54 protein-coding genes are annotated in these 57,159 nt (G+C 45.5%); 19 read left to right on the forward strand and 35 right to left on the reverse strand.

Annotated features, from left to right (window positions below; genetic code table 11):
* Together VM802_RS28645 and VM802_RS28650 are read right to left on the reverse strand one after the other, a co-directional pair.
* On the reverse strand, nucleotides 1-515 hold a 515-nt coding region (locus VM802_RS28645), incomplete at its 3' end, for a uroporphyrinogen-III synthase (protein WP_325537264.1).
* A 161-nt stretch (nucleotides 516-676) separates the two neighbouring features.
* A complete protein-coding gene (locus VM802_RS28650) occupies nucleotides 677-1,756 on the reverse strand; it encodes a DUF4271 domain-containing protein (RefSeq protein WP_325537265.1) in 1,080 nt (359 codons plus the stop codon).
* Between the two features lie 158 nt (nucleotides 1,757-1,914).
* Between VM802_RS28650 and hemW the strand changes: the two genes are divergently transcribed.
* Entirely contained in the window at nucleotides 1,915-3,060 is a 1,146-nt protein-coding gene (hemW, locus tag VM802_RS28655; RefSeq protein ID WP_325537266.1) for a radical SAM family heme chaperone HemW, read from the forward strand.
* A 59-nt stretch (nucleotides 3,061-3,119) separates the two neighbouring features.
* Here hemW and VM802_RS28660 read toward each other — a convergent pair whose 3' ends face one another.
* Complete coding sequence (locus VM802_RS28660) at nucleotides 3,120-4,094, reverse strand: deoxyhypusine synthase family protein (protein ID WP_325537268.1); 975 nt, start codon at nucleotides 4,092-4,094, stop codon at nucleotides 3,120-3,122.
* Nucleotides 4,095-4,340: 246 nt separating this feature from the next.
* Entirely contained in the window at nucleotides 4,341-4,793 is a 453-nt protein-coding gene (locus tag VM802_RS28665; RefSeq protein ID WP_325537270.1) for a hypothetical protein, read from the reverse strand.
* 303 nt (nucleotides 4,794-5,096) lie between these two features.
* Here VM802_RS28665 and VM802_RS28670 point away from each other — a divergent pair, with 303 nt between their 5' ends.
* From VM802_RS28670 to VM802_RS28700, 7 genes are all read left to right on the forward strand, one after another.
* On the forward strand, nucleotides 5,097-6,527 hold the full coding sequence (locus VM802_RS28670) for an alpha/beta hydrolase family protein (RefSeq protein WP_325537272.1): 1,431 nt from the start codon (nucleotides 5,097-5,099) through the stop codon (nucleotides 6,525-6,527).
* A 37-nt stretch (nucleotides 6,528-6,564) separates the two neighbouring features.
* A complete protein-coding gene (locus VM802_RS28675) occupies nucleotides 6,565-7,161 on the forward strand; it encodes an acyl carrier protein phosphodiesterase (protein ID WP_325537274.1) in 597 nt (198 codons plus the stop codon).
* Between the two features lie 98 nt (nucleotides 7,162-7,259).
* A complete protein-coding gene (locus VM802_RS28680) occupies nucleotides 7,260-7,853 on the forward strand; it encodes a DUF2911 domain-containing protein (RefSeq protein ID WP_325537276.1) in 594 nt (197 codons plus the stop codon).
* Between the two features lie 379 nt (nucleotides 7,854-8,232).
* Nucleotides 8,233-9,372, forward strand: coding sequence for a cystathionine gamma-synthase (locus VM802_RS28685; RefSeq protein WP_325537278.1), 1,140 nt, complete (start codon nucleotides 8,233-8,235; stop codon nucleotides 9,370-9,372).
* 121 nt (nucleotides 9,373-9,493) lie between these two features.
* Nucleotides 9,494-10,267: a TIGR02757 family protein gene (locus tag VM802_RS28690; protein WP_325537280.1), complete on the forward strand. Its 774-nt coding sequence runs from the start codon at nucleotides 9,494-9,496 to the stop codon at nucleotides 10,265-10,267.
* A gap of 18 nt (nucleotides 10,268-10,285) precedes the next feature.
* On the forward strand, nucleotides 10,286-11,224 hold the full coding sequence (locus tag VM802_RS28695; protein ID WP_325537282.1) for a DUF6263 family protein: 939 nt from the start codon (nucleotides 10,286-10,288) through the stop codon (nucleotides 11,222-11,224).
* Nucleotides 11,224-11,565 carry a hypothetical protein gene (locus tag VM802_RS28700; protein WP_325537284.1) on the forward strand — a complete coding sequence of 114 codons (342 nt, stop codon included), beginning with the start codon at nucleotides 11,224-11,226 and terminating at the stop codon, nucleotides 11,563-11,565. Before VM802_RS28695 ends, VM802_RS28700 begins: the two co-directional genes overlap by 1 nt.
* 6 nt (nucleotides 11,566-11,571) lie before the next feature.
* On the opposite strand, the gene VM802_RS28705 is transcribed toward VM802_RS28700, so the two are convergent.
* Together VM802_RS28705 and VM802_RS28710 are read right to left on the reverse strand one after the other, a co-directional pair.
* Nucleotides 11,572-12,228 (reverse strand): sterol desaturase family protein, encoded by a 657-nt coding sequence (locus VM802_RS28705; RefSeq protein ID WP_325537286.1) that lies wholly within the window; start codon nucleotides 12,226-12,228, stop codon nucleotides 11,572-11,574.
* 197 nt (nucleotides 12,229-12,425) lie between these two features.
* Nucleotides 12,426-13,676, reverse strand: coding sequence for a serine hydrolase (locus tag VM802_RS28710; RefSeq protein WP_325537288.1), 1,251 nt, complete (start codon nucleotides 13,674-13,676; stop codon nucleotides 12,426-12,428).
* 135 nt (nucleotides 13,677-13,811) lie between these two features.
* Between VM802_RS28710 and VM802_RS28715 the strand changes: the two genes are divergently transcribed.
* Nucleotides 13,812-14,825, forward strand: coding sequence for a fumarylacetoacetate hydrolase family protein (locus VM802_RS28715; RefSeq protein ID WP_325537290.1), 1,014 nt, complete (start codon nucleotides 13,812-13,814; stop codon nucleotides 14,823-14,825).
* Nucleotides 14,826-14,827: 2 nt separating this feature from the next.
* Nucleotides 14,828-15,703: a flavin reductase family protein gene (locus VM802_RS28720; protein ID WP_325537292.1), complete on the forward strand. Its 876-nt coding sequence runs from the start codon at nucleotides 14,828-14,830 to the stop codon at nucleotides 15,701-15,703.
* 61 nt (nucleotides 15,704-15,764) lie between these two features.
* Here VM802_RS28720 and VM802_RS28725 read toward each other — a convergent pair whose 3' ends face one another.
* The 3 genes from VM802_RS28725 to lysS all read right to left on the reverse strand — a co-directional run bounded on the left by VM802_RS28725 (nucleotide 15,765) and on the right by lysS (nucleotide 19,092).
* Nucleotides 15,765-16,532: a DUF4197 domain-containing protein gene (locus VM802_RS28725; RefSeq protein ID WP_325537294.1), complete on the reverse strand. Its 768-nt coding sequence runs from the start codon at nucleotides 16,530-16,532 to the stop codon at nucleotides 15,765-15,767.
* Nucleotides 16,533-16,566: 34 nt separating this feature from the next.
* On the reverse strand, nucleotides 16,567-17,400 hold the full coding sequence (locus tag VM802_RS28730) for a universal stress protein (protein WP_325537296.1): 834 nt from the start codon (nucleotides 17,398-17,400) through the stop codon (nucleotides 16,567-16,569).
* Between the two features lie 183 nt (nucleotides 17,401-17,583).
* On the reverse strand, nucleotides 17,584-19,092 hold the full coding sequence (gene lysS / locus VM802_RS28735) for a lysine--tRNA ligase (RefSeq protein ID WP_325537299.1): 1,509 nt from the start codon (nucleotides 19,090-19,092) through the stop codon (nucleotides 17,584-17,586).
* A 295-nt stretch (nucleotides 19,093-19,387) separates the two neighbouring features.
* Between lysS and VM802_RS28740 the strand changes: the two genes are divergently transcribed.
* The gene (locus tag VM802_RS28740) at nucleotides 19,388-21,529 is read left to right on the forward strand and encodes a S9 family peptidase (RefSeq protein ID WP_325537300.1); all 2,142 of its coding nucleotides are present in this window, start codon (nucleotides 19,388-19,390) and stop codon (nucleotides 21,527-21,529) included.
* 719 nt (nucleotides 21,530-22,248) lie between these two features.
* On the opposite strand, the gene VM802_RS28745 is transcribed toward VM802_RS28740, so the two are convergent.
* From VM802_RS28745 to VM802_RS28760, 4 genes are all read right to left on the reverse strand, one after another.
* Nucleotides 22,249-22,587: a tRNA-binding protein gene (locus VM802_RS28745; RefSeq protein WP_325537301.1), complete on the reverse strand. Its 339-nt coding sequence runs from the start codon at nucleotides 22,585-22,587 to the stop codon at nucleotides 22,249-22,251.
* Between the two features lie 235 nt (nucleotides 22,588-22,822).
* A complete protein-coding gene (lptC, locus tag VM802_RS28750; protein ID WP_325537302.1) occupies nucleotides 22,823-23,371 on the reverse strand; it encodes an LPS export ABC transporter periplasmic protein LptC in 549 nt (182 codons plus the stop codon).
* Nucleotides 23,372-23,473: 102 nt separating this feature from the next.
* A complete protein-coding gene (gene bamG, locus VM802_RS28755) occupies nucleotides 23,474-24,766 on the reverse strand; it encodes a beta-barrel assembly machine protein BamG (RefSeq protein WP_325537304.1) in 1,293 nt (430 codons plus the stop codon).
* Between the two features lie 170 nt (nucleotides 24,767-24,936).
* Nucleotides 24,937-25,572, reverse strand: coding sequence for an LON peptidase substrate-binding domain-containing protein (locus VM802_RS28760; protein WP_325537306.1), 636 nt, complete (start codon nucleotides 25,570-25,572; stop codon nucleotides 24,937-24,939).
* A 161-nt stretch (nucleotides 25,573-25,733) separates the two neighbouring features.
* Between VM802_RS28760 and meaB the strand changes: the two genes are divergently transcribed.
* The gene (gene meaB, locus VM802_RS28765) at nucleotides 25,734-26,636 is read left to right on the forward strand and encodes a methylmalonyl Co-A mutase-associated GTPase MeaB (RefSeq protein ID WP_325537369.1); all 903 of its coding nucleotides are present in this window, start codon (nucleotides 25,734-25,736) and stop codon (nucleotides 26,634-26,636) included.
* On the opposite strand, the gene VM802_RS28770 is transcribed toward meaB, so the two are convergent.
* Nucleotides 26,615-27,898, reverse strand: coding sequence for a chloride channel protein (locus tag VM802_RS28770; protein ID WP_325537308.1), 1,284 nt, complete (start codon nucleotides 27,896-27,898; stop codon nucleotides 26,615-26,617). The two genes, meaB and VM802_RS28770, sit on opposite strands and share 22 nt — an antisense overlap.
* A 211-nt stretch (nucleotides 27,899-28,109) precedes the next feature.
* Between VM802_RS28770 and VM802_RS28775 the strand changes: the two genes are divergently transcribed.
* Both VM802_RS28775 and VM802_RS28780 read left to right on the forward strand, forming a co-directional pair.
* Nucleotides 28,110-28,688, forward strand: coding sequence for a protoglobin domain-containing protein (locus tag VM802_RS28775; RefSeq protein WP_325537310.1), 579 nt, complete (start codon nucleotides 28,110-28,112; stop codon nucleotides 28,686-28,688).
* A gap of 91 nt (nucleotides 28,689-28,779) precedes the next feature.
* Nucleotides 28,780-29,397: a MarR family winged helix-turn-helix transcriptional regulator gene (locus VM802_RS28780; RefSeq protein WP_325537312.1), complete on the forward strand. Its 618-nt coding sequence runs from the start codon at nucleotides 28,780-28,782 to the stop codon at nucleotides 29,395-29,397.
* Nucleotides 29,398-29,456: 59 nt separating this feature from the next.
* Here VM802_RS28780 and VM802_RS28785 read toward each other — a convergent pair whose 3' ends face one another.
* The 15 genes from VM802_RS28785 to VM802_RS28855 all read right to left on the reverse strand — a co-directional run bounded on the left by VM802_RS28785 (nucleotide 29,457) and on the right by VM802_RS28855 (nucleotide 45,576).
* Nucleotides 29,457-29,672 (reverse strand): CAMCR motif-containing small membrane protein, encoded by a 216-nt coding sequence (locus VM802_RS28785; protein ID WP_524537105.1) that lies wholly within the window; start codon nucleotides 29,670-29,672, stop codon nucleotides 29,457-29,459.
* 65 nt (nucleotides 29,673-29,737) lie between these two features.
* Nucleotides 29,738-30,310 (reverse strand): DUF420 domain-containing protein, encoded by a 573-nt coding sequence (locus VM802_RS28790; protein WP_325537316.1) that lies wholly within the window; start codon nucleotides 30,308-30,310, stop codon nucleotides 29,738-29,740.
* A gap of 81 nt (nucleotides 30,311-30,391) precedes the next feature.
* Nucleotides 30,392-31,081 carry an SCO family protein gene (locus VM802_RS28795; RefSeq protein ID WP_325537318.1) on the reverse strand — a complete coding sequence of 230 codons (690 nt, stop codon included), beginning with the start codon at nucleotides 31,079-31,081 and terminating at the stop codon, nucleotides 30,392-30,394.
* A 59-nt stretch (nucleotides 31,082-31,140) separates the two neighbouring features.
* Nucleotides 31,141-31,557, reverse strand: a complete 417-nt coding sequence (locus tag VM802_RS28800) for a cytochrome C oxidase subunit IV family protein (protein ID WP_325537320.1) — start codon at nucleotides 31,555-31,557, stop codon at nucleotides 31,141-31,143.
* A gap of 85 nt (nucleotides 31,558-31,642) precedes the next feature.
* Nucleotides 31,643-32,317, reverse strand: a complete 675-nt coding sequence (locus VM802_RS28805) for a cytochrome c oxidase subunit 3 (RefSeq protein WP_325537323.1) — start codon at nucleotides 32,315-32,317, stop codon at nucleotides 31,643-31,645.
* Between the two features lie 27 nt (nucleotides 32,318-32,344).
* Nucleotides 32,345-32,908 (reverse strand): cytochrome c oxidase subunit 3, encoded by a 564-nt coding sequence (locus tag VM802_RS28810; protein WP_325537325.1) that lies wholly within the window; start codon nucleotides 32,906-32,908, stop codon nucleotides 32,345-32,347.
* Nucleotides 32,909-32,929: 21 nt separating this feature from the next.
* Nucleotides 32,930-33,805 carry a heme o synthase gene (gene cyoE, locus VM802_RS28815; protein WP_325537327.1) on the reverse strand — a complete coding sequence of 292 codons (876 nt, stop codon included), beginning with the start codon at nucleotides 33,803-33,805 and terminating at the stop codon, nucleotides 32,930-32,932.
* Nucleotides 33,806-33,953: 148 nt separating this feature from the next.
* On the reverse strand, nucleotides 33,954-35,765 hold the full coding sequence (locus tag VM802_RS28820) for a cytochrome c oxidase subunit I (RefSeq protein WP_325537329.1): 1,812 nt from the start codon (nucleotides 35,763-35,765) through the stop codon (nucleotides 33,954-33,956).
* A 114-nt stretch (nucleotides 35,766-35,879) separates the two neighbouring features.
* Complete coding sequence (locus VM802_RS28825) at nucleotides 35,880-36,929, reverse strand: cytochrome c oxidase subunit II (RefSeq protein ID WP_325537331.1); 1,050 nt, start codon at nucleotides 36,927-36,929, stop codon at nucleotides 35,880-35,882.
* Nucleotides 36,930-36,993: 64 nt separating this feature from the next.
* Nucleotides 36,994-38,199, reverse strand: coding sequence for a quinol:cytochrome C oxidoreductase (locus tag VM802_RS28830; RefSeq protein ID WP_325537333.1), 1,206 nt, complete (start codon nucleotides 38,197-38,199; stop codon nucleotides 36,994-36,996).
* A gap of 43 nt (nucleotides 38,200-38,242) precedes the next feature.
* Nucleotides 38,243-38,854 (reverse strand): c-type cytochrome, encoded by a 612-nt coding sequence (locus VM802_RS28835; protein WP_325537335.1) that lies wholly within the window; start codon nucleotides 38,852-38,854, stop codon nucleotides 38,243-38,245.
* 83 nt (nucleotides 38,855-38,937) lie between these two features.
* Entirely contained in the window at nucleotides 38,938-39,531 is a 594-nt protein-coding gene (locus VM802_RS28840; RefSeq protein WP_325537337.1) for a DUF3341 domain-containing protein, read from the reverse strand.
* A 47-nt stretch (nucleotides 39,532-39,578) separates the two neighbouring features.
* Nucleotides 39,579-41,015, reverse strand: coding sequence for an NrfD/PsrC family molybdoenzyme membrane anchor subunit (nrfD, locus tag VM802_RS28845; protein ID WP_325537339.1), 1,437 nt, complete (start codon nucleotides 41,013-41,015; stop codon nucleotides 39,579-39,581).
* A gap of 116 nt (nucleotides 41,016-41,131) precedes the next feature.
* Nucleotides 41,132-44,194: a TAT-variant-translocated molybdopterin oxidoreductase gene (locus tag VM802_RS28850; protein ID WP_325537341.1), complete on the reverse strand. Its 3,063-nt coding sequence runs from the start codon at nucleotides 44,192-44,194 to the stop codon at nucleotides 41,132-41,134.
* Between the two features lie 110 nt (nucleotides 44,195-44,304).
* Entirely contained in the window at nucleotides 44,305-45,576 is a 1,272-nt protein-coding gene (locus tag VM802_RS28855) for a c-type cytochrome (RefSeq protein WP_325537343.1), read from the reverse strand.
* A gap of 448 nt (nucleotides 45,577-46,024) precedes the next feature.
* Between VM802_RS28855 and VM802_RS28860 the strand changes: the two genes are divergently transcribed.
* From VM802_RS28860 to VM802_RS28870, 3 genes are all read left to right on the forward strand, one after another.
* On the forward strand, nucleotides 46,025-46,771 hold the full coding sequence (locus tag VM802_RS28860; protein ID WP_325537345.1) for a copper resistance protein NlpE N-terminal domain-containing protein: 747 nt from the start codon (nucleotides 46,025-46,027) through the stop codon (nucleotides 46,769-46,771).
* Nucleotides 46,772-46,816: 45 nt separating this feature from the next.
* The gene (gene purN / locus VM802_RS28865) at nucleotides 46,817-47,383 is read left to right on the forward strand and encodes a phosphoribosylglycinamide formyltransferase (protein ID WP_325537347.1); all 567 of its coding nucleotides are present in this window, start codon (nucleotides 46,817-46,819) and stop codon (nucleotides 47,381-47,383) included.
* Between the two features lie 83 nt (nucleotides 47,384-47,466).
* Nucleotides 47,467-48,138: a hypothetical protein gene (locus VM802_RS28870; RefSeq protein WP_325537349.1), complete on the forward strand. Its 672-nt coding sequence runs from the start codon at nucleotides 47,467-47,469 to the stop codon at nucleotides 48,136-48,138.
* A gap of 2 nt (nucleotides 48,139-48,140) precedes the next feature.
* Here the strand turns inward: VM802_RS28870 and VM802_RS28875 are convergent, their stop codons facing one another.
* From VM802_RS28875 to VM802_RS28885, 3 genes are all read right to left on the reverse strand, one after another.
* Nucleotides 48,141-50,603 carry a TonB-dependent receptor gene (locus tag VM802_RS28875; RefSeq protein ID WP_325537351.1) on the reverse strand — a complete coding sequence of 821 codons (2,463 nt, stop codon included), beginning with the start codon at nucleotides 50,601-50,603 and terminating at the stop codon, nucleotides 48,141-48,143.
* Nucleotides 50,604-50,749: 146 nt separating this feature from the next.
* A complete protein-coding gene (locus VM802_RS28880; protein ID WP_325537354.1) occupies nucleotides 50,750-51,934 on the reverse strand; it encodes a GTP-binding protein in 1,185 nt (394 codons plus the stop codon).
* A gap of 12 nt (nucleotides 51,935-51,946) precedes the next feature.
* Nucleotides 51,947-52,345 (reverse strand): MerC domain-containing protein, encoded by a 399-nt coding sequence (locus VM802_RS28885; RefSeq protein WP_325537356.1) that lies wholly within the window; start codon nucleotides 52,343-52,345, stop codon nucleotides 51,947-51,949.
* 262 nt (nucleotides 52,346-52,607) lie between these two features.
* On the opposite strand from VM802_RS28885, the gene VM802_RS28890 reads away from it, so the two are divergent.
* Together VM802_RS28890 and VM802_RS28895 are read left to right on the forward strand one after the other, a co-directional pair.
* On the forward strand, nucleotides 52,608-53,234 hold the full coding sequence (locus VM802_RS28890; protein WP_325537358.1) for an SCO family protein: 627 nt from the start codon (nucleotides 52,608-52,610) through the stop codon (nucleotides 53,232-53,234).
* Nucleotides 53,235-53,244: 10 nt separating this feature from the next.
* A complete protein-coding gene (locus VM802_RS28895) occupies nucleotides 53,245-53,679 on the forward strand; it encodes a Fur family transcriptional regulator (protein ID WP_325537361.1) in 435 nt (144 codons plus the stop codon).
* Between the two features lie 69 nt (nucleotides 53,680-53,748).
* Here VM802_RS28895 and VM802_RS28900 read toward each other — a convergent pair whose 3' ends face one another.
* The 3 genes from VM802_RS28900 to VM802_RS28910 all read right to left on the reverse strand — a co-directional run.
* A complete protein-coding gene (locus VM802_RS28900) occupies nucleotides 53,749-55,470 on the reverse strand; it encodes a M3 family oligoendopeptidase (RefSeq protein WP_325537363.1) in 1,722 nt (573 codons plus the stop codon).
* An 89-nt stretch (nucleotides 55,471-55,559) separates the two neighbouring features.
* The gene (locus VM802_RS28905) at nucleotides 55,560-56,228 is read right to left on the reverse strand and encodes a DUF5606 family protein (RefSeq protein WP_325537365.1); all 669 of its coding nucleotides are present in this window, start codon (nucleotides 56,226-56,228) and stop codon (nucleotides 55,560-55,562) included.
* A gap of 94 nt (nucleotides 56,229-56,322) precedes the next feature.
* Nucleotides 56,323-57,159, reverse strand: an 837-nt coding sequence (locus VM802_RS28910; protein ID WP_325537367.1) for a hypothetical protein, incomplete at its 5' end; no start/stop codon positions are given.

A 57,159-nucleotide genomic window follows, 5' to 3' on the forward strand; every position in this document is an offset into this window, starting at 1 on the left:
TGCTCAAACTTAGGCACATTCTCAAAGAGAGACCTTACACCAGACGGACTAAAGAACACGATCATATCGTAGTGTGTAGCACCCAGGATTTCCTTTACATCGTTGGAAACTGTTTTGTAAAGGGTAGCGGTGGCGTACTCACATTTGTTTGTCTTCAGCCATTCCTCAATGTCTTTCTTCTGACTGTCTGAGCTGGGGAACAGGAATTTTTCATTTTCCTTGTGCTTGTTCATAACCTCAAGCACCCCTTTCGTTGACCCATCAGCACCATAAAACACTTTCCGCTTGCGGTAAAGGATAAATTTCTGAAGATAGAGTGCAACAGCCTCAGTAATACAAAAGTACTTGCAATCCTGCGACACTTTAATCTTCATTTCCTCACAAATCCGGAAGAAGTGGTCTACTGCATTACGGCTGGTAAAAATTACTGCCGTATAGTTCAGAATGTCAATTTTCTGCTTCCGGAACTCCTTAGCGGGTAAGCCTTCCACTCTGATAAATGGATAAAAGTCCAATTTTATATTGAACTTTTTCGCCAGATCAAAATAAGGAGACTTTTCTGTTTCAGGCTTAGGTTGAGAAATTAGGATTGACTGAATTTGTTTACCTTGCAAATCTTTTTTTGGCCCGCCTTTTATCATACTTTTTTTGCTCTTGTGTTAACAATAGGCGATAATCAAGGATTACCAGTTAACCAGATATTCAATAGCACCTTTGTCAATATTAAAACTGGCGCTACTTCGAATGCGCAAAGGTAAAGAAAAAAATGCAATTTACTGAAAGATAGGTACTGCCTAACCAAAGAATAAGATCTAATATACCTGTAGACAATTAATAATACTATAAAAAAGATCGAAATATAAAGGAATGTCTGGGCAATTTGAGGCTCACAGAAGGCTATTACCACCAGAAATGGCACCAGTAATACTCCTAACACTTTATTGATCAGGTATAAAATAAAAATATAAGCATCAGCCAACTCAGCGTTTCCAAATAGCCAGCCACAAAACCGCAGCATTACATACTTAATGCCATATACCAGCGTCACTAACACTACCAGCCCAGGGATAAGCAACCACGGTTCTGCCTGTGGGAAAACCTGCTGCCTGTACAATACCAGGTACAGGTAAACACCCAATGAAAGAGCGAAAAACACATTGAACAGGAAGTTCGGGAAAGGGGATTGCGAAAGCTGATCCTTTAACTGCCGCTGGCTCAAAGTTGGGTTGAAGAAGGCACGAAAGAGATCGGTGAAATATTTCAGGTACAGCAACCGGATGATACTCACAATCAGCAGGATACCCGCGACCATATACACCAGCCAGTCCATATCTGCAAACGGCCGCATGATGTTGGTATCATAATACGAAGGCCTGCCCGGCTTCAGGAACATATTTTCCTGTGCCAGTTTTTTCATATACAAATCAAAAGCAGAAGGAGGCAGTACTTTAGGAGCTGCGGCTACTGTGCTATCCTTTTTATTTAGCGTAGAATCTGCCGTTGCGGGAGGCGCTATTACAGCAGCGGTATCCTTCTTTATGCGCGGCGCGGCAATTCGGTGGGTAGTATCTTTTTTAATTTTAACTGGCCTGGGTTTAGGGCGGGACGTATCTGCAGCTGTGTTTACAACCGTTGTTTTTTTCTTTACTGCCGGCGGCTTATGTGCAGCCGTATCCGTTGTTTGCGCCATTACCGGCAAATAACTGAGAATGAATAGCAACAATGACCAGATTCGCACCAGAAGATATTTTTGCAATGACTTTATAATTTGGTTTTTCAAACATTCACTTGTCTGCCACTCACGCTAAACGAAAGGCAATTAACGCAGTCCTGTTCACAAAACAAAACTGAAACGTAATTTTGCTGTTTGCAAAGATATTAAAATAGTCCATAGTTGACCGGTAACAGGCAACCATGGATCACTCAAAAACGCTCATGGCCGGAATTTATTTACATATTCCCTTCTGCAAACAAGCATGTTATTATTGCAACTTTCACTTCTCCACCTCACTGGCGAAGAAAAATGCAATGACAGCGGCGATTCTAAAGGAGGTAGATTTACAGAAAGACTATCTCTCCGGTGAAACCGTGCAAACCATTTATTTTGGCGGCGGTACCCCCAGCCTGCTGGATGCCGGCGAGCTGCAAAGCCTGCTGGCAAAGCTACGCGAAACGTTCATCATAGATGAACAGGCAGAAATTACGCTGGAAGCCAATCCTGACGATCTGGACACAGACAAGCTGCTGGCCTTGCGTGATGCAGGAGTTAACCGACTGAGCATAGGTGTCCAATCATTCCACGAAGCAGACCTGAAATGGATGAACAGGGCCCACAACAGCCACCAGGCACTGGACTGCATCCAGTCTGCACAACAGCTTGGCTTCAGGAACATTACCATTGACCTCATCTATGGTGGGCCAACACTCACCGATGCAGGGTGGGAGGAAAATGTAAAAAAGGCCATATCACTCGGCATTCCTCATCTGTCGTGCTATGCACTTACGGTGGAGCCGGGCACGGCTCTCGACCAGTTCATCAAAAAGAAAAAGATGGACCCTACTGATCCTGAAAAAGCCGCCCGACACTTTGAAATGCTGATGCAGTGGCTGGAAGAGGCGGGATATGAACATTATGAAATATCCAATTTCGCTTTACCAGGCTGGCATTCCAGACACAACAGCAGTTACTGGCAGGGTAGGCCATACCTGGGGCTTGGCCCCTCTGCCCATTCTTTCAACGGGCATTCGCGGCAGTGGAACATTGCCAACAACACGATCTATTTACAGCGCATCACACAAAGCGAAGTGCCCTTTGAAATAGAGCACCTCACACCAGCCATGATGTTCAATGAATACATTATGACTTCTCTCCGCACCTCCGCCGGATGCAATCTGGAATGGATCAATACCAGATTTGGTGCTGAGCTGGGCCGCGACCTGCTGAAAAACAGCCATGAATTTATTCTCAAAGGGTGGATGGTACAGCGGGGAGAAACACTGGTGCTCACTAAGGCCGGGAGACTCTTTGCCGATGGAATAGCGGGAGATCTGTTCATCTGAAAAAAAATCCGGGTATGCTGATCAACAGCATACCCGGATCTCATCAAATCAAAAATATATTACCAGCCCAGTATATACGCAAAGATCAGCGGGGCCACGATAGTAGCATCTGATTCAACAATAAACTTAGGCGTATGGATATCCAGTTTGCCCCAGGTAATCTTTTCGTTAGGAACAGCACCAGAATAAGAACCGTATGAAGTAGTAGAGTCAGAGATCTGGCAGAAGTAGCTCCAGAAAGGAACATCTGTCCATTCCAGATCCTGGTACATCATAGGTACCACGCAGATCGGGAAGTCACCGGCAATACCGCCGCCAATCTGGAAGAAGCCCACTCCTTTACCTGAAGAATTTTTACGATACCAGTCAGACAGGAATACCATGTATTCGATACCAGATTTCATGGTAGAAGTCTTCAGTTCGCCTTTGATGCAGTAAGAAGCGAAGATGTTACCCATGGTACTATCTTCCCAACCCGGAACGATGATAGGAATATTTTTCTCTGCAGCAGCCAGCATCCAGCTATTTTTGGGATCGATCTCGTAATGTTCTTTCATTACGCCGCTGAGCAGCAGTTTATACATGAATTCATGCGGGAAATAGCGCTCACCACTTTCTTCCGCATCTTTCCAGATTTTATGGATGTGTTTCTGGATACGACGGAAAGCCTCTTCCTCAGGAATACAGGTATCAGTAACGCGGTTGAACCCTTGTTCCAGCAGGTCCCATTCTTCCTGCGGACTGAGGTCGCGGTAATTAGGCACTCGTTTGTAGTGCGTATGGGCTACCAGGTTCATGATATCTTCCTCCAGGTTAGCGCCTGTACAGGAAATAATATCCACTTTACCCTGACGGATCATTTCAGCGAAAGAAATACCCAGCTCGGCGGTACTCATTGCACCAGCCAGTGTCACCATCATTTTACCACCTTCCAGTAAATGTGTTTCATATCCTTTGGCAGCATCCACCAATGCTGCAGCATTAAAGTGGCGGTAATGGTGCTGGATAAATTGAGAAACGGGTCCCTTGTTCATGTCATTTAATCATTTATACATTAAGAGCTTGGCTTATAAAGCCTTAACAGGGGGCAAAGTTAAGATAATTTTCCATGGGCCGCAGTGGCAGCAGTGAATAAAACAAAGAGGCTGTCTCAAAAGTAATTTTTACCCAATTTTATCCGGGTACCTGGTGGAGAGAGTTTTCGTTTACGATATTCTCAGTGCCTTCAGATTACTTTTGAGACAGCCTCTTCAGCTAATCAGTAAAAAACACAACTTAAACTAAACTTTTTTCAGGCGGCTATGGATCTTCAGTATAGCGCTGGCATCTGTTTTCACTACTGTCCAGGTGTCTTTGCTTTCCAACGTAATGAAGTAAACGGTGTTTTCTCCGGAAGAATATTCCACTACACAAAATACGCTGGTATCAGGAAACCTTTTGTTAAGCTTGCTGGTTACATTCAGCGGCAGCTGTTCTGGATCGAGATAGCGTGAAGTGGCCAGCAGTGTACCATCTTCATTGAAGAAAGCAGTCACTTTTGCGTGACTCATTTCAAACTTGGCGGTAAATGTTCTGTTGTCGTCTGTATACCATTTTACATCCTGCGCACCTGTGAATGCTTCATTGAGAGCATTGCGGAGCTTTGGGGTAGCGGCAACTTCATACTCTTTTGCAGATAATACTGATGCACTTAACAACAGCACTGCGCTCATTAAAAGGATAATTTTTTTCATGGCGGAAAAAATTTATAAGGTTTGTGATTGATTCAATTTCGATTTGTTGACACAAAGCTACGCAGTATGATGGCAGGCGGTCAAGGCATACTTTACTGGTGGGATCACATGATAAGATTAGCTATCCATTAACGGACGTCCGGCTGACCGGTAGCGGACATCCGGGGATCTGCACCAGCCATAGCTTCATTGTTGGTGCCAGTTTGCCAATGTTGCATGGGGCAACGTTAAGTTTGTGTTAAAGTGGATGAGAAAATTTTTATAACTTCAAGAATATATCGACCGCAACAACTTCTTTTCCCTGTGAGAACTTTATTCTGCATCCTCCTGTATGTTCTATGCTCCTTTTGTGTAAAGGGGCAACTGCTATCGGGCGATTGGGAAGGGATGATGGGACCTGTACACCTCAATCTCTATCTAAGTTGGCAATCGGACGATAAGTCCTATGTGGTACGAATGGAAAGCCCCGATCAATATGAACTGGCTATTCCCGTAGACAGCCTCGTAACTACGCCGGACAGTATCATCTGCATAGCCAGGAAAGCTCATTCTGTACTGAGAGGCAGGATAGATTACAATGGAAAGATCAGTGGTATTGTATTACAGAGCGGTCATACTTATCCTTTTTTCCTTTACCGGCAGGGAAGCCCTGCGTATGCGATATACAGACCACAACACCCACTTCCCCCTTATCCCTACCGGGAGGAGAATATCCTGTTCACGAATACTGACACTTCCATTACCTATAGCGGTACGCTTACCCTTCCTGAGAAGGGGGACACCTTTCCGGCCGTGTTGCTGATCTCCGGATCGGGACCGCAGGACAGGAATGAGCTGATTGCCGGCCACAAAATCTTTCTTGTGCTGGCTGATTACCTTACCAGGCAGGGAATTGCCGTATTGCGCGTAGATGACAGAGGCACCGCAGGTACTACCGGAGAATATGTGATGTCTTCTATCAGCAACTTTGCGGATGACGCAGCGGCAGCAGTCCGGTATCTGAAAACAAGGAAGGAAATCAACCCGGCGCAGATAGGATTAATAGGCCATAGTGAGGGTGCCATGGTAGCGCCACTGGTAATAATCCGCACTAACAGCATTGCTTTCCTGGTAATGCTGGCCGGACCGGGTGTGGACGGAGAAGATCTTGCCGTACAACAACTAAAAATGCAACTCCGGTCTATCGGAGTAAGCAATAACAACATATCTGCCTATGTTCCGCTTTTCAGGACCATGTTGAGAACAGCCATGCACAATGATTCTACGGGGTTGTATCAGCTGCAGGCACGTACTTTTTCTGAATGGAGAAAACAGCAATTACCGTCAGCGCTCACTGCACTACGGCTGGATGCCCCTTCACAACAGGCGCTGTTGCTCAAATCCATGAGCAGAGGCTTATTCATCAATCCCAAACGCTCTTTGGTACAATCCGATAACCCCACCGCATTGATGCAGGTAAAATGTCCGGTACTGGCCCTCAACGGCAGCAAAGACCTGCAAGTGTCTTCCAAGGAGAACCTCGCAGGCATACAGGCAGCATTGGAAAGAGGCGGCAATAAGGCAGTAACTACCTGTGAGCTGCCGGACCTGAATCATCTTTTTCAGCACGCACAAACAGGCGCTTTCAGCGAATATGCCAATATCTCCGAAACATTCTCCCCTGAAACGCTGAAGATCATCAGCGACTGGATACTTCAGCAAACCGTGCAGCGATTTACCACTGCCGCGCAATGACAAACGATCCTTACATTTGCTGAAAGAGGGGCGTTACATGAATTATCTGGCACATGCTTATTTATCATTTCGCAATCCATTGCTGATCACCGGCAACCTGATTGCTGATTTTGTGAAGGGGAAGAAACAACTGGCACAATATGATCCCGGTATACAGCGGGGTATCCGCTTACACCGGGCAATAGATGTTTTTACAGATGAGCATCCGGTAACGGCTAAGGCTAAACTTTTTTTCCGTGCCTCCAGCGGACTATACAGCGGCGTGTTTATGGACCTTGTGTACGATCATTTTCTGGCCACAGACAGCAACCGCTTTACGGAGGGCTCTCTCTATACCTTCTCCCATGAAATATATCAGGAAATCGCCAACCGGGCACCCGAACTGCCGCCGGCCTTCCTGGAGATGTTCCAATATATGAGGCAGTACAACTGGCTATATAATTACCGGACTTTGGAGGGCATGGAACGCGCATTCAGGGGGATCACCGGCAGGGCCAGATACTTACAAACCCCTGCTGCCGTTATCTTTGCAGCATTTACAGAGCATTATAATGCCTTCCGGGAACATTACCAGGCATTTTTCCCGCAGCTGCAGGCACATGTGGAAAATTTGTTACAAATGGAAAACCGCTAAGAGCATGTTAAAGCGTAGTTCCACTCTTTTCAGGTTCCGTAAAAATGGGTAGGTTTGAGCCCTCAAACCGTTTTTAAGAAAAAAAGTACCACCGTAAGATGAAAAAAGCACTGTTATTGGCCTTCATATCAGGCATCTTCACTATAACTGCGGGAGCACAGGATAAGAAACTTCCACCGCTGGATGCGAGCCCGATGGATATGGCCTATTATCCTCCCATGTACCCGTATGTAGTTAAAATCAAAGGCGAGCCAGGCAATCTGGTTGCCAGAGTTATCTACAGCCGCCCGCAAACAAAGGGCAGGGAAATTTTTGGCAACCTGGAAGAATATGGCAAGATCTGGAGACTCGGCGCCAACGAAGCGACCGAAATAGAATTCTTCAAACCCGTGATCATTGCAGGGAAAAATATTCCTAAAGGCCGTTATACAATGTATGCGATCCCTACGGAAAAAGCATGGACGATCATCCTTAACAGGGAAACAGACATCTGGGGTGCATTCAAATATGACCAGGCGAAAGACGTGGTGAGAGTCACACTGCCTGTTACCGGTCTGGATACCGCGGTAGAAGCATTTACCATGGTGTTTGAGAAAGGGGATCCCGGCGCCAATCTTATCATCGCCTGGGATAAGGTAAGTGTAAGCCTCCCTATTAAATGGGCGGACGCTACGGCGAAGAAAAGTAAATAGTACACTTTATATCAGTATTATAAAAGGGAATGGTCGCGGAAAACCGCGACCATTCCCTTTTATAATACGTTTGTAATTAATCAATGAAAAAGGCGGTAAGAATACCGCCTTAAAAATTTTAACCATATCCTATGAAAAACCTGATACAAATCTAGGCGGAATAAATGGCGTCTCCCTCTACGATTTGGTGAACGATATAAAAATGTTCGTAACCGTCTTAAATAATCGGTTTAATCGCAAAAAAAGTCCCCCGCATAATCAAAAATTGTTCTGCGTGCCATAAAACCCTGTTATATCAATCCAGGCTTCTCCCAATCACAAAAACTAAAGTATCTTTGGAAGCCACCAAAGCAATTATTCACTAAAAAATATTCAAGACATGAAGCTTGGTACGAAACTCATACACGCTGGCGTTGCTCCTGACCCCTCCACAGGAGCTATTATGACTCCTATTTTTCAAACATCCACCTACGTACAGGAAGCCCCCGGCGTACACAAAGGATACGAATATGCCCGTACCCAGAACCCGACCAGGGATGCATTGCAGAATGCCCTGGCCGCTATTGAAAACGGTACGCACGGTATCTCCTTCGGCAGTGGTCTTGCTGCTACAGACGCCGTAATGAAACTACTACAGCCTGGTGATGAAGTAATTGCCACCAATGACCTTTACGGAGGCACCTACCGCATCTTTACCAAGATCTTTGAGAAGTACGGTATCAAATTTTCGTTTATCGGTATGCGTGAAGCCAAGAATATCGAAGCACACATTACCCCGAAAACAAAGTTGATCTGGCTGGAAACACCTACTAATCCACTCCTCAACATCATCGATATAGCTGCCTGCGCACAGGTAGCAAGAAAAAACGAAGTACTGCTCTGTGTAGACAACACATTCGCATCACCTTATCTGCAAAATCCGCTGGATCTCGGAGCAGACATTGTATTACACTCTGCTACCAAATATCTTGGTGGTCACAGTGATGTGGTGCATGGCGCCGTTATCGTTAAAAGTGAACAACTCGCGCAGCAACTGTACTTTATACAAAACAGCTGTGGTGCAGTACCCGGCCCGCAGGACTGTTTTCTCGTACTGCGAGGTATCAAAACCCTCCATGTACGTATGCAGCGCCATTGTGAAAATGGTGAGGTAGTTGCCAACTTCCTGCGCAATCATCCGAAGGTGGATAAAGTATACTGGCCAGGCTTCACAGACCATCTTAACCACGATATCGCCAAACAACAGATGCGTGGCTTCGGCGGCATGATGTCGTTCACGCTTAAAGACGATAACATAGAAGCAGCTAACCGTATTCTGAGCGGTACACATCTGTTCTCCCTCGCCGAATCACTGGGTGGTGTTGAGTCTCTCATCGGACATCCGGCCAGCATGACACATGCTTCCATTCCCCGTGAAGAGCGCATAAAGAACGGACTCGTTGATTCACTCATCCGCCTGAGCGTTGGAATTGAAGATGCAGACGACCTCGTTGCGGACCTGAACAAAGCCATTGGATAAAATGCTAAAAGAGATTATAATTCTTTCATCCTAAAAATTATCTTTACTGGAGGTACCTATAATAAATAAACTGTTTACACCGCCTTGTTCTATAGAATAAAGGTTCATGTGATTCACCAATATGAAGATCCAACAACTGAAGGATTTTTTGGATGCAAAAGCTGCGTACTATAATCATCCTGACTTTATAGCAAATGATCCTATTTGTATACCACATCGTTTCAGTGGGTTACAGGACATCGAAATAGCCGGGTTCTTTGCAGCCGTACTCGCCTGGGGCAACCGCACCAGCATTATTAAAAAATGTACGGAGTTGTTGCAGCTGATGGACAATGCTCCCTATGACTACATCTGTCATCATCAGCCAAGGGAACGAATGAAGCTGATGAAGTTTTGCCATCGCACTTTCAATGGATTGGATCTTTTGTATTTCGTGGAATTCCTACAGCACTATTATTCCAATGTAACATCGCTGGAATTTGCATTCAGCGGACATATCACAGCCAAAGACGACAATGTGGAAAAAGCCCTTATAGGCTTTCACAAAGTCTTCTTTGGCCTGGAACACCCGGAGAGAACCCGTAAACATATTTCTACTCCCGCCAAGAACTCCGCCTGCAAGCGCCTGAACATGTACCTTCGCTGGATGGTGAGGAACGATAAAAATGGCGTGGATTTTGGGCTCTGGCAACACATATCACCCTCACAACTGGTTTGCCCGATGGACGTCCACGTAAGCAGGGTAGCCGCCAGACTGGGATTGATACCGGAAGCCAAAGCCAATTGGAAAACAGCCGTAGCGCTTACCCATGAACTGAAAAAACTGGACCCGGAAGATCCGGCCAAATACGACTTCGCACTGTTTGGCCTCGGCGTGATCGAAAAATATGTCTGATCAAAACAAAAAATAGTAATGAAAAGATTTTTGGCAGCAGTATGGATACTCACGTTGGCAGTAGCAGCCAATGCACAGGAATACATGTCTATCAACTACACCTTCAACAAAGGAGAGCAGTTTGAACTGGAGCAGAAAAGCCGCAGCGAAACCTACATGACCGTAAATGATATACAGCAACGTACTACCCGAGATTACAACAACATCATCAGCATAGACGTAACTGCAGTAGAACCCGGTAAGACCACACTCACCTTCCGTTACAAGGAACTGAAGTTTAACTTCAACGCCAAAAATCAAAACATCTTTGTAGATGCTAAAGTGCCCAAACAGGAAGAACCCTTCCAGGCTGGCCTTCAGAAGATGTTGAACCAACCCTTCACCGTTGAGATAACCTCAACTGGTATCATCAATAAAGTAGATGGGCTGGACAACGTTCTGGAGAATGCCACCGGGGCCTTCAGCTCTCTGAAGAAAGATGAACAGGATGCATACAAAAAACTGATGAAAGACCAGTTTGGTACGGAAGCATTCCGCAGCTGGCTGGAGCAGCTGCTGATCATGTATCCTGCACATGGTATCAAAACAGGTACCCAATGGGAAGAAAACGTGCCCTTACGTGGTGGCCTCGTAGGCCGTATTGACCTCTACTGGAACCTTCAGACCTGGGACTCACAAACAGCCAAGATAGGAGGTACTTCCAAGATACAGACCGATAAAATACAGCTGCTCACACTGGAGGATGATATCAAGGCCACGGCTGAGATCAGCGGCACTACCAATTCCAATTACCTGGTAAGCCGCAGCAGCGGACTTCCCAGCATCTGCGTGCAGACAACTGAAATGAACGGTAATTACACCTATAAAGCCGACAGAGCGAAAAGAATTAAGAAAGACCTGAAAGTGCCGGTGAAAGTGGTAACAAACGCTTCTTACAAAATCAAACAAATGAAATAATGACACTTCCGGTTCAATATCTTCAGGAAACAACTGAATGGGCAAAAGAGACTTTTGAATTGCGTATGCCTGTGAGCGTTAGTTATGAAGAGCTGGAAGAAGAACTGGCGAAAAAACTCGCAATACTGATCAGCGAGGATTTTCGCCAGTTCGTTTTTATACTGTACCGGATAGATATTCCGGAGAAAAAAGTAAAACAGATTCTGCATGAATCAGCCGCTTCTGGCGCTGACCCCTATAAACCCATTGCAGCGCTCATCATTAACAGACAACTGGAAAAAATAAAGCTGCGGGCAGCCTTTAAAAGAGATAACCTGCCGGATGATGAAGAACGGTGGTAACCCAGCCTATTTAAACATCAGCTCCTTTGCCTTCTCTTTGTCTTCCTTCTCGCTGAGATCAAAGAAGGTTCCGAACACACGGTCCCACAGGGAAGAACTAACGCCAAAGCCCTTGTCTTCACTCTTGTAGTGGTGCAGGTGATGATTACGCCATACCGGTTTCATGAATTTGAACGGAGGGTTCCAGGCGTGAATAGCATAGTGCATACTGCCATAAATGAGATAACCCAGCAGAAATCCGGGGAAGAACATGAAAGTGTACTGCCGCAGGAAAATATACTGTGAACCGAAGATAGCTGATGCAAGGATCAGACTGGGTACCGGCGGCATAAACAAACGCTGCTTATCACGCGGGTATTCATGATGGTTGCCATGCATTACATAGATAAACCGCTGTACTTTCGGATTGTTGCTTACAAAATGAAACATAAAGCGATGCATAATATACTCAAAGAACGACCAGAAAAACATCGCCCCAAAAAATATCAACGCTACGGTTCCGATTGTAAAACCCAGTGTATCGTGGCTGTAATACAGCATATAGCCAATAATGGGCAAATACATACCCCAGATCACCAGGGGATGCGTTTTGGTCAGCATCTCCAGGTACTGGCTTTCAAATAACCTTGCCTGTCCTTTGTTCTTAATCTTTTCAAACTTCATGACTCCCCTGGTTTTTAACTAATTAACGGGAAATGAGTAAATCCTTTCTAAAGTGGATGTTAAAAGCATGGACCGATACATCAAAAATTATACTCATTTATCAATTCTGCCCATATGGCAGCAAAAGTACGATGTTCGTTTTGATTGCGGTATTTAAGTATTTGATTTCTTTTATAGATAAAATTTATTACCGATCACTACGGCTTGTGGTATTCCAGCCTGAATTCACTGAGATCAGGAACATGCCGCCGTTTCCTTTTCAGCTCATAGTTATAGATGATCCTGCCGATATCCCTGAAAAACGGGTATCCATCGTCCTCATAGTCATATTTGTTATCATTCAGAATACCATCTCTGTTCACATAAATCGTTCCGGTCAGCATAAACTCAACATTATGTTCAAAGTCCACGATATAGGCGGCATCTGTCAGAAACCCATAAGACCAGCCTGTTTTGTTGAAAACCCTGATGTTACCAGGGATATTGTGGCCAGCACCCTTAAAGAGGAAAAACTTCGTGTAGCTGTCGAAATATTCAGCGGTATCGTACCTGGGATATATTGATTCAGACGGATACTCTGACATATACTGATACAAAAACCTGTAATCCTCCTTTGCCATATCGAACTTCCGGGAAGCAGGAACAGTGGCAGGGAACATCACAGACTGCAGCATCTGCTGCAGATCCTGCAGGGGAAAGCTATTGTGTCGTGTAAAATCCATAGGCGTCATTAACAGCCTGTCGTTCTTATCGAGATGCCCTTTCCCCATAAAAATCTGCCTGCTGAAGTTGAACTGCTGTGTATTGTAAGCTGGTGGTTGCGCATAGATGACCTTACCTTTGTCTTCAAAACGGATCGCATTGGTATGCCTGTTCTCCTCTTCAGAGAGCGGCATAAAACGCCGCACAATTCTCACATCCTTATAACCTTTTCCCCGGAGCTTCTCATGGATGGCGCGCTGGCCCACAAATTCGTATAGCCGGTTATAGGCGTCATTATCACTGATGAGGAAGATTCTTTTAATGTAATGATAGATAGATGGCAAGTTATTTTCAGCAGTACTATCTGTATATACTTTCACCTGTCCGCTCCAGCTGCTGTCAGTAAGCATAGGCGTATTACCTGTAAGTCCCTGTGCCGACAAGGTATGCAGCTTTTCCAGGGCCAGCAGCGCTATCGGCAGCTTCACTGTACTGGCGGGATTAAAGTACATGTTTGCATCGACGTGCAGGTAATAGTTTTTAAAGTGTGGAACATTGTGCGCGTCCCGGTCAATCTGTGTGTAAATCAGCTGATAACGGAAAGAGTCTGGATATTGCAGGATATGTTTCAGCGCCGGTGCAGCTCCGCTGTTGATCAGGTTGCGCAGCATGGCATCCGTACGGGACTGCGCCTGCGACAACAGTACATGACAGCAAAGAGCAAACAACAGTATAGATTTTCGCATAGTAACCTATTCAACTACCTAATGTACGGCAAAGGGCGCTATCTTGCAATGACAAAAATCAACAGCACTATATTTTATCCGATGGCGCATCCTTATATTTGATCATTCATACACCCTAACAACAATCAGAAAAACATGAAACTCGTAAGTTACCTGAGAGAAGAGACCGACCAACTGGCTATACTGGTAGACGGGCTGCTTTACAATACGCAGGACCTTCATCCCGATCTGCCCAATAATATGGGTATGTTCCTGATGGCCTGGGAAGAAGTTATCGATATCGCCAAACATGCAGATGCGCAGCTGAAAGCGGGTTCCCATCCCGGATCAGCTAAAGGTATCCCGGTTGAAAGTGTACAACTGCTTTCCCCCGTGCCCTTCCCGACATCCTGCCGCGATGGTTATGCATTCAGACAACACGTAGCAGCAGCCAGGCGTAACCGCAAGGTAGAGATGATCCCGGAGTTTGATCAATATCCTATCTTCTATTTCACCAATCACAATGCGATCCAGGGTCCCGGCGATATACACTGCATGCCCGATCATTTCGACAAACTGGATTTTGAGCTGGAAGCTGCTATTGTTATCTGCAAAGCCGGCCGCAACATCACAGCCGCCGAAGCAGATGAATACATCGGCGGTTATATGATCATGAACGACATGAGCGCACGCACCCTGCAGATGGAAGAAATGAAACTCAATCTCGGCCCCGCCAAAGGAAAAGACTTTAGCACCGTGGTTGGCCCTATGCTGGTAACCCCTGATGAGCTGGAGTCCTTCAGTATACCTGCAAAACCCGGTCATACCGGCAACAACTATAGCCTGAAAATGACCTGTAAGGTAAATGGCATCCAGGTGAGTGAAGGTAATATCGGAGATATGGACTGGACTTTTGCCGAAATCGTGGAACGTTGCGCATACGGCGCCAATATCCTTCCCGGCGATATTATAGGCAGCGGCACCGTAGGCACAGGTTGTTTCCTGGAACTTAACGGCACCGGCAAACTCAATGATCCCAGCTACCAGGAACAGTGGCTACAACCCGGTGATATAGTGGAAATGGAGATAGAAGGACTCGGAACCCTCACCAACACTATTATGAAAGAGGATACTGATTTCTCAATACTGAAGCTAAAGAAAAATGTATAGTCATGCAGGTGATTCCTTCTGAAGTAAAAACCGGTGAGCTGCATGCACTGTTGCTGGGCGCTATTGCCCCACGCCCTATCTGCTTTGCCAGTACAGTGGATAAAGACGGCAGGCCTAATCTATCGCCCTTCAGCTTCTTCAATGTATTCGGCTCCAAGCCACCCACCATCATATTTTCACCAGCCCGCAGGGTCCGTGATAATACGATCAAGCATACACTGGAAAACATCTATGCTACAAAGGAAGTGGTGATCAACGTTGTTACCTACAACATTGTCCAGCAAACATCCCTTGCCAGCTGCGAATATCCCGTTGGTGTAAATGAATTTGAAAAGGCCGGCTTCACGGCATTACCATCAGAAAAGATAAAACCTTTCAGGGTAAAGGAAAGTCCGGTACAGATGGAGTGCGTGGTGAGAGAAGTGATTGAAACCGGCCAGGAAGGCGGTGCCGGAAACCTCGTGATATGCGAACCGGTACTGATTCATGTTGATGATAGCATACTGAATGCATCTGGTAAAATTGACCCTCATAAAATAGATCTTGTTGCCCGAATGGGTGGTGACTATTACTGCAGAGCCTCCGGCAGCGCAGTATTTGAAGTACCCAAGCCCAATACCCAACTGGGAATAGGTGTTGATGCATTACCGCAGTCTGTGCGCCTGAGTCATATCCTTTCCGGTAATGACCTGGGCAAGCTGGCCAATGTACACGAGTTGCCACATATAGATGCCACCTTCCAGGATGATCATCTGAAAAACATTGTTCAATACTACAGCGTTACGCCTGACGAAATGGAGAAAGAGCTGCACCGGTATGCCAAGCAACTGCTTGAGCAGGATAAAGTGGATGCAGCCTGGCAGGTATTGCTGTATTAAATTAAAGAGCTGATAGCTAATAGCTATCAGCTCTTTAATCATTAGTTATCCTTACGATAAATTATTTTACCCCAAACACTTTCTTCAACAGATCAGTCGTTCTTGCAGCAGGGTTAGCCCTGATGGCTGCTTCTTCCTTACCTATCTGGTCAAACAGTGCATTAACAGCCATTGTAGTTACGTAATCCTGCAAATCAGGGTTTACTTTATTGAAAGTAGTAGGCAGCTTGTTGTAGGTGTTTACAATGTCACCATAAAAGCGTGTAGCGCTGGTACTGTCAAGCGATTTCTTCACCACTGGCGAAAATGCAGACTTCAGCTGATCGGTAGTTTTGCTTTTAAAAAATTCGGTAGCTGAATTGTTCCCGCCTCTTACCAGATTCAACGCATCAGTAAGCGTCATTTGTTTGATGGCATTTACAAAGATAGGCGCAGCATATCCTACTGCTTTCTCTGCGGAACGGTTAATTTGCAGAATAGCTTTATCCACTTCGCTGCCAAGACCAATACTGCGCAGCGTATTACCAATTTTCACAGCATCCGGAGGCAACAGTAACTTATAAAGTTCATTGCCAAAGAAACCATCTGTTTTATTCAGCTTCATAATGCCCGCGGTAACGCCTTTGGAAAGCGCTTCCTTGATAGCAGAACCGGCTTCTGATTCAGTTATATTAGCGCCAGTGGAGCCTGCTGTATTGCCGGGTGTTGCAGTTGTAGAAGTACTTCCGGCAGCTTTGTTCAGTTTTTTGCTCAGTTTGTCCAGGAGCTGTGCCTGGGTTGCCTGCAGGCAGCATACGCCCAGCAGTACCAACAGTGTTTTTTTCAGCATAGTTGTTCTATAAATTGATTGTATAAATATTACGCTATTCATGTATTGTAAGTAATGGAATCTGTGTCTTAAAGGCCAGTTTGGAAGTATTACTTCGTTTGAAGATGCTTTCAAACAGGCCATGTTTCTTGGGAATAGTAATGATCAGATCTGCATGTATATTTTCTGCAAATTCTACTATCCCCTGTACAATGTTCGGATTATCAATAAAGTGATATTCAGGTTGATAATCTTCCAGCAAGGTATCCAGCATCAATGTCTCAAAAGGAGTATCTGTGGTAAAGTTCCTGCTTTCATGGTCTATATTGATGACATGCAGTTCCCCATTAAAAGCTCCCAGGAATTTCTTGAGCGGCTCTATAGGTGTGGTATCTGCCACTTTACGAAGATCGCAGGCAAATACAATTTTTCGTATCGGTGCAAATGTGGTATTACCGTGCGTAATCAGTACCGGGCAGGTGGTATGCTTTACCACATCAATTGTATTGGAACCAACAAAGATTTCCTCCATCTTACTTCCGCCTGTAATCCCCATCACTATAAGATCCACTTCCTCTTGCCTGCACACACTATCGATGGTGGCCGCCAGCAGGGTATTGTCGGCACGTGTAACAACAGTGGCTCCTGCAGGAAGCAGGGGAGCGAGTTCCTTTTTCATTTTCTCTAACCCTTCCATACTCGATTCCCTCAGGTCTTCCGGGTTTACCATTGGCACTGCAGTAGGCACATCCGGGATGGGTACAATCAGCTCATATGCATGATAAAGTATAATACGGGAGGTTCCCAGCTGGGAAGCCAGCGCCAGCGCGTAACTAGCAGCATTATAAGCAGTATCAGAAAAATCTGTAGGGATTAAGATCGTTTTCATATGGCTAATTTTAATATACAGTAAAAGGCACTACTTAAAGTTAACAATGAGAAACCGTAAATGTGCGCTTCTCTGCTGCATAAAGAAAATTTAATGCCACTTTCCGGCAAGGCTGATAAATAAAAGCGCCGGAGATATAATACTCCGACGCTTTGCACTTTTTTATGTTTTAATTAACTGTTTTTATTTCTCCGGCTTCATCTGCGGGAAGAACAACACATCCTGGATAGAGGGCTGGTTGGTCATTAACATGGTAAGACGGTCAATACCGATACCGATACCGGAAGTTGGCGGCATACCATACTCCAGAGCACGGAGGAAGTCGTAGTCGATATACATGGCTTCGTCATCGCCGCGTTCCATAAGCTGTACCTGCTCTTCGAAGCGCTCGCGCTGATCGATTGGGTCATTCAGCTCACTATATGCGTTGGCAATTTCCTTACCGTTCACCATCAGCTCAAAACGCTCTACCAGTCCAGGTTTGCTACGGTGTTTTTTGGTCAGCGGGCTCATTTCTACCGGGTAATCGGTGATAAAGGTAGGCTGTATGTAATGGCCTTCGCATTTCTCGCCGAAGATCTCATCGATCAGTTTTCCTTTACCCATTTTGGCATCCACATGGATATTCAGCTGTTTGCATACATCGCGCAGCTGAGCTTCGTCCATACCGGCAATATCAAAACCGGTATGCTCCTTAATAGCTTCATACATGGTGACACGACGGAAAGGCGCTTTGAAGCTGATCACTTTGTCGCCCACCTGCACGTCGGTGCTGTTGTGGAGAGCCAATGCGATCTTTTCCAGCAGTGTTTCTGTAGTGCGCATCATCCACTCATAATCCTTATACGCCACGTACATTTCCATTACGGTGAATTCAGGATTATGGGTACGGTCCATACCTTCATTACGGAAGTCTTTTGCGAACTCGTACACACCTTCGAAACCACCTACGATCAGGCGTTTCAGGTATAACTCATTGGCAATGCGGAGATATAACGGTATATCCAGCGCATTGTGGTGAGTAGTGAAGGGGCGGGCAGTAGCGCCGCCAGGAATAGGCTGGAGGATGGGAGTTTCCACTTCCAGGTAACCCAGGTGGTTATAGAAATCACGGATGGTTTGCAGAATCTTTGTACGTTTCACAAAAACATCCCTTACTTCCGGATTTACTACCAGGTCAACATAACGCTGACGGTATTTAAATTCAGGAGCAGTCACTTCGTCAAACACCTGTCCGTCTGCAGCCTTCACCACAGGTAGCGGGCGCAACGCTTTGGCCAGTATGCTGATTTCCCTGGCGTGTACGGATGTTTCTCCTGTTTTGGTGATAAAGGCATAACCTTTAACCCCAATAATATCACCGATGTCTAACAGTTTCTTGAACACAGTATCATAGCCGGTCTTGTCTTCTCCCGGGCAAATATCGTCACGGCGAACATAAAGCTGAATACGGCCCACCTTATCCTGTATCACTACAAAAGCAGCCTTACCCATATCGCGCACACTCATGATGCGTCCCGCCAGGCAAACATCCTGGAACTGTTCTTTGGTTTCTTCCGAATAGTTTGTTTTTATATTAACGGAAGTATCATTAACCGGGTACTCGGCTGCAGGGTAGGGGTCTATGCCCAGGTTATGCAACTCCTGTAATTTTTCCCGGCGTATAATCTCTTGCTCAGATAATTGTGTCATGTAATTATTTGTAAGTGCCAAATTTGGAGTGCAAAAATAACTGATTATGAGGAGAACTTTATAATAAAGGGCTGTAAGACTACAGCCCTCCCTATTTTTTGACCATATCCTATGAAAACCGCGTTAAAGATAATCTGCCCCGCTGCTATATACAGCCGGGTTAACACCAGGGAAGGATTTATTTTGCGCTGCTGCATCAGGCAGGCAGTTCCACTTATGGAAATTGTTATGGCTATTATCATGTAATGCTTATTTTCACGCGCCAACATCAAATCACCTGACAGATTTTAATTTTATGAGAAGCTTACATTGGTTAAGACCAACCAGTATAACCAGCGCAGCCTTGTTGCTGACAGGTATGCTGCAACTTCATGCACAGGAAAAACAGGATATCACCTTTGAGCAAGCTTTTAGAGGGAAAGCCACCGACATTACCAAACCTTTACCCGTTATCAAAGGATGGGCTGATGCCACCCATTACCTGGAAATGCGCCCTGATGCTGGATCTGGCCGCATGCAGGCATGGACCGTTGACGCAGCAACCGGTAAATCCGAAATATATACGGCACCTGTAGATGGTCCCAGCGTAGAAGTTCGTGAAAAGGATATATTCTATAAATCCGCCGACGGAAATACAGCCCGTCTTACCAATGATCCACAGGAAGAAAAAAACCCTACCTTATCCCCTGACGGAAAATATGTAGCCTTTACCCGTAATAATGACCTTTATAGTGTGGAGGTAGCCACCAGGAAGGAAATCCGCTACACCAATGATGGTTCCGATGTTATCTATAACGGATGGGCATCCTGGGTATATTATGAAGAGATATTGGGTCGCCCTTCCCGCTACCGTGCATTCTGGTGGAGTCCTGACAGTCGCCACATTGCCTACATGCATTTCAATGACAGCAAGGTGCCTGTATTCCCTATCTATAGCGAAAAAGGCCAGCATGGTTATTCAGAAAACACCCGTTATCCAAAAGCCGGAGATCCTAACCCGGCCGTGAAACTGGGCATCGTACCAACAACAGGCGGCCCCACCGTATGGGCCGACTTCAACGAAAATGATGACCAGTACTTCGGCACCCCCTTCTGGAATAAAGACGACGGCCAACTCTGGATACAGTGGATGAACCGCGGACAGGATAATCTGAAAATATACAGCATCCAACCCGGCAACGGTGCTAAAAAAGAGATCTATAATGAAAAGCAACAAACCTGGATCGACTGGTTTGACGAAGTACCATTCTTATCTAATAAACAGGGATTTCTGATTAAAAGCGACAAATCAGGCTGGACTCATCTCTACCTGCATAACGTGGACGGCTCCCTGAAGAAACAACTTACATCAGGGAACTGGACTGTGAAAGACGTGATCCAGATTGACGAAAAGAGCCAGGTGGTTTACTTTACTGCCCGTAAAGAAACTTCCGCCCGCTTTGATCTGTATAAAGTGAACATGAAAACAGGCGCCATCAACCGCCTGACTTTCGGTAATTATAATCATATCATCTCCATGGCTCCAGGCGGGAAGTATTTTGTTACAACGTACTCCAACCTTCAAACACCAGGTAAGATGGCCTTGCTGGATAACTCCGGCAAAGTGATCCGGGAACTGGGTGACGGCAGGGGCAGCAAATATGATAGCTACAACCTGGCCAGAACGGAGCTGAAAACATATAAGACCCGCGACGGGCTGGAATTACCGATGACCATCATCATGCCTGTGCATATGGAAGCCGGGAAGAAGTATCCGATCCTGATCAGTATTTATGGCGGCCCGGACGCCGGCACTGTATATGATACCTGGAAATTGTCAAGCACACAGCAATGGTGGGCGCAGGAGGGGTTGATCCAGGTGGCTATTGACAACCGCAGCAGCGGGCACCTGGGCAAAACCGGTATGAACTATATACACCGCAAACTGGGTATCTATGAGATTGAAGACTATATGGATGCGGCGAAATGGCTGCGTTCCCAATCCTGGGCAGATGCAGATAAGATCTGCATTACCGGAGGCAGTTTCGGCGGATATATGACAGTAATGGCGCTGACTTATGGCGCGGATGTGTTCACCCACGGCATTGCCCATGCAGCCGTTACTGACTGGCAGCTGTATGATAGCCACTATACAGAGCGCTACATGGACAGCCCTGCCGAAAACCCGGAAGGCTACAAGCAAACCGCTGTAATGACTTACGCTGATAGATACAAGGGGGTACTCCGCATTGCCCACGGCACCATGGATGATAATGTGCATCTGCAACATTGCTTACAGTTCTTAGATAAACTGGAGAATCTCAATAAGCACTATGAGCTGATGATCTATCCCGGCGAGCGCCATCGTTTTGAGGGTCTCAAGGCTGCACATTCTCTTGGGGAAACCAACCGGTTCATTTACCATAACCTGTTAAACAAGCCCTACCCGGAGCACTAGACTTGATACGCTGAAAATCAAGTACTTGTAATTAGCACATCAAGTCCACCTATACTCCGGTATTCCAGTATTGATCAGGGTTGTAGCGTGTTCAGATCCGATGGTAAGCATAGATAAAACGACAACGCCCCCCTGCTTCAGCAGGGGGGCGTTGTCGTTTTATCTATAATGATTTATATTATCGTAACAGACCTTCTAAAAAAAGAAACAGGGCTGCAAGACTACAGCCCCGAAAAATTTTAACCATATCTTTATTGAAAAACCTATCCCAAAGGTGAGCGTTTTCTCTGAGTATTGAGAGCTTCATTTTGTGAATGATATATTTTTTTCGGGGAACGTAGCAAAATGCAGGGTGAACGCACTGAGTATAATTATGCCCTCAAGATGGCTCATTGGGCGCCAAATTTCCATAAAATATTGATTATAAGAGGAGTATCCAAATCATGCCTTTCCCAGGTACTATTGGAACGAAAATAAAAAAGGCGGTAAGAATACCGCCCTTGTAATAATTTTAACCATATCCTATGAAAAACCTAGAACAAAGATATAGCTACGATTTTAGTCTGTATTTTCATTTCCGTGAACGATGTATTATTGTTCGTGAAATGAAGAATATGGTAAATATGGTATCATATTAAACAAAATGCGATATTATAATAATTTAAAATTATAATATTTGATTAGATATTATAATTTCATAATCAGTACAAAAAAGGTATTTACCCAATTCGTTGCCCATTTTTGGCTGGTTTATCGGGCTTTAGGAGTACTACCTCCTTATCATCACCCACTACCCCCAGCACCAGGCACTCAGACATGAAGGTGGCAATTTGTTTGGGAGGGAAGTTAACTACCGCTATAATTTGCTTGCCTATCAGCTCTTCTTTCTGGTAAAGGCGGGTTATCTGGGCAGAAGATTTTTTAAGCCCCAGCTCCGGACCAAAATCTATCAGCAGTTGATAAGCGGGGTTACGGGCCTTCGGAAAATCATTCGCTTCCAGGATTGTGCCGACCCGCATTTCTATCTTTTCAAAATCCAACCAGTTTATTGTTTCCATATCCTAACAGTTTCTCTAAATATATAAATATAAATATCTCATAACCGATCTCCAACGGATTTATTTATCAAGTGAATGAAAGTCAGGATATATGGTCGTTTTATCGTAGAAAACATATTAAACTGGCATAGTTATTGTTTTTAATATTACAAATTTTAGGTTAAAAAATAGGTTAAAGCTAAAGAACCCCCGCCTTCAGCGGGGGTTCTTTAGTTATATAGATTCCGGTAATTACTTATTGAGTGGAAACACTATCCTGTACGGTGATAGGGCCGCTTACACTGATTATCTTTTTCTCGCTGAAATCCTCGTTGGCTTCCAGTCCCCATCCATGGAGTGAATCGGTAGGGGTTTTAATAAACACTTCTTTGGTGGAGTAGAAGATCTTGCGCTTCGGGTCCCAGTTCAGCTCTTTGGTATCCAGGCGTTCGCCTTTCTTATTGATAACCACAACACTATCAGACAGGTATACGTTGCCTTCATCTTCCAGGTACTTACCTTTTTTGGCAGACAACGTGCTTTCGAGCCCAAGGGTATCGTTATACATAAACACTTTGAGGCCCTGCTTGAACTCAACATAGGCAGGCTTATCAATACTGCGTTCCATAGCAGGCGCCGTTAGCTTGGCGTTTACCTTTCCGCCCTGGCTGAAGATCGTGATAATGTCAGTACCGTTCTCCACCGCAGCTTTTTTGGAGTCGAACTCCATCACCGCCTGGATGTCGTTTTCACAGCCTGCCATTATTCCTGTCAACAGTATAAATAAGATAAATTTTCTGGTCATTGATATTAAAGATTTCCAAAGATACGATGGCATATTATAACGTAAAAGTGGAATGCATTTCACACACATTCCACTTTTACCTATTCTCTTATGCCAATGGCATTAATCGTATTTCTTTTTGATAAACCATCTGTCGCTCAGGGTAAAGCCCAGAGACAGGCGGTAGATATTCTCTTTCAGCGCAGTATTGTTGCTGCCGCGGTGCGCAACTTCAAATGCTACGTTGAGCATACTATATTGGTTAGAGTATGGCATGCGGCGTACTGGCAGGCCAGCACCTACTGTGAAGCCGAGGATATTCATATCCTGGCCGTTCAGCTTCAGGTAATCCAGGCCATAGTAGGCACCCAGGCGGTATGCCACGCGGTTCCAGTATCCGCTGAGCGCTGTAGCGTTTGGTACGAACTGTCCACCAACCGACATTTTCCAGGAGTTCTGGAGAGAGTCTTTGGCTCCGTAGTTGGTAAAGTTGCTCCATTGTGTAGTATTGAAGTCAACACCTACCAGCCATTTATCGAACTTGCGCAGCATCAAACCGGCGCCGAATTCCTGGGGATATACAACTGTTCCTTTATCACCTTTTACATAGCTTACGGTGTCAAGGGGAGTAAAGTTATCGGAAGATGCATTGTAAAGCTGATTCTGGCTCAGGCTTTCTTTCTTTGCTGACATATTCTGCTTCAGACTTCCGGTAGCGCCGAAAGACAGGTCCATTTCCTTGTTGAGTTTGGCGCGGTACTGAATACCTACTTTATAGAAGAAACTGTTGTAGCTGACACGCTGCATGTGCCTGGAGGAATTGATGTCAGTTACAGGGTAAATAACGTGTGTATTGGTTTCTACGCTACCAAAGAGGTATCCAACGTTAACCCCGATACTAAAATTCCCGATGCCTACGCCGGTTCCACCATAGATCTGATAAAGCCCGCCGCTGCCTTCATACCTGTTGGCGATAGGCATTTTCAGGGTATCGAAGAAGGTTTTGTCTTCAGACTGCTGGAGGTTGTAAGTTACCCTGGTAACAGGGCGCAGACCCAGATTGAGGCCCCATTTTTTAGCCAGCGGGATACCAATCTGTAAATAAGATATTGTACCAAAGCCTGAGCTGAACTTGGTGTTTTTATCGGCAATAGAGCGGGAACCGCCTTCAATGCCCACATCCAGTGTAGTCAACAGCAGGTTGGAGTAGCTGGCCGGATTGATAAAGTTAACGGATTGCGGATCGCCATAAGCCTGGGATACGCCACCCATACCACGGTTAACCGTATTCTGGTTGTTATTCAGGTCGCCGAGGCCGTAACGCGAATATGGAGAGTTATCCTGTGCTATAGCATTATTTGCCACCAGGAAAAAACCAACCAGGAAGCAAAGAATACTGACTTTTGTCCAATGCATTTCGTATGAGATATTGAGTTTAAACCCTTGTCCAGTGAAAATATGGGTTTGCAAATATCTACTTTTTAAGGCGGGAAGCAAAAAAAACCAAATTCCGCCCTGTTAAAAACGCGTTAAAGTTACCGTTCTTTTCCTCGAAAACCTTTACCAGACAATCACCTTCATAAAAATTACAAATTTTCAGCAGATAAATTCCTGAAATGCCCATTTAGCTTTACCCGCTCCTTCAGGCGCTCCATTTCGGCCATCATGGGAATTACCTTATGCAGGTGGCGTTTGAGGTATTCCAGGCGCTGTACTTCGTAAAAGAGGTGCAAGAGCTCATACTCCTCCTGCAGAGACAGCCCTGCGTGGTGAGCCAGATCGTAGGCAGCAAGTTGGTTATCAGGCTTTTTGAATACTTTATGTATCTGTAATATGGCATGTAACTCCCTGACTGCATGCAGCACCTCATCCAGGAGGCGGGAATTACCGGAGGAGTTATTTTCCGGATAGTTTACAATGGCGCCGCCATAAAGTTTATCCGGGATGGCATTGATGTGTTCCAATGTACGGAAAACGCTGGTGCCTCGGGTTACCAGGTCCATCTCTCCGTTATCATAGACCTTTGCTACCTTTTCTATCTCCACCAGGGTGCCGTATTCCATTACTTCCTTGTTGATAACCGCAGGTATACCGAAAGGTTTACGCTCAGCCACACATTCTCCGGCCAGCTGTTTATAGCGGGGTTCAAATACATGCAGGTTCAGCTGTTCACCGGGATACACCACCACGCCTAACGGAAATATGGAAATAAAGTTGGTCATCTTACGAAGTCGTATTTAATCTAAAGATAAAAAAAACGATCCTCATAGAAGATGCAGTGCCAGCTTATCATGCATACTTTTGCAATATATTAAGTAAAAGAAATACCTTTATAGATAACATTATTACTATTTTACTTACTCTTAAACAGCAAGTGTTTGTGATGTACCAGCCATATATTGAAGGATTACAGAAAGGAGATATTAAATCGCTGGCGCGGTGCATTTCACTGGTAGAAAATGAATCCCCGGGTTACGAAGCACTGTTGCAACAGCTGCCTGACAGCAGTAACACGAAAGTAATAGGTGTTACTGGTCCTCCGGGAGCAGGAAAGAGCACACTTGTAAATGCACTGATTTCTCACCTGCTGGAACAGCAGAAACGTATAGCTATCATCGCTGTAGATCCATCGTCGCCATTTAACTTCGGCGCCTTGCTGGGAGACAGGATACGTATGAGCCAGCATTTTAATCACCCCGATGTATATATCCGTTCGATGGCCAGCAGAGGCGCACTGGGTGGTCTTAGTCCCAAGATCATAGAAGTAAGTGACCTCATCAAAGCAGCCGGCTTTGATTATCTTTTTATTGAAACAGTGGGAGTAGGGCAGAGCGAAGTAGAGATAGCAGGTATTGCTGATACCACCATCGTGGTAGTGGTACCGGAAGCAGGCGACGAGATACAAACCATGAAAGCCGGATTGATGGAGATTGCAGACATCTTTGTAGTAAATAAGTCCGATCGTGATAATGCAGATGCCTTTGTGAAGAACCTGCGCCTCCTTGCCCACAGCAGGCAGCACGATGGGTGGGAGATCCCGGTTATCAAGTCAGTAGCTACACAACTGCAAGGTATACACGAAATTGTAACCGCCATCGATGCACATCATCATGCCGTATCGCACGAACAACGCAGACGAGTCTTGCTACTCACAGAAAAAGCCTACCAGCTGATACAGCACCGACGAATGAAAGACATCAACAAAAGAGAGTTACAAGCATCTATACAACAACAACTACAGCAACATTCGTTTAACCTATACCGTTATATCTCTACTTTCAGCTGACCATCCACTCGTTTCTTAACCAGGAAGAACGAAACACTGTATGCGGCTACAGTAGCACATATTAAAGGAAGAATTGTTTCAGGCTGGTGCGTAGTTTCCACTGCAAAAATCACCGTAGTGATCAGCGCTCTTGATACACCTGCCAGCATAGCTGCCATGCCGATCAATGCAGCCATGCCCGGATTGATAATCGCCGATGGCCATGCCACCTGGAAGATCACCGCCAGCAAAAGCCCCAGTGCCCCTCCTATTAACAGCAACGGCATAACAGTGGTACCCGTTTTGGCGGATGATGTAACAATCATCCAGCTAAGCAATTTCATAAGACTCAATGCAAACAACAACTGTAATGTAACATGTGCCTGCAACAGGTCATTGATATACTTATTACCTGTTCCCAGTATCTCCGGAGTAGAGCAGGCCAGAAGGCCCGTCAATATTGCACCTGAAAGCATCCACCACCGGCTTTGCTGTAGCAGCTGGTCAAACAATCTGTTTAACCGCTTCATCAATCCAATAATCAATGCTGAGAATAAACCGATCAACAGGCCTATGGCAGTATAAACCAGTAAGGCTTTAGCACTTACCGCAGGCCCATTGCCAAGTATGAAAGCAGGTTCAGTTCCCTGAAAGAAGTAATGTAAAGCAGCCCCTGTTACCACGCCTGCCAGTACCGGCAGTATGGATGCAAAGCTCCATTGTATCAGCAACACTTCCAATACCAAACACAGCGCGGCCACCGGTACACCAAAATACCACGATAAACCGGCAGCGATGCCTGTTATCGATAGGATATTCAGTTCTGCCGCATTTATCTTCAGTTGCTTCTGCATTTGCACAGCCAGCGCGCCCGGAATCAACATTACAGGACCTTCTTCCCCCAGTGGAGCACCAGTACCAATGATGGCTGTCAGGCCCAATACTTTCAGCAACGGGTTGTTGCGCCATTGCAGGAATATTGCTACTACAGCTCCCACAACAGGGATTAGCAGTATAGCTTTACCCAATTCCGTATCTGCAGGAATATCAGTGCCGGGGCCTGGATTTCCGAAAAAAGACAGTTGTGTAATTACATTTATCAGCCACATTATGCCCGTAGCAAGCATGATACCGGTGGCAGATACCAGTACCGCCAGTACGATGAGGTACGGCATTCTGGTAAGATCTAATGCCGGCGCAATTTCCGGCCCATTGTTATCCTGTTGCGGAATAGGGCTTAACAATAAACCATTCCTGTTAAAGCGATGAAAAAAGTTCTGCATGTATAGTGATTATAATGCTGTATCTACGGCGTCCAAAGCTAAGTTGTTGGGTGCAAAATCTCAAATTATTTTGATTCTCTATGTATATATCTGATCATAACACTTTGTTAACCATTCGATAAATAAACAGGAATACTTTTTTTAGTTAGGAAGCCTCATTATATTTGTATCAGACCTACAACTTTTTTGTGAGGCGAAATAAACTGTATGTATGGATAATGCAGTGCAAAAAGGATCTATAATACCCGACCCAAAAGGCTCATCGGTAGACGCTCAGACGTTAGTAAAGCTAAAAAGGATGATGTTGTTTACACAGGAAGATGAACAGATGCTTACTTTGGCAGGCGAGCTCCTTGCACCACATGCCGAAGCCATACTTAACAGATGGTATGAAGGCATTGCTGCTAATCACTACCTTGCCAATTATTTCACAAGCAGCGGCTCCCCTGATCTTGATTACATTCAGTCGTTAAGGCCCCATTTCAGGGAATGGATCACCCGGTTGTGTGAACGCCCGGAAAGTGGCCGCTGGTGGGAATTTGAACAAAAGATCATCAGCCAGTTGCAGGCAAAGAATCAGCCTCTCAATGATCTGCCTGCATTTCCTGCTGCTTACCTTCGATATATATTTACCTTCATTTATCCAATCAGTGAGATAGGTAGGGAATACCTCATCAATACGGGTCATAAGCCGGAAGACGTCTCAAAGATGCATCAGGCCTGGTATAAAGCAGTGAGTCTCAGTGTACTTCTATGGATATACCCGTCGTCACAGCAGGCGCCATTCTGAAATTATTTTTTTCAGGATATTACTAAGATGTTATTTAAACAGATAGTTTTATTTGTACCTTGCTCCGCTAACTATAAGGACAGCGTATTATATGGGGAAAATTTCCGCATTCAGCCCCGCTCAACAGGCAGAAAGCACATCTAGCAAAGTTGTTGTAGCATTGGAGCGCCTATCAGAGGCTTTTAGAGTACTTTTATGGCAAGAGGCCACCCAGTATGGGTTAAGTCCCATACAGATACAGGTGCTTACCTTTATGCTTCATTATCCAGAAGAAAAGCGTACGGTTACTTCTCTGGCGTCATATTTTAATATGACCAAAGCCACTATCAGTGATGCTGTGAAGTCGCTGGAACAGAAAAGTTACCTTGTAAGGAAGCCAAGTACTACTGATACCCGCAGCCATACTCTCCACTTACTGAAAGAGGGAAGGGCAATTGCTAAAAAGGTAGAACACTTTGCCACTCCTTTACAGGAAGCTGTTGATGCCAAGCCAACGAAAGAGCAGGGTGCATTACTTGAGCAGTTGATGCAACTTATCCATCAGCTCAACCAGGAAGAAGTTATCACAACGCAACACATGTGCTTCAACTGTGCGCACTACTCCCAGAAAAAAGGAGGACATTACTGCAATCTGTTTAAGACTACCATGAAGCAAGCAGATCTTCTGGTAGACTGTACCGATTTTGAACTGAGTGAGGAAGAAGCGTAAGGGGGAAAACAGTTTTTAGCTTTTAGCTTCTAGTTCCTGGAAGCTAAAAGCTATTTATTTCAGGCTTCGCGATTGCTTCTCCACCAGCGGAAAGCAAGGAATCCGATAATTAACAAGGGAGTGAGCGCCAACATCAGGATACCATTGTTTAACCCTTTGGCTGGGCCTTCTCCTAGTTGCTGAGCCGTTTTCGTGCACAATGAACACTGTGCCATGAGAGATGAACCCATCATTGTAAGGACTCCTGTAAGTAATAACAAACTCCACTTTTTCATAGCAAAGAAATTATCTTAATCTGTCAAAATTAATCCATCCCCTTTAAAATCCCTGATCAAAATTATCAATGGTAATAAGGGGAGATCATGATATAAACGATCACACCGGTAACCGCCACATAAAACCAAATTGGCCAGGTGATACGGGCTATTTTACGGTGGCGGGGAATATCATTCTGGAAGCCGCGGAGCAGCGTAAACAATACCAGCGGCACAATAATACCTGCCAGAACAATGTGTGTGAGCAACAGGAAATAATATGCATAACGGACGCCACCCAGCAGCGCTTTTTCACCGGCATCGAGCACCCCGTTATGATCCACGTCTCCGAAGCGTGTTTCCGGCGCCAGTGCATGATAAGTTACATAAGACACCAGAAACACTATCGACAGGGTCACGGCAATCAGGTTGGTGATCTTATGCGCTTTCACATGCTTATTCTTGATAAAATACAGACTAGCCAGCAGCAGTACAGCAGTGGCTGAATTCAGAATAGCATGGAAAAGGGGAAGGATCTTTATGTCGAAACCGGGATGCATCTCTGGTTTCGGAAGGAAGAACAGCAATGCCACCACTACTGGAATAGCTACAGACACAATAGCAATGGGGGTGTTCAGGTTTTTGTTTTTCAGTTCCATATACCTACAAAAAAGCGAAAGGTGAATAAAGAAAGATGAACTACCTTTCTCTATTCACCTTTCACAAAATATTTTCTTCAATCAGTTGCCGGAAAATATTCGCTTCAGGAATTGCAGAAAACCGGGCCGATGTCTGCCTTTTTCAAGGTGCAGTGTGGCGATGTCTGATGCGCATTGCCTCACTGCGTTGGAATCGAGTCCGTTGTAATACCCTCTGATGTTCCGGTCTTTATCAATCAACACTAACTTCTCTGTGTGTACGAAATCATCCGGGCCTCCATCGCCTTCTGTAACTGTTACGAAGAACTCATGTCTGGCGAGGTCGTAGATTTCTTTTTTATCGCCGGTAAGCAGCCACCAGTTATCAGGATTGACCTGGTAATCGTAACCGTACTTCCTGAGTTTTTGCACTGAATCTCTCACCGGATCTACTGAAAAGGAGAGTATCTGTAATAAAGAGTCGTTCTTTATGTATGCACTCTGTACTTTTCTCAGGTTTTTGGTAAGGGTAGGGCAGATAGAGGGACAGGAAGTGAAGAAGAAGTCCACCAGGAGAACTTTTCCTTCCATGTCTTTAAGGCTTACCTGCTGACCCAGCTGATTGGTGAGCTTAAAATCCCTGATCTTGTGAAAAACCGTATCGTAAGTAGTCTTTCCGTTCTTCACGATGGTATCTACTCTTTCCGGAATAAAATACCCTGGTATAGGTATTACGTTCTTACTGTAATGGTTCACAATAAGATAACCAGTGAGAGGCACCAATATTGCCAATGCAACCCCTAAAATAGCCCTGCGAGAAATGGTACTTGAGATTTAACAGTCAAAAAAAACTAGTAGTGTTTGCCGCCGTGTTCAGCTTCTTTTACAGGAGCTTTCGGTGCTTCAATCTTAGTGCCTGGGCTCAGATCTTTGATCATATTTTTCCAGGAGTTACCCTCGTACAGGAAAGCGATGATGAACCAAACGAACAGGAGCAAAGGAATTAAGATAGTGTATATCAGGTTTTTGATTTCATGACCGAGGTGCATGAATTCAGCTACGATGTAAAATGCTTTCACTACTGTAAGGCCAACGAATACAGCGTTCAACAGTACTCTGCTGGGGAAGCCTGTTTCCAGGTGTAAGAATGCCAGTCCGATTTCCACCATAGTGATACACAGCAGTATCCAGAATGTTCTCCAGATAGTTTTGGTAGAAGAAGCAGCATGAGTGCTTTCATGTTCCGCTGCAGTATGTGTATGCTCCATTGCTAGTTTAAATTAATAAGTTCCTAATAATTCAGATTCCAAATAACTGATAACAAACCTTGTATCTGTATTGCAGCTCCGATGCTTACAGCAGGTAGAAGCAGGTGAATACGAATACCCAAACCAGGTCTACAAAGTGCCAGTACAGACCTACTTTTTCCACCATTTCATAGTGACCTCTTTCTTCGTAAGTTCCTTTCAGTACGTTGGCCAGGATGATGATATTGAGTACCACACCTGAAGTTACGTGCAGACCGTGGAAGCCTGTGATGGTGAAGAAGAAGTTGGTAAAGTTGGTAGATGCGAGCGTACCATCTACGTTAGCGAAAGGATTGCGTCCCCACCATGCGCCTTCATGATACAGGTGTGTCCATTCCCATGCCTGACAGCTCAGGAAGGCGATACCACCAACGATAGTCCAGGCGAGCCATTTGGCCACAGCTTTCTTATCTCTCATGTGACCGGCGTGTACAGCCAGTACCATGGTTACAGAACTCATGATGAGGATGAATGTCATCAAGCTCACGAATACCAGCGGGAGGTTGGCGTGTCCCATACCAGGGAAAGAGCGGAAAACGTCATTCGGATCAGGCCAGGATGTGCTGGAAAACCGGATGGTACCATAAGAGATCAACAATGCGCCGAAAGTGAACGCATCTGAGATCAGGAAGTACCACATCATCAACTTGCCATAGCTCACATTAAAGGGAGAATATCCTCCGGCCCACCATTTTTTCTTCGCTGTAACTGCTGTATCCATTGTTAGTTTTATAAAATTTTACAAAGTTTATCTCGCGATACTTAAAAAAATTAACAGGTAAATCCACAATGCATCCACGAAATGCCAGTAAGTAGCGGCCACTTCGATGGGCACTGGGCTGTAGGTACGTACGCGGGTTCTGTAAGCCCTGCCAAACATAACGAGCAGTGCAACCACACCACCCAGAACGTGCAACATGTGTACGCCTACTATAACGTAAATAAATGAGGCGGAAACCGGCCCGTCGAGCGGTAATCCGTTGGCCCTCATCTGAGAAAAACCTACCCACTGAAGTGCGGCAAATGCCACACCAAGTACAGCTGTTACTGTTATCAGCTGTTTGTAGCGCTGCATATTCCTTTCTTTAAATTTCTTTAAAGCCAGGTGTATGGTCAGGCTACTTAATAATATCACAGCAGTGGATAACCAGAAAATATGCGGCAGTTCAAATGCCAGCCAGTTAGCCTGCGATCTCTTCACAACGTACGCACTGGTAAACCCGATGAACATCATGGTAATGCTACCCATTGCTATCCATAGGGAATATTTGTGCGGATGTATTTTTTTACGTTGTATGCTCATTGTATGCATCACTCCTTCTGTTTCGGTTTATTAAGCTTTGTCCAGCAGTTGTGAGAGCTGGATGACGGTCAGATAGATATAAGATCCGAACATCAGCTTACGTGCTGCGGGAACGTCGTTCTTTCTGTACAGGTTAATAGCGCGGTACAGGAAGAATACTCCTGCAAGAATAGCTACTATTGCAGACATACTGCCTGTTATTTTCAACAGGTAAGGCGCTACTCCTGCGGGGATGAGCAGTAAAGTATACATGGCGGCCTGCAAGGCAATGTACCTGTTTGGTTCGCCATTAGCTGGCAACAGTTTGAAGCCGGCCCTGCTGTAATCTTTATGCCCGATCCAGGCAATAGCCCAGAAATGTGGGAACTGCCAGAGGAACTGGATAGCAAACAAAGACCAACCACCTTCGCTCAGGTTATCTGCGCCGGCAGCCCAGCCGATCAACGGGGGCAATGCGCCAGGAATGGCACCTACCAGTACTGCCAGTGAATTCCACTTTTTCCACGGTGTATATACGAAGCCGTACATTACCAGTGAAAATAAACTGAGGATTGCACTGAGCCAGTTGAAGCAGTAGGCCATCACAAATATACCAGCCAGTCCGGTGATAACGGCTACTCCGATTGCCTCGCCTTCAGACATACGGCCGGAAGGCAGCGGGCGGGGCGCAGTACGCGCCATCAGTTTATCTGTATTCCGCTCCCAGATCTGGTTGATGGTATTGGCTGATCCGGAAACCAGCAACCCACCGGCAAAAAGTAAAAGAATCTTAACAAGACTAAACTCCACACCCGGCACCAGCAGATACCCTACCACACATGAAAATACCACCATGAAGGTGAGATTAAACTTCATCAGTTGAGAGTAATCCTTCACCTTGCTCGCTACTGCAAACGATGTCGACAATTTTATGGAGTTTTCTTGCAACATTTTTTTTCTATCCACATCCCGGGTCTTTAATCCGGGACAAATTTACAAACATCACATCAGAACAAAACTCCGGAGGCTGCAATCGTGTTGAAGGATGGCTGCCGCCGGAATATTGTGCTATATCTTAGTGTGCAGACTCATTAGGACCCACAGGCTCAGTCTGTGGAATGAATTCACGACCGTCTTTACTGTAATCGTAAGCCCAGCGGTGAACTTCAGGAATCTCACCAGGCCAGTTACCGTGACCAGCGTGGATCGGAGTCGTCCATTCCAGGGAAGTTGCATTCCATGGATTCTGCACAGTTAATTTCCTTCCTTTGAAAATGCTGTAGAAGAAGTTGAACACGAACAGCAGCTGCGTAGCAAATACGAGAATTACCACAATGCTGATGAACTGGTTCAGGCCATTGAACTGGTTAAAGGAAGTCCAGTTGGCGTAATCGAAATATCTTCTAGGCATACCGGCCATACCTTCGTAGTGCATTGGCCAGAAAATCAGGTAAGCGCCTGCCAGTGTTACCCAGAAGTGTACGTAACCCAATGTGTTGTTCATGAAGCGGCCGTACATTTTAGGGAACCAGTGATAGATACCAGCGAACATACCGAAGAACGCGGACACACCCATTACGATATGGAAGTGTGCAATTACGAAGTATGTATCGTGCAGGTGAATATCGATAGAAGAGTTACCCAACCAGATACCAGTAAGACCACCGGAAATGAAGGTGCTCACGAAACCGATAGAGAAAAGGGAAGCCGGTGTGAAGCGGATATTACCTTTCCAGATGGTGGTGAGCCAGTTGAACACCTTGATGGCTGATGGTACCGCGATCAATAATGTAAGGAGTACGAAGAATGCACCCAGGAACGGATTCAGACCTGTTACGAACATATGGTGCGCCCAAACCAGGAAGGCCAGGATACAGATGGCGAACAGTGAACCGATCATCGCGAGGTAACCAAAGATAGGTTTGCGGGAACTTACCGCAAGTACTTCAGAAACCATACCCATTGCAGGGAGGATGATGATATATACTTCAGGGTGACCTAAGAACCAGAATAAGTGTTGATAGAGAATAGCGCTACCGCCTTCATTAGACAGTGCCTTACCGGCGATAAAGATATCAGACAGGTAGAAGCTGGTGCCTGCATGACGGTCCATCAGCAACAGGATGAAGCCAGACAGCAGCACAGGGAAGGACAGTACGCCCAGTACAGCAGTAAAGAAGAATGACCATATAGTCAACGGCATCTTGGTCATGCTCATACCTTTGGTACGCATATTCAGGATAGTGGAAATATAGTTCAGACCACCGAGCAGCTGAGAAACAACAAACAGCGCCATGCTGGTAAGCCACAGGTCCACACCTATTTTAGAGCCGATGGAAGCATCTCCCAGTGCACTCAACGGAGGATACATCGTCCAACCACCGGAAGCAGGTCCTGTCTGTACAAACAGGGAAGCAAGCATTACCAGGCTGGCCAGGAAGAAGAACCAGTAGCTAAGGCAGTTCATGAAAGGAGAGGCCATATCGCGGGCACCTACCTGCAGAGGAATCAGCAGGTTAGAGAAAGTACCGCTCAAACCGGCAGTTAATACAAAGAATACGAGAATGGTTCCGTGCATTGTAACCAATGCATAGTAAGCCTCAGGAGTTATACGGCCACCTTTTGCCCAGTGACCCAGAATGCTTTCCAGCCAAGGGAAAGTAGCGTCAGGAAAGCCCAGTTGCAAACGGAACAGTACAGAAAAGAAAGCACCAATGATAGCCCAAACGATACCAGTGATCAGGAACTGTTTGGCAATCATTTTATGATCCATGCTGAACACATACTTCGAAATGAAACTGTCTTCATGGTGGTGCTCATGACCATGATGATCATGCGCGCCGTGCATTACCTCCTGTTGACTGTGCAATGTTGCTTCGTTACTCATAATCGGTTCGATTTATTAATAAACTAACGCCCTGGAAGTATCGTCGTTTGTCAGTTTGTCTTTAATATTTTTAATTGTACTGCGTCAAATTTTTCTTCTACACAAAATTACGGCTTACTTGATATTGGCAGCCACAGTTTTTTGCGTGCTATCAGCTTTGGGAGCGCCGGCAGGTGCAGCCGGAGCAGCAGCTGGATGAGCGAGTGCATACTGTAATGGTTGTTTAGCAACCCAGGCGTCATATTCTTCCTGCGTTTCTACAACGATTACTCCTCTCATAGAGTAGTGGCCAACACCACACATCTGATCGCAGGAAATTTCGTATGTGAAGTCCGGATTACCGGTTTTTTCCTTCATTTGTTTAGTGGTGAACTTAGGCGTAAACCACAGGGTAGTAGGGATACCAGGAACCGCATCCATTTTCATACGGAACTGGGGTAAACCAACGTCGTGAATTACATCGCGGGAACCGATTACAAATTTTACGGGTTTGCCAACTACCAGGTGAACCTCAGTAGCCATGAAGTCATCTTTGTTGAGGGCATCGTTCCAGTCCATACCCAATGGATTGCTCGCAGCTTCGTCGATCAGTTTAAAATCGCGGCGGCCGAGCTGACCATCTTTACCTGGGTAGCGGATGAGCCAGTTAAATTGTTTTCCGGTAATTTCTACTACAGCTGCGTCTTTAGGAGCGTCTGAAGTTAATTGGAACCAGTGTTTCAAACCGAAAGCAACGAGTACGGTCAGTGCTATCGCTGGGATAACAGTCCAGATTACCTCAAGTTTGTTGTTGTGAGGGAAATAGAAAGCTTTGCGGCCTTCTTTCTCCTGATATTTAAATGCGAACCAGAACAGGAGTATCTGTGTAATAACGAATACGACTCCGGTGATCGCCAGTGTTACATAGATGAGGGTATCTACCCCTTCACCCTGTACTGAAGCAGATTCACCCAGGATCTTGCCTTTCAGCAATTCGTTACAGTAGTACACGCCGATGAGACCCAGCACCAGGAATGCTATCAGCAGGAAACCATTGATGCGGTTACTTTGCTGGCGCGCTTTCTTTTCTCCCTTCAATATGGACACATATTCGCTCGCCTTCGCAATCTGGAAGATGACTATGAATATGAGAACAATAACTAAGACTGCTAAAAATCCTGACATTGCTATATGAAATAATTAAGTTATCTAATGCTTTTCTATTGCTTAATCTCCGTTATCACCCATATCAGGTGTGGTGAACGATACTTTCTTTCAGGTAAGGATGATTCTTTGGAACCAATGCAGCTTTTGTGAGCTGGTTGGAAACCAGGAATATAATCAGCCCAACGAAACCAAGACCGAGCCCCAGTTCATACCAGGGGAATACCAGGTGTTTCACTGTACCAGGGTAAACCATCTGCCAGAAGTCCAGCCAGTGACCAAAGATAATCACGAATGCCATAAACACTACAGCTGTATAGTTACGTTTTGTGTCCCTTTTCATGAGGAACAGGAGCGGAGTGATAAAGTTGATAAGGAGGTTCAGGAAGAAGATTGGTCTCCATTCGCCCCATACGCGTGGCTGGAAGTATGCTGTTTCTTCCGGCATGTTAGCGTACCAGATAAGCATGTACTGGGAGAACCAGAGGTAAGTCCAGAAGATGCTGAACGCAAACATAAATTTACCGAGGTCATGCAGGTGCTCTTCAGTAACATAAGTCAGATAACCATGTTTCTTCAGGTATACTACAAACAGAGCGATCAGCGACAAACCGGATACCCAGCTGCTGGCAAAAGTGTACCAGCTGTACATAGTGGAGAACCAGTGAGCATCGATGCTCATGAGCCATAACCAAGGAGTAGTAGAACCAACGCTGAGAGTAAATACAACCAGGAATCCACCGCACCAAACGGTGTTTCTCCAGATCAGTTTACGGCCTGTTTCAGGACGCAGATCCCAGCCATCTTCCTCGATAGACATCTTGCGCAGTCTGAGGGTAAAGAATACCCACAGTGCAAGTGTGATAATAGTGGCAGTGGTAAAGAAACCTTTGTTGAGGAAAGCCGATTTCCAGGTCAGAATTTTGTCTTCTGCAACGTGGTGTGTATTTACCCAATGGTAGATATGTTCTTTTCCACCGAATACAAGAATCATAACAACTACAAACAATATAGCTGCCAATGTAGGAACTGCCATGGAGATAGCTTCCGGAACACGACGGAAGGCAATCTGCCAACCTCCATGCGCCAGCGTAGTGGCCGCTATAAAGAAGGTGCTGGCCAATGTAATCAGCAAAAAGAAGCTGCTGTTCTGCAACAGACCGGCCCAAAACCGTGTCGCGTTCTCACCCTGAAACGCAATTAATCCGATCAATAAAGTCAGCAAGCCCACGCCCATTAACACGAAGCTGGTCCTTTTTAATCTTGCCGGTACTACAAATTGGTCTTTCATTACTGTATATTAAAATACTTGTTTGAAATTCGTTTTATCTCTCTTATTTCGCTGATGTGCTATCCGTCGCAGGAGCTGCTTCGGCCTGAGGCTGTGCAGCGGCTGCGCCTGGCTGTTTGCTTCTGATATAAGCGGCCACTTTCCAGCGCTGTTCTCTATCGAGCTGGCTGGCGTAACTACCCATCATATTGTAACCATAGGTCATTACATGGAACAGACGGCCTTCTGTATAACCAGCTTTAGCGCCGGCAACCAGGTTGGCAGGAGCTGCAGGGTAGGGGCCATCGCCACCTTTATACAGCGGTCCGTTACCATCCAGCGCAGTACCATGACAGATACCGCAGTAGATATTGAATAAACGTTCTCCCTCTTTCAGATCAGCGGGAGTGATCGTCAGCGGATTTTTGATCGTATTAGCCAGCGCCGTATCTGACTCTTTCAGATGGTATGGCAAAACTTCACCTCTTTTTACTGTTCCTTCCACTGGCTTTAAGCCTGACAAACGAGCATTATAAAATTCATACGCACGGGATTCATACATGTCGGGCATATAAATCCTGCCGGGCTTTCTGTTGTGCTCTCCTTTGTTACAGGCTGCCAGGAAAGCTCCAGTTGCCAATGCGGCTACAATCAATATGTTGGAAGTCCTTTTCATCAGAAATTATTTATCTAGCTTTCATTAGTTCTTGCTTGCTCAAATCCTAATGTCGCAACTGTATTGTTTAGCTGTTATTGTAATTAAGCGTTTGCAGTTTGAATTTTACGCAGATAAGGTTCGTCGTTCTTGTCAAATCTACCGAACCACCATCCTGCTTCAGCTTTCTGTTCGTTCACATCGTGAGCGCCAGCAGCTGTGAGGAAGTTTTTCACTTCTTCTGCATTGGTTTTTTCTGTCAGCTCGATTACCATTACAAACTTGTCGTCTGTCTGTCTTGGGTGGAAAATGTGCTTTTTCACACCTGGCATGATCTGGCACAGGTAGCAAAAAGTCATCACCATACCTACTGCTGCAAACAGTACAGTCAGCTCAAACGTAATTGGAATGAATGCAGGTAGCGGGAAATGCGGTTTACCTCCAATATTCAGCGGCCAGTCAACATTGAATACCCAGCTCATGAAAGTTAAAGCCGTGGTAGTACCGGTGATACCGTATATAAAACCGGCTGTGTGCAGGCTGGTTTCTCTCAGGCCCATCGCGTGGTCAAGGCCATGAACCGGAAAAGGAGTGTACACATCGTGTAATTTGTAGCCTGCGGTACGTACTTTCTTCACCGCTGGAAACAACACCGCCTCATCATCAAACAACCCTACAACAAAATTTTTAACAGCCATATATTTAAAAATTCAAAGTCCAAATAATTAATTCTGTCAATCGTCTTTTAGTGTGCGTGTGCAACGTCGTGAGCAAATTTCTCAGCGCTTTCCTCTTCGTATACTTCCATTTTTTCTTTGAAGTTTTCGCCGGATGTTTTGAGGATAGACTTGATTTCAGCTACCGCAATTACCGGGAAGTATTTCGCAAACAGGAAATAGCAGGTGAAGAACAGACCGAATGTACCCAGGTAGAAACCTACTTCAGGCCAGGACGGACGATAGTAAGACCAGCTGGAAGGCAGGTAGTCGCGATACAGTGAAGTACAGATGATCACGAAACGCTCAAACCACATACCAATGTTCACGATGATAGACATGAAGAATGTTACGGCTACGCTTCTTCTCATTTTGCGGAACCAGAACACCTGCGGGCTGATCACGTTGCATGTCATCATGATCCAGTAAGACCATCCCAGCGGACCGGCGGCGCGGTATTTGAAGAACGTATCGAACTCATAAGGGTTAGCACCGTACCATGCCATGAATAATTCAGTCAGATAAGCGCAACCTACTACAGAACCTGTGAGTACAATTACCTTGTTCATGGCTTCCATGTGCCCCAGGGTAATATATTCTTCGAGGTGTAAGATTTTACGTGTGATAATCAGCAGTGTTTGTACCATCGCAAATCCGGAGAAGATCGCACCCGCCACGAAGTAAGGAGGGAAGATGGTAGTATGCCAACCAGGAATTACAGAAGTAGCAAAGTCAAAAGATACGATGGTGTGTACGGAGAGTACCAGCGGAGTGGACAAACCTGCCAGTACCAGTGACAATGCTTCATGACGTTGCCAGTGTTTGGTAGAACCTGTCCAGCCGAAGGAAGCAACACCATACAGCAGTTTACGCAGTTTGGTTTTAGCTCTGTCGCGGATGGTTGCAAAATCCGGAATCAGACCGGAGTACCAGAACAACAGTGAAACGGTAAAGTAAGTAGAGATCGCAAATACGTCCCAGAGGAGCGGAGAGTTAAAGTTAACCCATACCGGACCGCGGGTGTTAGGGTAAGGCAGGATGAAGAAGGCCATCCATACGCGACCCATGTGAATAATCGGGAACTGGCCGGCGCACATTACCGCGAAGATGGTCATCGCTTCTGCCGCACGGTTCACCCCTGTACGCCAACCCTGGCGGAACAGCAGGAGGATGGCGGAGATCAGCGTACCAGCGTGACCGATACCTACCCACCATACGAAGTTGGTGATATCCCAACCCCAACCGATAGTCTTATTCAGATTCCAAACACCGACACCGAAATAAATCTGCCAGAACACTGAAAATGCGCCGAAGCCCAACAGTGTCAGGGATATGAAAAAGCCTACATACCACAATTTTCCAGGCTTCCCTTCAATGGGACTAATGATATCTTCCGTTACCTGGTGATAATCCTTAACCCCGTCAACTAAAGGTTCTCTCAGTGTGGATTCGTATTTTAAATGCATATTCTATAAGCTTTTAGCTGCTAGCTTCTAGCTACTAGCCTTTGTCTTTTGTTATGATCTCAGATTCTGTAACTTCTTACTTTCTTTTACTTCTAACGATAATCTGTTAAAAGTTCTTATGCATGATGCGCTTCTTCCTTGTGTGCAGTTTCTTTCTCTGCTTTAGGCGCGGCATCTTTATTCCTGATCTTGGCCAGGTAACTAACAGAAGGTAATGTGTGGGTTTCTTCCAGCACATAGTACAGCCTCTCTGTCTGTTCCTCATTACGGATCTTATAGATTTCGCTGTTCTTGTCGTTGACGTTACCGAAGATGATAGCATCAGCGGCGCATGCTTGCTGGCAGGCAGTTTTAGCGGCTCCGTCTTTCAGCGGGTGACCAGCTTTCTTCGCGTCCAGTTTAGCTTCCTGCAGACGCTGTACGCAGAAGGAACATTTCTCCATCACACCACGGCTACGAACCACCACATCGGGGTTCAACACCATGCGGGTGAGGTTGTCGTTCATATCTGCTACATCATACAGGTTATTTTCGAAGCTGTCTGCACCGTTCCAGTCTCTCCAGTTGAGGCGACGTACTTTGTACGGACAGTTGTTAGCGCAGTAACGGGTACCGATGCAACGGTTGTAAGCCATCTGGTTGATACCTTCAGAGCTATGGTTGGTAGCGCCTACCGGGCAAACGTTCTCGCAAGGAGCGTTATCGCAATGCTGGCAGATCATCGGCTGAAACACTACTTCCGGATTGTTTTCGTCGCCGCTGAAGTAACGGTCGATACGGATCCAGTGCATTTCGTGTGCCTTACCAACTTCCTCTTTACCTACTACAGAAACGTTGTTTTCTGCCTGACAAGCAATAGTACATGCACCACAACCGAAGCAGGTGTTCAGGTCGATGGACATGCCCCATTTGATACCAGGATAGCTATAATTAGGGTAGAGCGTTGCATCTTTACGGAAGTCAGCACCGAACTTCTTCAGTTCTTCTCTGTCTTCGTTCACCTCTTTCGGGTTCTTGATGAACTCTTCGAGGGTAGTTTCTTTAATGATAGGACGGCCTTCGTAGCTATTGTGTGTCTGTGTAAGTGCAACTGGGAATTTCTCGCCGGTTGCTTCCACAGTTGCGTCAACTGCGAAGTAGTCAAAGGTCTGGCCATTGAAGCTTACAAATGGATAAGCATTCTTACCTATCTGACCGGCAGCTTTACCGGAGTTGTTGCTGCGACCATAACCCACGGCGATGGCAATTACGTCAGGATGCAGACCTGGAACAATCAGGAGCGGCAGCGTAACTTCTTTACCGTTGGCTTTTATTTTCAGTACTTTCTTCTCAATGTTGATTTCGTAGTCATCGCCGAGCTGAGTAGAGAATGTCTTAGCCAGTGTGTTAGAAACACAAGCGTAGTTATCCCATGTTGCGCGGGTGATCGGATCAGGCATTTCCTGTAACCAGGGGTTGTTTGCCAGTCTACCATTACCGATAGCTACTTTTTCGTAGAGTACCAGTTCATATTTGCCGCCTTTCTTCGCGCTGCTGATTTTTGCAGCTGCACCAGCGATATCGCCGGAGAAAGTAGCGCCAGACAGTGCGGGAGCAGTAGCAGGTTCTACAACACCGTCCTGCAGTGCTTTATCCCATGCTTCAACACCGCCCAGCTTGCTTACCCATTCGTTCTTCAGGTAGTCAGCCCATGCAGTGGTGTTACCAGCCCATGTGAGCAGGGTATCCTGTATTGCGCGGGTTTTGAAAAGAGGAGCGATGGTAGGCTGTGCAAAGCTGGTATAACCAGGCCTTCCTTCAGCATCATTCCAGCTTTCGAGGAAGTGATGATCAGGAGCAACATATTTACATAACTCTGTAGTTTCGTCTTGTCTGTCGTTGAAGGAAACTGTCAGTTTCACTTTCTTCAGACCGTCCGTAAATTTCTGCGCTTCGAAGTAATCGTAGGCAGGGTTAGCGCCATAAACCAGTACTGCACCGATAGTGCCGGCGTTCATGTCGCTTATCAGCTTGGTCATGTCGCTGTCCACACCCTGACGGTAGTTGGAAGGAGCTGCCCAGTCGATAGTGGTACCGTTTGCGCCAATGGTATTGTTAATAGCGTTTACGATCAGTTGTACATTCACATCGTTAGAACCGCTAACAACCAGCGCTTTGCCGGCGTTGGCTTTCAGTTCTTTCGCTGCCTTCTGGATACCAGCTTCAACTTTGGCGTCCAGTTTTGGAGCTGTTACGCTTCCGCCTACAGCAGCCAGCAGTGCGAGTGCAACAGCACCGCTTTCAGAAGGTTTGTGAGTATATCTTTCGTCTGCGTTGGCGCCGGTAAGACTCATGTTGCTTTCGAATGTGAAGAGCTTGGACATTTCCGGTTTCTTCGCATCGATCTTACGGGTTTGAGCAAACTGTTTAGTGTATTCTGCAGGGTTAAGCCATGTTCCCAGGAAATCGGCGCCAAGGCTTACGATAGTTTTGGCGTTCTCGAAGTGGTAAGAAGGGATAACTTTTTTGCCATAAGCAGCTTCGTTAGCCAGCAGCATACCGGAGTATGAAACAGCATCGTATACTATATGACGGAAGTTGGCATATTTACTCTGGAACTCAGCTATCACTTTTTTAGTAGTGGGGCTGAGGATAGAGGAACTTAATAAAACAACAGGAGCACCGCCTAAACCGGCCAGTGCTGCAGTTACTTGTTTATCCAGTTCAGCCCAGGTAGTTTCCGTACCACCGATAGAAGGGTAACGGAGACGGGCCACATCGTACAGGCTCAGTACAGCACCCTGTACTTTAGCTGTGGTAGCACCTTTAGTGATTGAGGATAAAGTGTTACCTTCTATTTTGATGGGACGACCTTCGCGGGTTTTTACAACGATAGGCAGGTATTCGCCATCAGTTATAAAGGTAGAAGCATAATAATTGGCTACACCTGGTGTAATCTCTTCAGGCTTGTTCACATAAGGAATAGCCTTGTGTACAGGTGTTTCACAGCTGGCAGCAATGGTAGCAGCTGCTGTGGTGAACCCCAGGTATTTCAGAAAGTCCCTGCGGGGGGTAGTTGCATTCAGCAGGCCTTCACTCTCAAACGGCAATTCTTCTCTGAATTCGTCCTTCACAATCTCCTGATGCGCAGCGGTATTGTGCAACTCCTCCAAGCCTTTCCAATACTTTTTTTGCTCCATGTTATATTAACGAGTTACGTTTTATAAATTTTGATATCTTCTGAAACATTTCCGGGTTTCCTGATCCTCCTATTATTAGAACCCAAGCGCCCGGAACTGCTAAATCCTTCCTAGTAGTGACATTTTTGACATTCTGTACCACCTACCATTTCAACTGTTACGCTATCGATCTTCTTATCTTTAATATCCTGATGAAGCTTTTCGAAAATGCTGTAATAGTTGTTGTCAGCGAACTGCACTTTGGTAGTACGGTGACAGTTGATACACCAGCCCATTGACAAGTCTGCGAACTGATGTACTTCGTCCATTTCGGTGATTGCGCCGTGGCAGGTCTGGCATTGTTGTTTGCCGGCTACTACGTGCTGAGAGTGGTTGAAATAAACGTGGTCAGGCAGGTTGTGGATCTTAGTCCATTCAATAGGACGACCAGGCTTGGTATACTTACCAGCTTCAGGGTCCCATCCTACGTAATCGTATAATTTAGCTATTTCAGCAGTACCATTCACTTTCTTACCTTCTGCGGTGAACAGCTCAGGACCAGCGTATTCCTTAATGGCCTTGTGACAGTTCATACAGATATTCTCAGAAGGAATCATGGCGTGCTTGCTCTTCTCTGCACCTGCGTGGCAATACAGACAGTTGATCTGGTTGATACCGGCGTGTACTTTATGGCTGTAGAAGATAGGCTGTTCAGGCATGTAGTCTTTCTGACGACCCAGGCCAATTGCGCCATTGATAGTGAAGTAACCACCTACCATGAATAACACCAGGATACCCAGCGCTATGTAGGTTTTGTTTTTGTAGAAAGGAATCGGTTCCGGGGTAGGAACGCCGTCTTTATCGCTGGCCAGCTTGTTCAGGTTGCTGTTGATCTGCATGAGGATCAGGGCTACCACTGCCAGTACCAGGGTAATAATACCAAACAGAAGACTGTTGTCGCTGCCTTTTTCCTGAGTGCCTTCGGCCTGGCCGCCGGCAGCAGGTTTAACACCAGGTTCTTTTGCCCCTTCCACTTTAATGTAAGCCAGGATGTCGTCAATCTCTGCATCACTTAATGCAGGGAATGCCGTCATCGCAGTTTTGTTGTACTCATTAAAGAGGTCATTAGCGTACTTATCTCCGGACGCCAGAACAGCGGCAGAGTTGTGAATCCACTGGTGCAACAGTTTCTTGTCGGGCCAGCGGTCTTCTACGCCTTTCAGTGCAGGACCTGTCAGCTTCTTGTGGACATTATGGCATGAAGCGCAATTCTGTTGGAATGTTGCCTTACCCTTAGCAGGATCCGCCGCCTTTACAGAGGAGAACGGAATGACTATACTAGCGCATAGAATAAGCACACTCACAAAATGCTTGCGCAAAAGAATGGAAACACGACGATACACAGCCTATATAGTTTAGATTTGACCTAAAGTTTCTTAAAAGTGCCAGCAAAAATAAGACACAATGTTGACAATTTACCAACAAATAAAAAATTATTTGACGTATATCATGCCCTTTTTCATCTGCCTTTTTTGCGTTATTCAAGCTGAAGTCTTTGATGGTAGCCAATTACAGAGCATCAGACTTATAATCTTTCAAAACTTATTATTTTGATTGAAAGTTGAATCCCTTTGTAGTAGCCCCTCTGCATATAAATATGGTGTGTGGTTTCCGGGGGATATAAGAATAATATATGCAGATAAAAGTTTTGATAACGGGTCCCTATATCCTAACTCCTCTTATATAATAATATTAACACTCGCTCGGGTCATTAATTCCTGTGAGTATACTATTTTTACCATAATAACCGATTCAGAACGAGAATGTTCATTCACTCATAAAAAACATTCCATGAGAAAACTATTATATCTGTCTGGCATCATAGCAATACTAGCCGCCTGTAATAACAGCGGAACTCCCTCCAATACCGATAGCTCCGGCGTACCCGCTGCTAACCACACCACCGCAGTCCCCATCACCGGTACTTACCAGGGCACACTGCCCTGTGCCGATTGCCCCGGCATGGACTACCAGATAAGCCTGTTCGATGATCATACCTTTAGTGAACTGGTTGCCTACCAGGGCAGGGGAGAAAATGTTGCTGAAGTGGAAAGCGGTACCTGGAAACAACTCAATGACTCCGTTGTGCTCATCCAGAAAAAAACAGACAGCAGCTCCTTCCTTGCCTCAGACGGAAAACTCCTGCTTCTCGACCGCCAGGGCAAACGCATTGAAGGCGCCCTCGCCAGCAATTATGTGCTAAAACCCGTGGAAGGCGGCGACCGCCGAAGCATACACGCAGGAAAAGTAAAAACCGGCGTCGTATTCACCGCAAACGGTAATGAACCCGGCTGGACCCTCGATCTGGATAAGAAGAAAATTCTCTTCCACTCCATGAACGGCGACAGCTTGCAGGCCAATCTACCTGCTCCTAATCCCAATTCCGACAGTCTGAAGATATATACCACGCCGGAAATCACCATCAGCATCCGTAATAAGGCATGCGCGGACGACATGAGCGGAGTTATGTTTCCCAACACCGTAGAGCTGAAAATAAAAGATAAGTTGTATCACGGATGTGGTGAGTACCTGAAATAAAATTGTAATTCTCTATTTTTGCGCCACTAAAAACGGAGAAGAGCTTTGAAAAATATCGCCATATTCGCATCAGGAGCCGGCAGCAATGCCCAGAAGATCATAGATCATTTCAGAAATTCAGACAAGGGACGTGTAGCAGTGATCCTCTGCAACAAACCAGGCGCTGGTGTTTTAGATATTGCCCAACGGGAAGGTATACCCGCAGTATTAATAGAGAAAGACAAGTTCCTCCATTCAGATACTTACATTGCGCTCCTGCAGCAATACCAAACCAACCTTGTTGTGCTGGCAGGATTCCTTTGGAAAATTCCCGGGAACCTCGTCAAGGCATTTCCTGGTCGTATCATCAACATACATCCTGCATTACTACCGAAATTCGGAGGCAAAGGAATGTACGGCCACTTTGTACATGAAGCGGTAATTGCCGCCGGAGAAACAGAAAGTGGTATCACCATCCACTATGTGAATGAAAAATATGATGATGGTGAAACTATTCTGCAGGAACGCTGCATCATCACCAAAGATGATACACCGGAAACCGTAGCACACAAGGTACAGGCGCTGGAACATCAATGGTTTCCGGTAATTGTGGAACGATTATTGTCAAAATAGCATTTAACATCTGCCTTGCGCTTTAAGTGTTAACTTTGTTTTACAGGCTGAAGGCTTCTCCTAAAATCCTCCCTTACAACTGTATGAAAACGACGCTGCTACTCACAGGGTTTTTCAGTTTTCTGACGATATTTTCCTATGCACAGGAAACCGGGAAATCCGTACACAGGAACACCTACCTCAAGGTGAATCCTACAACACTGATTAACGAACTGGATATTTACCTGGAACAGGAAGTATCAGACAAACTAAGCATAGAAGTTGGCGTAAGTGGTATTTATACAGACTATCCGGATTATGTGCTGGCCAAGAAAATTGATATCGGACAGAAAAAACCTGATATCAGCACCAGCCAGTTTGTAGACGGCCGGGGACTTGGTTTCCGCGCAGGCTTACGCTGGTACCTTATTTCCAGGGATGCCCTGCCCTCCAGGGCTGCAGGCACCTACTTCGAACCAATCGTCTTCTACAAAAAGGTTTTCTATCCAAACGAAGATGTGGATATTAACGGGAGTACCTATACGAACTCCGGCTTCAAAGATGTATTCGGATTGCAGGTATTGCTCGGCAGGCAATTCAGAAAAGATAAAGTCGTATTTGATCCCTACATTGGTATTGGCGTCCGCAGTAAAATATATAATTATAATACCTATACCAACAGCGAATCAGGCGTAAAAAGCAACGACGGCAGGCTTGTAAGTGTATTGCCCAGCCTGCAGTTAGGTATCAAGCTGGGCCTCAGCCTACACAAATAACTTCAGAACGGCACCACCACCTTGGCGCTGAAATTTCTTCCCATATTGTATATCCCCAATCTTCCATTAGGCGATGCACTGTAATATTCAAAATATTTCAGTCGGTTCATATTAGCCTGATAAGCCACATCAAACACATTGTCCAACTGCAGGAACAGCTCACACACTGTTCGTCCTTTTCTGTTGACAATACCCGCGCCTGCACCTATATTAAATAAGGTATAACCAGCTGTATAAGTTTCCGTATCATCAACGCCGTAGAAGTGTGACTGTCCTGCAAAATGATCCACTTCCAGGCGGCCGTATACTTTTGAGAACGCACCAAAATTACGTTGGGCCGTTGCCTTTAGCTCAGAGCGTATATGCATAGGCGGTATAAAAGGCAGATACTTCGCCGCTTTACCATATTTACTGATCAGCTCATTGTTCCTATTCAGTCCTTCCGTATAGGCAACACTGTTATTCAGTGCAAGCCAGGGTACAATACGCGGATGTAGGTTGACGCTCACTTCAGCACCATAAAGACGGGCCATCGATTGCTGGTAACGGTAAGTCGCATTTCCCGGAACAATTACTACAGGATCGCCATTGTCATCGTATAACCGTGCCTGATAGATATAGTTTTCTATGTTGTTGTTGAATAGCTCTACACTGATATCCAGATCTTTCAGATAGGCCAGGAAACCAATATCTTCCTGGAGACTGAACTCCGGCTTAAAGCCACGGTTGCCGAGGTATACGATATGTGCGCCGGGATCGAGGCCGTTGGAGCCGATCTCTGTAATATTCGGTGCACGGTATCCACGTGCGATGTTAGCCTTCACCAACACACGCTCGCTCAGATTATAAGTAAATCCAAGACTCCCGGAAATACCGGTGTAATTGTGCCTGAACACTGGAAACTGAAGACGGGCGCCAACCGTATCGGGCAGGTTCACTTTCTTTTCAAAGCCATTCTCTTTATTCTGTCCTACATAAAAATCATTCCAGTGGATATGTCTGCTGTCATAACGGATACCACCCGATATATCCAGTTTTCCGAAAGATTTTTTGGCGAACAGAAATCCTCCTATGTCAAGAAGATGATAATCCGGGATAGGAAAATCAGTGGCTTTCTTGCTCTTATTGTTCTGGTACATGCCATTTACTCCAATGGTGGTCTCCAGGCCATTAAGAGTCGGGAGATTATAACGTACGTCATAATTTAGTGTATTCAACACCACATACAACCCCGGCTGGGCTGGCATTTCAGGATGATTATACTCGCGGCGCACGCTCCGCTGGATACCAATAGTAGTGGTAATGTCACCCTTGCCCAGCAGCCATTTGGTATGGTTATACAAACGGTAATGTTGTATACGCTGATGCAACGGATTGATGTTATAAGTCCGTAACTCATTGTCGGGCACAATAGGCCGGTTCTTTATGCTGTCTGTTTCGTTGATCTGACGCGTGAACTTACGGGTTAGTGAATCGCGGCTGCCATCAGGGATTTCCTGGGTGTTGTCATACAGTGTAGCCCCCCATTGCGAATGGCCCCATGCTTTATCCACCCTGGCCAATGCTGTAAGATTATACTCCCTGTAGGCAGTACCATAAACATAGCCATCAACTTTATTACGATAGTTGTGTGCAGCTTTCAGGGTACCACGCAGTACATACTTCCAGTCATTCCTGTTATAGGCCAGACCCAGGGAAGAGCCGATCATACCATTATTGCTGTGATAGTCTGTAAGAAAACTGCCTTTCAGTTTTCCACCTTCCAGCTCCGGAATATCAGGGATCATGTTGATAACCCCAGCTAGTGCATCTGAACCATAAGTCAGACTGGCTGGCCCTTTTATCACTTCAGCCCTGGCAATGCCATACTGGTCTATCTCAATGCCATGCTCATCCCCCCACTGTTGACCTTCCTGGCGCACGCCGTCGAAAAGCGTCAATACCCTGTTGTAGCCAAGTCCGCGGATAAATGGTTTGGAGATATTAGGCCCTGTCGTAACAGCACTTACCCCTGGAATACCTTTTACAATCGCATCAATGATGTTGTTGTTGACATTCATATTCATTTCCCGCTTACTGATAACAGCAATAGGAATGGGGTTCTTGCGTACAGCAGTAGCACGGGATACGCCGGTTACGACTACTTCATTCAGCTTCGAAAGATCTTCTTCGAGGGATATGTCCAGTGAAATGGTTTGCCCCGCGGATACGGTACGTTTGAGCGATATCGGCTGATATCCAACCATGGATACCTTTATCTCCCAGTTGCCAGGCCTTACATGACTGATCACGAAATTTCCCTGCTGATCGGCAACAGCACCGGTTTTCAGGGCAGGTACAGCAACATTGGCAAATTGTATGGGCTTGCCAGAGGCAGAAACTTTTCCTTTAATAATTCCTTGTTGCGCCCGTGCTGATAATGCAAGTATAACAGCTAATAAAAGTGTAGGTAAATGTTTCATCATTTCTTTAATACGCTGATAATGAAGGATCGGGGAGGTCTTCGGATAGTAACAAATTTTACACTCTCCGATCCGTTTATTACTAAAAATTATTTTCAACAAATCTACATCTCAAATTTATACTTGTCTTAATTATTTTTTAGACTAACCTAAATATCAGGGAATGGATCTTTAAACACCTTGCTACTCCTGGCCAGTTCTAGCTCCTTGTCAGTGCACTGGCAACGGTCCATTTCGTAAATGATAGCATGCATATCCAGATCCTGCCCGATAATGACCAGTTCATTGTATCTGTCTGCAAAGCGATCATCCCAGCGGTCCGTTACCAATTGCAGGGTTTCTTCATCCATCTGCCATTGTTCACGCGGAATGGCACACCACCAGTACCCGGCTTTTTCTGCCCGCAACGAGCCACCTGCCTGGCTCCAGTTGAGCGCCACATTAGGCCTTGAAGCCAGCCAGAAGAGCCCCTTGCTACGAATAACATTGTTAGGCCACTGTTCATTGATATAATGCCAGAAGCGTTCAGGATGAAAAGGCCGGCGACTGCGATATACAAAAGAAGAAATGCCATACTCCACTGTTTCAGGGGTATGCTCATGTCCGAGTTCCGCCTGCCAGCCAGCACTCTGCGAGGTCGTCTCAAAATCAAAGAGCCCGGTATTCAGTATCTCGTTTAGGGACACCTGTCCGTTAACTGCCTCTATGATTTTTGCGTTGGCGTTCAACTTACGCAGGACATTTTTAAGGATTCCTAATTTTTCAGAACTAACGAGATCACATTTGTTTAACACAATCACATTGGCAAATTCCACCTGATCTGTAAGCAGGTTCACAATGGTGCGGCGATCTGCAACATCATCCGTGAGCTGGCGGTCTGCAAGCAGTTCCATACTTCCGTAATCATTTACGAAGTTGTATGCATCCACCACGGTCACCATAGTGTCCAGCCGGCTAACAGCGCTGAGATCAATACCATTCTCTTCGTCCTGGTAACAGAATGTCTGCGCTACAGGAATTGGTTCAGATATGCCGGTAGATTCTATCAGCAGATAGTCGAACCGCTCTTCCATAGCCAGCTTAGCCACTTCTTTCAGCAGGTCTTCCCTCAATGTGCAACAAATACACCCATTGCTCATCTCCACCAGTTTCTCGTCTGTCTTGTGCAACACATTTTCATTCTTCACCAGCTGCGCATCAATATTCACTTCGCTCATATCATTCACAATAACGGCTACACGAAGACGCTCACGATTGTGTAACACGTAATTGAGGAGTGTAGTTTTACCTGCGCCGAGAAAACCACTCAGCACGGTAACAGGTAATTTTTTCATTGTCAGTAAAAGTTAATGTTTATGTATCCTGCAGTCCCTGCATTTACGATGATTCATAAGGTGCGCGGCCACGATAGCTGCGGCGCCAACACAAATCAGGGTGTATTCCCATAATAATTCCATAGATCTGAAATGCCCAACCAGCAATAAGATGAAGCCTGTTGCAAACAACAGCAACGGTAATCGCCGGCGATGATACCTGTAATATCCGCGCCCCAGCGCCACACATCCTATCAGGAATGAAAAACTCAATAATCCATATTCAACACCCGCATGATCCGTTATACTGATGCCCAGCAGCGGCATGATTGCCAATGCCATCGGAAGCAGTGCGCAGTGTACCGCGCAAACCAGGGAAGCTCCTATACCTAAAGCGTCGAGATTCATCTTGCTGAAAAATCGTTCCTCCATAACTCATTGTTTCTTTCCTTAACAAAGCTATGAATATTTGCAACAATGTTGCAAATATATTTTCAGTAATTTCGTAGAACAATAAAATTGATTTTGACTGAGGGTGATTATCAGGAAACAGATCACATATTTTTTAACCTGTAAATGGCTAATAGTCTGCTGAAAAAAGTCATGCAAAGGTCATGATGATGTGCTTATGTAAACTATGTGCTACCTTTGTAAATCGAATAAATTTTGACTAAAACAGCGGGGATTTTCACCTATGTCTAAGAAAGCGATCATACTAATTACATTTTTCGTAGTGCTCAGCGTTGGCTTCCTGGGATATGCAGGATACGTGATAAAAGGGGAGCGCGGCTCTTTCTTTGGTAAGGAAAAACTACCTATTCTGGGCGTACCTGGACATACCGTTCCCGGCTTTTCCTTCACAGACCAGGAAGGTAAAATCAAAACCAAAGAAGATGTAAAAGATAAAATCTATGTAGCGGAATACTTTTTTACCACCTGTACAGGTATTTGTCCAAAGATGAATGCCAATATGGAAAAAGTATATGCAAAATATAAGAATAACCCGGACTTCCTGATTTTGTCACACACCGTAGATCCTGAGCATGACAGTGTTCCGGTACTGAAAGCCTACGCTGAAAAGCATGGCGCTGACGCCAAAAACTGGTGGTTCCTCACCGGCAGTAAGAAAGATCTTTACAGGCTGGCCCGCCAGGGATATCTTGTAGACGATGGTACATATACCGGGGATGAGGATTTTGTACATACCCAGTGGTTTGCCCTGGTAGATAAAACAGGACAGATACGAGGCCTGTATGAAGGCACCAAGAAACAGGATGTAGAAAAACTTATTGTTGATATAGACCGTTTAATGGAAGAGTAAAGTTTTTGTTATGACCACCAAACAACATTTAACAGAAAGAATAGGCAACTTACTTAAAGAGAGTAAGCTCAGTGTTACAGAAACCAGAACCAAAATACTGGAACTGTTTATGAAAAGTTCCGGAGCGCTTGAACACAGTGACTTTGAAAAGCTCACCGGCAAATCGTTTGACCGCGTTACCGTATACCGTACCCTTCAGACGTTCCTCGATAAAGGCATTATCCATAGTATACCTACTACCGACACCAGTATAAGATATGCCCTGTGTAAATCTGAATGTTCTGAGCACGATCATCACGATCATCATGTGCATTTCAAATGTGAGGAATGTGGTAATACCATCTGTCTTGATGAAACAGATGTTCCACAGATACAGCTGCCCAAAGGTTATGCAGCGCATAATGTAGAAGTGATTGTGAGTGGCGTCTGTAAATCATGCAAATAAGACCTATATATAAAAACAAAAGGCCACAGTGTAGATCCTGCGGCCTTTTTTACGGGTAAGATAACCCTGTTATAATTTCTCAATTTCGTTCTTCACAAAATCAGCCAGCTCCTTAACATATGCAGGAGAGAAATCGAATTTTATTCCGGCTGCTGCGTACAGTTCAGGTAATGTTTTTGTATTACCGAGGCCCAGTGCTTTCACATAATTATCCAGCGCCTGGTTTTTGTTTTCCCTGTATTGCTTCCACATAGCAATAGCACCCAACTGTGCAATACCATACTCAATATAATAGAATGGTACTTCAAAGAGATGTAGCTGCTTCTGCCAGAAGATAGCACGATAATCTTCATGCCCCTTCCAATCCACTACAGATGGTGAGAATTCATTAAGGATCTCTACCCATTTTGCAGTACGTTCTTCCACTGTATGCTGCGGATTTTCGTATATCCAGTGCTGGAATTTATCAATCGTGGCAATCCATGGGAAGATCACGATAGCCCTTTCCAGTTGTTGCAGACGCGCACGGCGCAGCTGCTCTTCATCGTCGAAGAAGATATTCCAATGATCCATTGTGAAAAGCTCCATGCTCATACTGGCCACTTCGGCTATTTCCATGGGATACTCCTTGAATGCACTGAGCGAAAGATTGTGGCTCAGAAAGGAATGTACTGCATGTCCACCTTCATGTACCATAGTAGTGAGGTCTTTCATCTGGCCAGCAGCGTTCATGAAAATAAACGGTACACCGGTTTCCGCCAGCGGACAGTTATAACCACCGGGAGCCTTACCCACACGGCTTTCCAGGTCGAGGCGGCCCATTTTTTTCATCACACGCAGGCAGTTGCCAAAGAAAGGTCCCAGTTCATCGAAAGTGGTGATGGCTTTATTGATCAAATCTTCACCTGTAGTGAATGGTGCCAGTGGCTCGGTACCAACAGGTTCTGCTTCAGTATCCCAGGGCCTCAGCACCTCCAGCTTGAGCTTACTTTTTTGCTTCTCCAGTATCTGCTGTACAAGTGGTACAATATGCGCTTTGATGGCATCATGAAAATGGAAGCTGTCTTCTTTCGTATAATCAAAGCGGCCCAGCTCTTCGAATTTATAGTCGCGGTAGTTTTCGAAGCCAGCATTCTTGGCTATCTGGTAGCGTTTTGCTATAAGATTGCTGTAAAGTTTATCCAGTGCGTCTTTGTCCTGCAGTCTGCGTGCAGCTGTCTTAGTGAAGACTTCTTCTCTCAGCTGACGATCACTGTTTTCCAGAAACTTGGCTGCCTGTTGCAACGTATAGTCCTGACCCTTAACATTGATCGTCATTTTGCCGGCGATCACGCCATATTGCTGAGCCATTACGCTCAACTCAGCCTGGATTGGAATATTCTCTTCGCGGAAGAGCTTAACCTGCTTGTGTACGTTACGGAGATAAGTTTTATAAAGCTCCTGGTCAAGATCCTTCAGGAAAGGGCTCTCCAGCAGTTTTTTGTTGAGTGCATCCGCATAGGGTTGCAGGCGGGGTTGTATTTCCATGCAGAAGTAGGTGAAGGCCTCTTCCAGTTCTTTGCTGGTGGTATCACATGTCATACGGATCTGCCTCCAGCAGGCGTCTTCACTTACCACAGCTTCCAACTCGCTGATGTCCCTGAGCCATTGCTCCAGTTCAGCCACATTACCTATGCTCTGTTGCTGCAGCGCTTCATAGTAGGGCTGCAGAGTTTCCCAGGTAGTCACCGTATACGTTTCCGGTAAAAAGTGACGGGGAAGTTTCTGTATATCTGCGTTTAAATTATTCATTTTACTAAAATAAAAAATTCCAGGCTACTATCCGCATTAAAACATACGACATAGTAGCCTGGATTATCTTGTGGTACAACGACCGGAAATTATTCTTCTGTTTTCTTCTTGCGTGGCTTAGCAGCTTTCTTAGGCTCCTCACCTTCAACAGCAGGAGTTTCTTCCTTTTTAGCTTTTGCTTTCTTAGGAGCTTTTTCCTCTTCGCCCTCTTCTTTGGTAGCGGCTTTCTTAGCGCGCGGTTTTTTAGGTTTTTCTTCAGTTGCTTCTTCAGCGGTAGCAGGTTCTGTTTTCTGTTTTTTTGCAGGAGCTTCGTTCACCTCTTCAACAGCAACTTCTTCGGCCTCTGCTTCTTCACCTTCAGCCAGTATTTCCTCAAATTTCAGCAGATCATTCGCCTTCAGAATACCAAACCATTTCACCATTTTCTTCATATCGCTAACATATACCCTTTCCTCATCAAATTCAGGGAATACGCCTTTGAAATAAGATTTGATGGCATTGTTATCTGCTTTACCGTCAATTATTGGAAAAGCTGTTGCTTTTTCATCCATAGCCTTAAAAACTTCGGCCAGGTTTACATTTTCGCCGGTAGTGAATACTTCAATACTTTCCAGTGGAGTAAAATTATGCACGCGGGAAGACACAAATCTTGTGCTTTTATCTTCCAGTGACCTGACAATGGCGCCATCTTGTTTGCTGGCTACTAACTGAAACAAACCGCCCAATCCGGTTACTGCAACAATTTCTCTGTACTGCATGTTCAAATTTTTAGGAAGCGCAAATATAAATAATTATAATAGATGTAGGCCGACAAATTTTCGCGCACAAAAATGCCAGCTTTAAGGGGCACCTTTATTTCAACTTTCGTGCCATCGCTATTGTCTTCTTACGTCTTATTACCTGTCCATCTGTGCTATATATCTCAACAAAAAAAATATAAATGCCCGGCGGCAAAACTAAGGTTTTTTCTCCTAAGCCATCCCAATATAGCGTCTCCTTATTTCCTAACAACAAGTTCCTGGCCAGGGAACGTACCGGCCGGCCATTGGCATCAAAAACAGTAACATTAGCAACCCAGCCGGGGCCGGGCATTTCGAGAGCCAGTATGGCCCGGTCATCTATCCCGTCGTTATCGGGAGAAAAGATGTCAGGCTCAAGGCGGATATGTTGATCATTTACAGCTACCGGCCATTGCTGGGAATTACGGTACCCTGGGGTTGCACCACCATTACCTGCAGAGGTCCAGTTACCTGGCACGTCCGCCAACCGGTTAACCTCCAAACGCTCCAGAGATACGCCTTTCGATTCGCTCACCAACGTATGATGCATAGCTGCTGAGTAAGGGAGTTCATCGATGATTACGCTATCGTACCTTAAAAGAACCAACCGTCCTGCGTTTCCGGGCATTGACGGAAGCCGGCCTGTTACCTGGATATTTTCCCTTTCCCGGCAATTATAATAGCTACACAGTAGTTCTGCATCTATTGTCAACGCCACCATATGTCCCGGCATCAGCAAACGCCCGTCAGTGCTTATTATCCTCCTGGTATCGAGCGTTCCGTCCTGCCGACGTGCACATACACGCAACTCCTGCAGGCTGATAGCCTTGCTACTGCGATTATACAACTCAATAAACTCCGGTATCTCCGTTGGCGGATCCGGTAATATTTCATTGAATACAACATCCTG

The sequence above is a fragment of the Chitinophaga sp. genome (genome assembly GCF_035538455.1).
In the GTDB taxonomy this organism is placed as follows: domain Bacteria; phylum Bacteroidota; class Bacteroidia; order Chitinophagales; family Chitinophagaceae; genus Chitinophaga.

Excerpts from the sequence above, each read along its gene's own strand:
- hemW (WP_325537266.1), top strand. The coding sequence starts at position 1,915 with ATGGATCACTCAAAAACGCTCATGGCCGGAATTTATTTACATATTCCC.
- VM802_RS28660 (WP_325537268.1), bottom strand. The coding sequence starts at position 4,094 with ATGAACAAGGGACCCGTTTCTCAATTTATCCAGCACCATTACCGCCAC.
- VM802_RS28665 (WP_325537270.1), bottom strand. The coding sequence starts at position 4,793 with ATGAAAAAAATTATCCTTTTAATGAGCGCAGTGCTGTTGTTAAGTGCA.
- VM802_RS28675 (WP_325537274.1), top strand. The coding sequence starts at position 6,565 with ATGAATTATCTGGCACATGCTTATTTATCATTTCGCAATCCATTGCTG.
- VM802_RS28680 (WP_325537276.1), top strand. The coding sequence starts at position 7,260 with ATGAAAAAAGCACTGTTATTGGCCTTCATATCAGGCATCTTCACTATA.
- VM802_RS28685 (WP_325537278.1), top strand. The coding sequence starts at position 8,233 with ATGAAGCTTGGTACGAAACTCATACACGCTGGCGTTGCTCCTGACCCC.
- VM802_RS28690 (WP_325537280.1), top strand. The coding sequence starts at position 9,494 with ATGAAGATCCAACAACTGAAGGATTTTTTGGATGCAAAAGCTGCGTAC.
- VM802_RS28695 (WP_325537282.1), top strand. The coding sequence starts at position 10,286 with ATGAAAAGATTTTTGGCAGCAGTATGGATACTCACGTTGGCAGTAGCA.
- VM802_RS28700 (WP_325537284.1), top strand. The coding sequence starts at position 11,224 with ATGACACTTCCGGTTCAATATCTTCAGGAAACAACTGAATGGGCAAAA.
- VM802_RS28705 (WP_325537286.1), bottom strand. The coding sequence starts at position 12,228 with ATGAAGTTTGAAAAGATTAAGAACAAAGGACAGGCAAGGTTATTTGAA.
- VM802_RS28710 (WP_325537288.1), bottom strand. The coding sequence starts at position 13,676 with ATGCGAAAATCTATACTGTTGTTTGCTCTTTGCTGTCATGTACTGTTG.
- VM802_RS28715 (WP_325537290.1), top strand. The coding sequence starts at position 13,812 with ATGAAACTCGTAAGTTACCTGAGAGAAGAGACCGACCAACTGGCTATA.
- VM802_RS28720 (WP_325537292.1), top strand. The coding sequence starts at position 14,828 with ATGCAGGTGATTCCTTCTGAAGTAAAAACCGGTGAGCTGCATGCACTG.
- VM802_RS28725 (WP_325537294.1), bottom strand. The coding sequence starts at position 16,532 with ATGCTGAAAAAAACACTGTTGGTACTGCTGGGCGTATGCTGCCTGCAG.
- VM802_RS28730 (WP_325537296.1), bottom strand. The coding sequence starts at position 17,400 with ATGAAAACGATCTTAATCCCTACAGATTTTTCTGATACTGCTTATAAT.
- lysS (WP_325537299.1), bottom strand. The coding sequence starts at position 19,092 with ATGACACAATTATCTGAGCAAGAGATTATACGCCGGGAAAAATTACAG.
- VM802_RS28740 (WP_325537300.1), top strand. The coding sequence starts at position 19,388 with ATGAGAAGCTTACATTGGTTAAGACCAACCAGTATAACCAGCGCAGCC.
- VM802_RS28745 (WP_325537301.1), bottom strand. The coding sequence starts at position 22,587 with ATGGAAACAATAAACTGGTTGGATTTTGAAAAGATAGAAATGCGGGTC.
- lptC (WP_325537302.1), bottom strand. The coding sequence starts at position 23,371 with ATGACCAGAAAATTTATCTTATTTATACTGTTGACAGGAATAATGGCA.
- bamG (WP_325537304.1), bottom strand. The coding sequence starts at position 24,766 with ATGCATTGGACAAAAGTCAGTATTCTTTGCTTCCTGGTTGGTTTTTTC.
- VM802_RS28760 (WP_325537306.1), bottom strand. The coding sequence starts at position 25,572 with ATGACCAACTTTATTTCCATATTTCCGTTAGGCGTGGTGGTGTATCCC.
- meaB (WP_325537369.1), top strand. The coding sequence starts at position 25,734 with ATGTACCAGCCATATATTGAAGGATTACAGAAAGGAGATATTAAATCG.
- VM802_RS28770 (WP_325537308.1), bottom strand. The coding sequence starts at position 27,898 with ATGCAGAACTTTTTTCATCGCTTTAACAGGAATGGTTTATTGTTAAGC.
- VM802_RS28775 (WP_325537310.1), top strand. The coding sequence starts at position 28,110 with ATGGATAATGCAGTGCAAAAAGGATCTATAATACCCGACCCAAAAGGC.
- VM802_RS28780 (WP_325537312.1), top strand. The coding sequence starts at position 28,780 with ATGGGGAAAATTTCCGCATTCAGCCCCGCTCAACAGGCAGAAAGCACA.
- VM802_RS28785 (WP_524537105.1), bottom strand. The coding sequence starts at position 29,672 with ATGAAAAAGTGGAGTTTGTTATTACTTACAGGAGTCCTTACAATGATG.
- VM802_RS28790 (WP_325537316.1), bottom strand. The coding sequence starts at position 30,310 with ATGGAACTGAAAAACAAAAACCTGAACACCCCCATTGCTATTGTGTCT.
- VM802_RS28800 (WP_325537320.1), bottom strand. The coding sequence starts at position 31,557 with ATGGAGCATACACATACTGCAGCGGAACATGAAAGCACTCATGCTGCT.
- VM802_RS28805 (WP_325537323.1), bottom strand. The coding sequence starts at position 32,317 with ATGGATACAGCAGTTACAGCGAAGAAAAAATGGTGGGCCGGAGGATAT.
- VM802_RS28810 (WP_325537325.1), bottom strand. The coding sequence starts at position 32,908 with ATGCATACAATGAGCATACAACGTAAAAAAATACATCCGCACAAATAT.
- VM802_RS28820 (WP_325537329.1), bottom strand. The coding sequence starts at position 35,765 with ATGAGTAACGAAGCAACATTGCACAGTCAACAGGAGGTAATGCACGGC.
- VM802_RS28825 (WP_325537331.1), bottom strand. The coding sequence starts at position 36,929 with ATGTCAGGATTTTTAGCAGTCTTAGTTATTGTTCTCATATTCATAGTC.
- VM802_RS28830 (WP_325537333.1), bottom strand. The coding sequence starts at position 38,199 with ATGAAAGACCAATTTGTAGTACCGGCAAGATTAAAAAGGACCAGCTTC.
- VM802_RS28835 (WP_325537335.1), bottom strand. The coding sequence starts at position 38,854 with ATGAAAAGGACTTCCAACATATTGATTGTAGCCGCATTGGCAACTGGA.
- VM802_RS28840 (WP_325537337.1), bottom strand. The coding sequence starts at position 39,531 with ATGGCTGTTAAAAATTTTGTTGTAGGGTTGTTTGATGATGAGGCGGTG.
- nrfD (WP_325537339.1), bottom strand. The coding sequence starts at position 41,015 with ATGCATTTAAAATACGAATCCACACTGAGAGAACCTTTAGTTGACGGG.
- VM802_RS28850 (WP_325537341.1), bottom strand. The coding sequence starts at position 44,194 with ATGGAGCAAAAAAAGTATTGGAAAGGCTTGGAGGAGTTGCACAATACC.
- VM802_RS28860 (WP_325537345.1), top strand. The coding sequence starts at position 46,025 with ATGAGAAAACTATTATATCTGTCTGGCATCATAGCAATACTAGCCGCC.
- VM802_RS28870 (WP_325537349.1), top strand. The coding sequence starts at position 47,467 with ATGAAAACGACGCTGCTACTCACAGGGTTTTTCAGTTTTCTGACGATA.
- VM802_RS28875 (WP_325537351.1), bottom strand. The coding sequence starts at position 50,603 with ATGATGAAACATTTACCTACACTTTTATTAGCTGTTATACTTGCATTA.
- VM802_RS28880 (WP_325537354.1), bottom strand. The coding sequence starts at position 51,934 with ATGAAAAAATTACCTGTTACCGTGCTGAGTGGTTTTCTCGGCGCAGGT.
- VM802_RS28885 (WP_325537356.1), bottom strand. The coding sequence starts at position 52,345 with ATGGAGGAACGATTTTTCAGCAAGATGAATCTCGACGCTTTAGGTATA.
- VM802_RS28890 (WP_325537358.1), top strand. The coding sequence starts at position 52,608 with ATGTCTAAGAAAGCGATCATACTAATTACATTTTTCGTAGTGCTCAGC.
- VM802_RS28895 (WP_325537361.1), top strand. The coding sequence starts at position 53,245 with ATGACCACCAAACAACATTTAACAGAAAGAATAGGCAACTTACTTAAA.
- VM802_RS28900 (WP_325537363.1), bottom strand. The coding sequence starts at position 55,470 with ATGAATAATTTAAACGCAGATATACAGAAACTTCCCCGTCACTTTTTA.
- VM802_RS28905 (WP_325537365.1), bottom strand. The coding sequence starts at position 56,228 with ATGCAGTACAGAGAAATTGTTGCAGTAACCGGATTGGGCGGTTTGTTT.